This window comes from Bradyrhizobium sp. 61 (genome assembly GCF_023073075.1).
GTDB lineage: Bacteria > Pseudomonadota > Alphaproteobacteria > Rhizobiales > Xanthobacteraceae > Bradyrhizobium > Bradyrhizobium barranii.
This window is the reverse complement of sequence record NZ_JADPIU010000057.1, coordinates 1-54707: the sequence shown is the minus strand read 5'-3', so window position 1 is coordinate 54707 and position 54707 is coordinate 1. Positions and strand designations below refer to the sequence as shown.

Below are 54707 nucleotides of genomic sequence, written 5' to 3'. Positions count from 1 at the left end.
TGAACGAGCAGACCCGCGCCTGGTCGAAGCGCTTCGCCGCCCTGGCCAGCAAGAACGCGATGCCGTCGATGACCCAGGCCGGCAACTACGCGATGGTGCTGCACTATCTCAAGGCGATGGAAGCGCTCGGCGGCAACCCGCATGACGGCGCCAAGGTCGTCGCCAAGATGAAGGAGCTGCCGACCGACGATCCGCTGTTCGGCAATGGCCCGCTGCGCCAGGACGGACGCCGTCTCATCCCGGCCTATCTGTTCGAGGTGAAGAAGCCCGAGGAGTCGAAGGGTCCGTGGGACTACTACAAGCAGATCGCCACGATCGCAGCGGAAGACGCGGCCAAGCCGCTCAAGGACAGCGAGTGTCCGCTGGTGAAGAAGTAAGACCGTCGACGCTGCCGTAGGGTGGGCAAAGGCGCGTAAGCGCCGTGCCCACCTTCTCTCCGCGGGTTGACGAAGTAGCGGTGGGCACGCTTCGCTTTGCCCACCCTACGAAACCGTCTTTGTAGTCACCAGCGCCCGCATCGCGATCGCGACACATGCCACCATCAACACCGCCGCAAGCAGGAACGGCGCGCCGGGCAGATGCCACGGCGCGCTGGCGCCGATGAAATAGGAAAACGTCAGCGTGAACAGGAACGGTCCGACGAGCTGCGACACGCTCTGCACGCTCGCGGTCGCGCCCTGCAACTGGCCCTGCTGATCGGGCGCGACCAATCGCGTCATCAGCGATTGCATAGCGGCACCCGAGATGCCCCACAGCGACATCACGGGAATGCCGATCCAGAACAGCGGGCCGGTCGGCGCGGCGCCGAAGATCACGAAGCCGATCGCGCCACAGCACAGGCCGAGCACCAGCGCATTCCGCTCGCCGAGCACGCGCACGATCGGGCCGATGGCGAGCCCCTGCACCACCATGGCGCAGATGCCGACCATCGCGAGCGTCAGACCCACGGTCTTGGAATCCCAGCCGTAGCGATAGGTCGCATAAAGCACGAAGGTCGAGGGCAGCACGACATGCGCGACCTGTGCGATGAAGTTGACGATGGATAACGCGGCCAGCGCCGCGTTGGAACGCAGCAAGTGCAGCGCTCCGACCGGATTGGCGCTGGTCCAGCGGAACGGCGCGCGCCGCTCCGGCGCCAGCGATTCCGGCAGGACGAAGAGCCCATAGAGCGCATTGGCAAAGCTCAAAGCCGCCGACGCCCAGAACGGCAGCCGCGGATCGATATCGCCGAGCAGGCCGCCGAGCGCCGGGCCCAGGATGAAGCCGGCGCCGAAGGCAGCTCCAATCCTGCCGAAGACGGCCGCGCGCCGCTCCGGCGGCGTGATGTCGGCGATATAGGCAAAGGCGGTGGAAATGCTCGCCGAGGTGATGCCCGAGATCACGCGGCCGATGAACAACCAGAGCAGCGACGGCGCGAGCGCCATCAGCACATAGTCGGCGGCGAGCCCGAAATTCGACAGCAGCACCACCGGCCGCCGTCCGAAGCGATCCGACAGCGCGCCGAGCACCGGCGAGAACACGAACTGCATCAGCGCCCAGGCGGTGCCGAACAGGCCGAAGATACGGGCCGCATGCGCGGTGTCGTTGTCGACGAAGCTCTCGATCAGCTTCGGCAGGATCGGCATGATCACGCCGAGCGCGAGCATGTCGAGCAGGATGGTGACGAAGATGAAGGCGACCGCGCCGCGCCGGATTGGCGCGGCGCCCTGCGCCGTCGCCTCGCCGGCATCGTTGCTCACGACGGCCGCTTGCGCTTGTGGGCGAAGGGGTTGGCCTTTTCGCGCAAGGTGATGCGCACCGGCGTACCCGGCAGCTCAAAGGTCTCGCGCATGGAATTGGTCAGGTAGCGCAAATAGGACTGTGGCACCGCGTCCGCGCGCGAGCAGAACAGCACGAAGCTCGGCGGACGGGCCTTGTTCTGCGTGATGTAATTCAGCTTGAGCCGTCGGCCGGACACCGCCGGCGGCGGATTGGCCTGCACGGCCTGCTCGAACCAGCGATTGAGCGCGGATGTCGGCACGCGCCTGTTCCAGACCGCGTAGGCGTCCTGGATCGCCTGCATCAGACGATCGATGCCCTCGCCCATCAGACCTGATACGGCGACGATCGGCACGCCCTTGATCTGCGGCAGCGAATGGTCGGCATCCCGGCGCAGGCCCGAGATGGCGCCGCCGCCCTTGGTCTCCATCAGATCCCATTTGTTGACGGCGAGCACGACCGCGCGGCCCTCGCGCTCGATCAGATCGGCGATGCGCAGGTCCTGCTCCTCGAAGCGGTTCTGCGTGTCCATCATCATCACGACGACTTCGGCAAAGCGCACCGCGCGCAACGCGTCGGCGACCGAGAGCTTCTCCAGCTTTTCCTCGATGCGCGAGCGACGGCGCAGGCCTGCGGTATCGAACACGCGAAAATCGCGGCCCTTCCAGTTGATCTCGACCGCGATGGAATCGCGCGTGGTGCCGGCCTCCGGGCTCGTCAGCAGGCGCTCCTCGCCGAGCAGATGATTGATCAGCGTCGACTTGCCGGCATTGGGCCGGCCGACGATGGCGACGCGGATCGGACGCGTCGCGGCCTCCTCCTCGGTCAGCGGCTCGTCGTCCTCGGCTTCATCTTCCTCGACAGGCTCCGGCATCAACTCGCGGAGGGCGTCATACAGCTCGCCCATGCCCTCGCCGTGCTCGGCCGAGACCTGAATGGGATCGCCGAGGCCGAGCGCAAACGCCTCCATCGCGCCGGCATCGCCGTGCTTGCCTTCGCTCTTGTTGGCGACCAGCAGTACCGGCTTGTCGGCCTTGCGGGCGAAATCGGCGAAGGCGCGATCGGTGGGCGTCAGGCCGATGCGGGCGTCGATGACGAAGAACAGCGCGTCGGCCTGTGCGATCGCGGCCTCGGTCTGCTCCTGCATGCGCGCGGTCAGCGAGCCCTTGGCACCCTCGTCGAGGCCGGCGGTGTCGATGATGGTGAATTCGAGGTCGCCGAGCCTGGCCTCGCCTTCGCGGCGGTCGCGGGTAACGCCCGGCAGGTCATCGACGAGCGCGAGCTTCTGCCCAACCAGGCGGTTGAACAGCGTCGATTTGCCGACATTGGGCCGGCCGATAATAGCAATCGTGAAGGACATCGGTCATTCGTGCGCTGCGAAGGCCGCGCCTGTCAATGTAATGAAGGGATCAGCGCGAAAAGCTGCCGCTCGGCATCGGTGCCGGGAAAGCTCCCTGCGATTGCTGCTGGGTGGTCTGGGTCGGTTGCGCCTGCTGGACGGGTTGATCCGGCGGCGGGGCGGTGGTGCGCTTGCGCACGATCTTCTGCTTGGGCGGCGGAGCGGCCGTAGGCGGCGCGGCCTCGGGCTGGGCCTCGCCGTCAACCTCGCCCGCCGGCGCCTCAGCGGGCGCGGTGGAGGCGCTGGCAGGCTGTTTGGTCTTCTTCGCCTTGGCACCCTTTGCCGGCCTGGCCTCGGGCGGCGGCTCGGCGGGCAGAGCCGCGACGGCCGGTGCGTTCGGATCCGGCTGCTGCTGTGCTGCGCCCTTGTACATCTCCCGCGGCACGCCCTGCTCGAGGCCCGGAACGCCCTCCGGGAAGACCGGCTTGCGGTCGCCCGGCAGCTTCTTCTTGGTGTCGAGGAAGTCGAGCATGTCGCTTGGATCGAAGCTGGAGCAGCCGCCCAGGATGCCCGTGAAGGCGATCAGGACGGCGGCTGCGATCAAGCGTGGCGTGCGGCGCATCTTGTGTCTCGTCTACGTCAGTGAGCCCGAAGGTCAGCTCTTGGTCAGCTTTTGGCGACGGGCGGCAGCAGGGCCTGGAGCGCCTCGGCGCGTGAGCGCAAACCGGGCGGCGTTTCGCCGTCCTCGGCAATCGCGTCGAGCCATTTGCGGGCCGCGGTCATGTCGTTGTTGCGCCAGGCCGATAGCGCCAGCAACTCGCGGGCGCTGTGGCGGAACGTGGATTTGGGCGCGGCGGAGGACTCCAGCCGCTGCTGCATGTCGGCATAGGACGCGCCGTCGACCAGCAGGCCGGCGGCGCGGAGCTTCGCCAGATCCTGCCACTCACCACCGATGCTGCGATCGGCTGCGATGTCGTCAAACATCTTGGCGGCCGCCTTGGGATCGCGGGGCGCGGCCTCGGCCGCGGCACGTAGCCGCGCCAGAGTGCGATAACCCGAGGGAGCCTTGGCGGCGAGCGCGGTGAAGGCGGCCTCGGCCTCCGCGTGCTTGTCCTGGTCGGACAGCTCAGCGGCCTTCTCGAAGGCGGCGCCGGCCTCGGCGGCCTTCTTGCCCTCCAGGTACTGGTAGCCGCGCCAGCCGCCCACGGCGGCCACGATCAGCACCATCAGGGCAATGAAGACGATCGAATACTTGTCCCACAGCTTCTTGAGCTGTTCGCGACGTACTTCCTCGTCGACTTCGTCAAATAATTCAGACACTTATGTTAATCCCATGCCCGTCCGGGTGCGCGCGCCAATGCGTTCGCGTCAGGAATCCCCGTCCCCCACGTGGCGGCGGGGTACCCTAACGATATGGCGGTGGCAAGGCAAAGCGAGCCCAATCAAGGCGTTAACCACCCAGAACAGCCCGGACCGGCCTGTCCGGCTCAGGTTCCCAGGAGCTCCCGCAGCTGCCGCTTCAGCACCTTGCCATTGGCATTGCGCGGCAGCGGCTCGGGGGTGATCGCCATGGTTTCGGGGACCTTGTAGTCGGACAGCCGCTCCGCGCACCAGGCGCGCAAGGCGTCGCTTGCCACCGGCGCCCGCGTCACCACCACGGCGTGGACGCGCTCACCCAGCACCGGGCAAGCCTTGGCAATGATCGCGCTCTCGACCACGGCGGGGTGGCCGGCCAGCACGGACTCGACCTCGGCCGAATAGATCTTCAGGCCGCCGCGATTGATCATGTCCTTCTGCCGGTCGAACACGCGGACAAACCCCTCCGCATCGACCGAGCCGAGATCGCCGGAATGCCAGAATCCGCCCGTGAAGCTTTCGGCCGTCGCCTTCGGGTTATTCCAGTAGCCCTTGATGACGGAGGCGCTCTGGATCCAGAGCTCGCCGATCTCGCCAGCGGGCAGCTCGCGTCCATCCGCTCCCATCGCGACGATGCGGGCACCCGGACACGGCAGGCCGACACTGTCGATGTGGCTCGCGGTCAGCTCGCCCGGCATGATCGTCGAGGGCGACGTCGTCTCGGTCGAGCCGTAGCAGTTCGCGAGCTTCAGGCCGGGAATCGTCGCTTTGAGCTTCTCGATGGTCGCGACCGGCATCGGTGCGCCGCCAAAGCCACCGATGCGCCAGCTCGAGAGATCGTAGCTGTCGAAATCGGGCTGGAGCAGGCAGAGATTGTACATCGCCGGCACCATCACCGTGTAGGTGACGCGCTCGCGCGCGGCGAGCTTGAGATAATCCGCGGCCTTGAACTCCGGCATGATGATCAGCGCGCCGCCGCAGCGGATCATGGTCGTGATGTTGGCGACGACGCCGGTGACGTGGCCGAGCGGCACCGCCGCGATCGAGCGGTCCGCTTCCGTCAATTGCAGGCAGGAGACGAACACCATCGAGGAATGGATGATGTTGCAATGGGCGAGCATCGCGCCCTTCGGCTTGCCCGTCGTGCCCGAGGTGTACAGGATCATCGCGGTGTCCTCCTCGCCGATCTCGACCGGCGCCGATGCCGGGACGTTGTCGGCGAGCACGGCGAAACGCGACAGGGCCTGATCGCTGTCGACGGCGATGCGGTGGATGACATCGGGGACATCAAGCGCATCGGGCAGCCGCCTGGTGAGCCCCGCTTCATGGATCAGGATCCTGGCGCCGCAATCGGCGAGGACATAGGCGATCTCGGGCTTCTGCTGGCGCGTGCCGAGCAGCACCGTCACCAGCCCCTCATGCGCGGCGGCAAACAGCAGCAGCGGAAATTCGATACGATTGCCGAGCAGGATCGCGACCCGGTCGCCGCGCTGCAGGCCGAGCTTGCGAAAGCCCGCCGCGATCCGCGCTGCCTGCTCCACCGCCTGTCGCCAGCTCAACCGGACATCGCCTGCGATCAGCGCTTCGCCATCCGGATTGCGGGCGCAAGCGTCCGCGATCATCGCCCACAGGCTCGCCGGCCGGTCGCAGAAGGCCGGCACCACCCGATCGCCGAAGCGCGCCTCGAACCGCATCGGCGGGATCTGAGATTGCGACCAGTCCATCGGGATGCCCTCGGCTGTTGCTTGTCACGTTCCGCGCACGGCTGCGCGGAACCGTCTTGCGCTGATCGGCTGTCGTCAGCCTCCCATGACGGGAACGCCGATCACAACCGGGTGGAATGCGAAGGCCAGCGCGAGATAGGCGACGACACCGACTGCAACGGCGATCAGATCATTGGTGACCCCACCCACCGGAATCGGCGGGCCGCCGCCATCGGTGCGATGCTTCAGCGAGATGCGGTCGTACACGGCCCAGCCCAGGAACGAGCCAAACAGGATGATGGAGCCGAGATCACCATTGGCGAGCAGATGCGCGGCCGCCCACAATTTGATGCCCGCCAGCATCGGATGCTTCAGCGTCGCATAGATGCGCCCGCGCAAGTAGGACGCCACCACCAGGATAACCGCGGGCAGCATCAGCGCGACTGTAATGTGCTTGAATGCGACCGGCGGCTCCCAAACCGGGATCATTCCGGCAGCGCGATAATGGGCAAAGCCCCAGATGATCAGCGCCAGTCCCGCAAGCGAGACGGCCGCATAGAGGATCTTGTAGGTCCCCTCGCCCAGTCTCGCGATCGCCTGCGCGCGCGCCTCTCGTTTCGTTGTGAAAACATGGGCCGCAAAAAACAGCATCAGCCCCAGGATCATGACCAGCAGACCCACGACATCCTCCCCTCAACCAGCGCCCCCGCCCATGGCGTATCATCGATTGGGCGCGGGTCGCAACTCTCGCGCCTCATGGTCAGGCGTGCAGGCTCGGGTCTGCAACAGCGCGGCCTTCATCCTGCGAGACCCGCGCAAGCGCAGTCCGCAAGATGCGGGGATAGAGCTATTTTCCAAGCTCGCGATTATCGACATAGCGGATCGCGATCGGGCGTCCGGCCAGAGCGCCGCCGAGGCCGCTGGTGAATTTGAGCGGCAGGCAGGCTTTCAGCGATGAATTGATCGCGTTGAGATAGGTCGTTCGGGTATCGGCCGGGACGCCCGCGGTCGCATAGGTCAGCTGCGGCGGACCGATCATGCCGCCTGCCTTGTTGAAGCTGAAGCGCACCGCCATCTGCATGCCCGCGCGCGCATTGTCCGATGGCGGCGACCAGCAGGTGCGCAGTTCGGCGAAGAGATCGCCGATCGTATCGAGATCGTGATCCGGCTTCCGGTATTTGGCGCGATCAGCCTCCGTCGGCACGGTTTCGATCGTGAGCTGGAGGTTCTGACCGTAGGGATAATCGATCTCGGGAATGCAGGGGCCGGGCTCGAGCGGGCTGCAATAGTACGGCGTGCAGGGCCGGCCGGCGAGCACGCTGCACGGCTCATGCGAAAACGGGATCGGATTGATCTGGCGGCGCTGCGCATCGGCGGCAACCGTCGATATCGCCAACAGGAGGAAAACGAGGATGCCGCGCCACATGATGCGAGCTCACAATGCCACACGCACAAACGTGGCATTGCCAACGAACGCGTCAAGCCTGCGGCTGTTCACATGCTCGCGTTTAGCTCCAGTGTCGTCGCCCGGCTCGACCGGGCGACCCAGTACTCCGAGACGGCGGTGATGGAATCGAGAGGCTGCGGCGTACTGGATTCCCCGCCTTCGCGGGGAATGACAGCGGAGTGTGGCCACGCAGCAGCGCGCAGAGAGCGCCCTACCCCTTCTTCTTGACGTCCTTGACGTTCGTGAACTCGATGCCCTCGGCGCGTTCCCTGGCGTAGCCGAGATAGAACTCGTTTCTTGCCAGATACACGGGATCGCCGTCGACATCGTCGGCAATGCTCGACGTATTGGCGGCGATGAAGGCGTCGAGCTTCTTGCGGTCCTCGGATGAGACCCAGCGGGCGAGCTGGAACTCGCTGACCTCGAACTCGACGGGCAGCGAATATTCCGCCTCGAGCCGTGCCTTCAGCACGTCAAGCTGCAGCGCCCCGACCACGCCGACCAGCGCCGGTGCGCCGTCGCGCGGGCGGAACACCTGCACCACGCCCTCTTCGGACATCTGCTGAAGCGCTTCCTTCAGCTTCTTCGCCTTCATCGCGTCGGTGAGACGCACGCGGCGGACGATTTCCGGCGCGAAGCTCGGCACGCCGACGAAGGTGAAATCCTCGCCCTCGGTCAGGGTATCGCCGATGCGCAGCGTGCCGTGATTGGGAATGCCGACGACGTCGCCGGCGAAGGCTTCGTCCGCGACCGAACGATCCTGCGCGAAGAAGAATTGCGGGCTCGACAGCGGCATGCTCTTGCCGGTGCGCACCAGCTTGGCCTTCATGCCACGGCTGAGCTTGCCGGAGCACAGGCGCGCGAAGGCAATGCGGTCGCGGTGGTTCGGATCCATGTTCGCCTGGATCTTGAACACGAAGGCGCTCATGCGCGGATCGGTGGCTTCGACCTTGCGCTGGTCGCTCTCCTGCGCGCGCGGCTCCGGCGCGAACTTGCCGAGACCTTGCAGGAGGTCGCCGACGCCGAAATTGCGCAGCGCGCTGCCGAAATAGACCGGCGTCAGATGGCCCTCGCGAAACGCGGCGAGCTCGAACGGTTTTGAGGCCTCGGTGACGAGTTCGAGCTCGTCCTTGACCGCGCCGACATCGAGGTTGGCGTTGAGCTTGCCGAGCTCGGCGATCTCGATCTGCTGTGCAGCGCCGGTCTTGGCGCCGCCGCCTTCGAGCAGACGCACGCCGCCATTGGCAACGTCATAGGTGCCGAGGAAATCGCGGCCGCGGCCGACCGGCCAGGTCATCGGCGTGGTGTCGAGCGCGAGCGTCTTCTCGATCTCGTCGAGCAGCTCGAACACGTCGCGGCTCTCGCGGTCCATCTTGTTGATGAAGGTGATAATCGGAATGTCGCGCAGGCGGCAGACTTCGAACAGCTTTCGGGTGCGCGCCTCGATGCCCTTGGCGGCGTCGATCACCATGACAGCGGAGTCGACCGCCGTGAGCGTACGGTAGGTGTCCTCCGAAAAGTCCTCGTGGCCCGGCGTGTCCAGCAGGTTGAACACGAGACCCTCGAACTCGAAGGTCATGACCGAGGTCACGACCGAGATGCCGCGCTCGCGCTCGATCTTCATCCAGTCCGAACGGGTGTTGCGCCGCTCGCCCTTGGCCTTGACCTGGCCGGCGAGATTGATGGCGCCGCCGAACAGCAGCAGTTTCTCGGTCAGCGTGGTCTTGCCCGCGTCCGGGTGGGAGATGATCGCGAAGGTGCGCCGCCGCGCTACTTCGGTGGCAAGCGGGGAACGGGCCGGCGACTCGGCTGATATGGCGATGTCGGACATTGCGGGAGCGTTTGGCAGGGAAAATGGGCCTGATCAAGCCTCATGTGGTAATTGCGGAGCCCTTCGGCCAGCCCCATATCCGCTCCCGGGGAGGACGGCCTCCCCCTCATCAGCATATCCGCCGCGGGGACGACCCTGCCTTGAATGGAGGGTCGTCATGGCCTGGAGTATCCTGTTCGTCGCCGGTCTTCTCGAGATTACCTGGGCGATCGGCCTGAAATACACTGAGGGTTTTACCAAGCTTGTTCCGTCCGTCATCACGCTCGCGGCGATGGCCGGCAGCGTCATCCTGCTCGGAATAGCGCTCAAATCGCTGCCCGTCGGAACCGCCTATGCGGTCTGGACCGGCATCGGCGCGGTCGGTACCGCCGCGCTTGGCATTATCCTGTTCGGCGAGCCGGCCACCGCGTTCCGCCTCGCCAGCATTGGGCTGATCGTCGCCGGCATCGCCGGGCTGAAATTCGTCACCTGACGAAAATCTGGACCGCCCACCAGGTCAGCGCCGCGACAATGGCCGAGGCCGGGATCGTGATCACCCAGGCATAGACGATCGAGCTCGCGACGTTCCAGCGCACCGCCGAGACGCGGCGGGCCGCGCCGACGCCGACGATCGCGCCGGTAATGGTGTGGGTGGTCGAGACGGGAACGCCGAGGAAGGTCGCCATGAACAGCGTCGCGGCGCCGCCGGTCTCGGCGCAAAAGCCCTGCATCGGCGTCAGCTTGGTGATGCGCAGGCCCATGGTGCGGACGATGCGCCAGCCGCCCATCAGCGTGCCCAGCGCCATCGCGGCCTGGCAGGACAGCACCACCCAGAACGGTACCGAGAATTCGCCGCCGAGATGGCCCTGCGAATACAGCAGCACCGCGATGATGCCCATGGTCTTCTGGGCGTCATTGCCGCCATGGCCGAGCGAATAGAGCGAGGCGGAGGCGAATTGCAGGATGCGGAAGGCGCGATCGACCGCGAACGGCGTCGAGCGCACCGAAAGCCAGGACACGATCGCGACCAGCATCATCGCAAGCAGGAAGCCGACCAGCGGCGACAGTACGATCGCCAGCACCGCCTTGGACAGGCCGCTCCACACCGCCGCCGAGATCCCCGCCTTGGCCATGCCGCCGCCGACGAGGCCGCCGATCAGCGCATGCGAAGAGGAGGATGGGATGCCCAGCCCCCAGGTCACGAGATTCCAGACGATCGCGCCAACAAGCGCCGCGAAGATCACCTGGGCGTCGACGACCGCGGGATCAATGATGCCGGTGCCGATGGTCTGGGCAACATGCAGCCCGAACACCATGAAGGCGATGAAATTGAAGAACGCGGCCCAGAGCACCGCGAATTGCGGCCGCAGCACGCGGGTCGAAACGATGGTCGCGATCGAATTGGCGGCGTCGTGCAGGCCGTTCAGGAAGTCGAACAGCAGCGCGACGGCGATCAAGCCGACGAGGACAGGAAGTCCGAGCGCAGCATCCACGGCGCGACCCCTGCCCTAAACTTGCTCGATGACGATGCTGTTGATCTCGTTCGCGACGTCGTCGAAACGGTCGGCCACCTTTTCGAGATGGTCGTAGATCTCGACGCCGACGATGAAATCCATCGCGCTGCCATCACGATGCTTGAGGAACAGCTCCTTCAGCCCGATGTCATGGAGATCGTCGACCCGGCCCTCCAGCTTGCCCAGTTCTTCCGTGATCGCGGTCAGCATCGCGACGTTCGGGCCGATCGACTGCATCAGCGGCAACGCGCGCCCCACGAGATTGGCGCATTCGATCAGCAGTCCGCCAATCTCCCGCATCGGCGGCTCGAAGGTGCGGACCTCGAACAGCATCACGGCCTTGGCCGTCTGCTGCATCTGGTCGATGGCGTCGTCCATCGAGGTGATCAGGTTCTTGATGTCGCCACGGTCGAAGGGGGTGATGAAGGTGCGGCGCACCGCCGTCAGCACCTCACGGGTGATGTTGTCGGCGTCGTTCTCGAACTGGTTGACGCGCTGGCAGTAGACCGGCGTCTCCTCGCCCCCGTTCAGCATGCCCTGGAGCGCGATCGAGCCCTGGATCACCGTCTGTGCATGGCGGTCGAACAGGTCGAAGAACCGTTCTTCCTTGGGCAGGAAAGCGCGAAACCATCGCATCATGGGGTAGGCTACCGGTTGGAAATGGCCCGGCCCAAACTGGCCGTCATAAAACTGTCATAGACCATTTCCGCTCCGCGCGCGTGTCATCTCACGCCCGCGGAGTCGGATCATCCACCGGATTCGCGCACCAATGAAATTGGTGCGATATCAAAGGTTTATAGCGAGCGCCGGAAGTAATGAGCGATTTCGCCGATGACGCCGCGGCGGAAGGTGAGCACGCAGACCACGAAGATCGAGCCCTGGATCACCGTCACCCATTGGCCAAAACCCGCCAGATATTGCTGCATGGCGATGATCGCGAAGGCACCAACCACGGGGCCGAAGATGGTGCCGAGACCGCCAACCAGCGTCATCAGCACGACCTCGCCCGACATCGTCCAGTGCACGTCGGTGAGCGAGGCATTCTGCGCCACGAACACCTTCAGCGATCCGGCAAAGCCGGCCAGCGTGCCGGACAGGACGAAAGCCAGGAATTTATATTGGTCGGTCCGGTAGCCGAGCGAGATCGCGCGCGGCTCGTTCTCGCGGATCGACTTCAGCACTTCACCGAACGGCGAGTTGATGATGCGGTAGATCAGCAGGAAGCCGGCGAGGAAGCCGGCCAACACGACGTAATAAAGCACCGTCGGCTTGGAGAGATCGAGCAAGCCGAACATCCGCCCCTGCGGAATGCCCTGAATGCCGTCCTCACCATGGGTGAACGGCGCCTGGAGGTAGATGAAGTACAGGAGCTGCGACAGCGCCAGCGTGATCATCGAGAAATAGATGCCCTGGCGGCGGATCGAGATATAGCCGGTGATGAGCGACAGCCCGAACGCCGCGGCGATTCCGACGAGGATGCCGAGCTCCGGCGGCAGCGCCCACACTTTCAGCGCGTGCGCGCTGCAATAGCCGGCGGTGCCCATGAACATTGCGTGGCCGAACGACAACAGGCCGCCATAGCCGATCAGCAGGTTGAAGGCGCAGGCAAGCAGCGCAAAGCACAGCGCCTGCATCACGAAGAACGGATAGACGCCCGTGAAGGGCACCGACGCCAGCAGCAGCGCCATCACCACGAACACGACCATCTCGTCACGCATCGCGCGCGGGGTTACCGGCAGCGTGTCGTCCGTCAAGGCTGTCATATCAGGCCGCCCTTCCCGTCAGTCCCGTTGGCTTCACCAAGAGCACCAGCACCATCAGCACGAACACGACGGTGTTGGAGGCCTCGGGGTAGAAATACTTGGTCAGGCCCTCGATCACACCGAGCGCAAAGCCGGTGATGATGGAGCCCATGATCGATCCCATGCCACCGATCACGACCACCGCGAACACGACGATGATGAGGTCGGCGCCCATCAACGGCCGCACCTGGTTGATCGGCGCCGAGAGCACACCGGCGAGCGCGGCAAGGCCGACGCCGAGACCGTAGGTCAGCGTAATCATGCGTGGCACGTTGATGCCGAAAGCGCGCACCAGCGTCGGATTTTCAGTGGCGGCGCGCAGGTTAGCACCGAGCCGCGTCTTCTCGATCAGGAACCAGGTGGCGATACACACCACCAGCGAGAAGATGACGACCCAGCCGCGATAGATCGGCAGGAACATGAAGCCGAGATTCATGCCGCCCTTGAGCTGGTCCGGAATCGCATAAGGCAGACCGGAGGAGCCGAAATAGTTCTGGAACACGCCCTGCACGATCAGCGCGATGCCGAAGGTCAGGAGCAGGCCGTAGAGGTGGTCGAGCCCCGTCAGCCATTGCAGCATGGTCCGTTCCAGGATCATGCCGAAGATGCCGACGATAACAGGCGCGATCAGCAGCGCCCACCAATAGTTGATGCCGCCGAGGCTCAGCAGGAAATAGGCAACGAACGCGCCCATCATGTAGAGCGCGCCGTGGGCGAAATTGATGATGTTGAGCATGCCGAAGATCACGGCAAGCCCGAGACTGAGCAGCGCGTAGAACGAGCCGTTGATCAATCCCACCAGTAGCTGAGCGTAAAGAGCCTGCATCGATCCCGCACCCGGTCCCTTCGGCGTTGCCTGAAAATCGCCCGCAGGCCTGATGGCCTGCGGGCGGTTATCTTACTTCTTCAAGAGCGCGCACTTGCTCTCGGACAGCGGCGTGAAAGCCTGGTCGCCCGGCACGGTGCCGACCAGCTTGTAGAAGTCCCACGGCCCCTTGGACTCCGAGGGCTTCTTCACCTCGAACAGGTAGGCGCTGTGGATGGTGCGGCCGTTCGGCTGGATCTCGCCCTTGCCGAACAGGTCGTCCTCCGTCGGCAACGACTTCATCTTCTCGACGACCTTGACGCCGTCATGGGGATTGCCGCCGAGCGCTTCCAGCGTCTTGAGATAGTGACGCACGCCCGCATAGACGCCGGCCTGCACCATGGTGGGCGGCGCGTTGTTCTTCATCTTGTCGGAGAAGCGCTTGGAGAAGGCCCGGGTCTTGTCGTCCATGTCCCAATAGAACGTCTCGGTGAAGTTGAGGCCCTGCGCGGTCTCGAGGCCAATCGCCTTGACGTCGGTGAGGAACAGCAGCAGCGCCGCGAGCTTCTGTCCGCCCTTGACGATGCCGAACTCGGCCGCCTGCTTGATCGAGTTGGTGGTGTCGCCGCCGGCATTGGCAAGGCCGATGATCTTGGCCTTGGACGCCTGCGCCTGCAGCAGGAATGACGAGAAGTCGGGCGTGTTGAGTGGATGCTTGACGCCGCCGACGACCTTGCCGCCGTTGGCGGTGACCACGGCCGTGGTATCGCGCTCGAGCGCCGCACCGAAGGCGTAGTCCGCGGTCAGGAAGAACCAGCTGTCGCCACCGGCCTTCACCAGAGCCTGACCCGTGGTGTGGGCCAGCATGTAGGTGTCGTAGGTCCAGTGCACCGTGTTGGGCGAGCACTGCGCGTTGGTGAGGTCCGAGGTCGCGGCGCCCGAGTTGATGTAGACGCCATTCTTTTCCTTGATGACGTTGTTGACGGCGAGCGCCACGCCGGAGTTCGGCACGTCGACGATGATGTCGACCTTGTCGACGTCGAACCATTGCCGCGCGATCGCGGTGCCGATGTCGGGCTTGTTCTGATGATCGCCGGAGATGATGTCGATCTTCCAGCCCTTCGCCGCAAGGCCGGAATCTTCGACGGCCATCTGGGCGGCGAGCGTCGAGCCGGGACCGCCGAGGTCGGCGTAGAGGCCGGACTGATCGGACAGCGCGCCGATCTTGACGGTCTTGTCCTGCGCAAAGGCTACGCCAGCCGTGGTGACGGCCAACGCCGTGCCGAGCAGAAACGACGCAATCGACTTTTTCATGCTACTTCCCTCGTGAATTTTCTCGTGGCCGTTTGACGCTTGGCCGTCTTAGACGCCGAGATAGGTGTGGAGCTTGTCCATGTTGGCGGCAAGCTCCGAATTGGAAAATCCGTCAATGATCTTGCCGTGCTCGACCACGTAATAGCGGTCGGCGACGGTGGATGCGAACCGGAAGTTCTGCTCGACCAGGAGGATGGTAAAACCCTCCTTCTTGAGCCGTGCAATGGTGTGGCCGATCTGCTGGATAATGACAGGCGCAAGACCTTCGGTCGGCTCGTCCAGCATCAGGAAGCTCGCGCCGGTGCGCAGGATGCGCGCGATCGCGAGCATCTGCTGCTCACCGCCGGAGAGCTTGGTGCCCTGGCTGTTGAGACGTTCCTTCAGATTCGGAAACAGATCGAAGATCTGCTCGAGCGGCAATCCACCCGGGCGAACCACCGGCGGCAGCAACAAATTCTCCCGCACGTCGAGACTGGAGAAAATGCCGCGTTCCTCCGGGCAGAACGCGATGCCCATCCGCGCGATCTTGTCGGAGGTCGCGCGGATGATGTCCTGGTTGTTGAACTTCACCGAGCCGGTCCGCTTGCCGATGATGCCCATGATCGACTTCAGCGTGGTCGTCTTGCCGGCGCCGTTGCGGCCGAGCAGCGTGACCACCTCGCCCGCGTTCACGTCGAAATTGATCCCGTGCAGGATGTGGGACTCGCCATACCATGCTTCCAGGTTGCGGACCTGGAGGATGTTACCGCCGGTTGCGGCTTTTGCGGGAGCGTCCGCGGTTGCAGTCTCACGCATGACCGGCTCCCAGATAGGCTTCCTTGACGCGCTCGTCCTTGGTGAGCTCGCTGTAATGGCCTTGCGCCAGCACCTGCCCGCGCGTCAGCACGGTGATGATGTCGGAGAGATTGGCCACGACGCTCAGATTATGCTCGACCATCAGGATGGTATATTTCGCCGAGATGCGCTTGATCAGCGCCGCGATCTTGTCGATGTCCTCGTGGCCCATGCCGGCCATCGGCTCGTCCAGCAACATCATCTCGGGGTCGAGCGCGAGCGTCGTTGCGATCTCGAGCGCGCGCTTGCGGCCGTAGGCCATCTCGACCGCGGGCGTATTGGCAAACTCGCTGAGGCCGACATCGTTCAACAGTTCACGCGCGCGATCGTTGAATCGGTTGAGCACGGACTTGGAGCGCCAGAAATCGAAGGAACTGCCGTGCTGGCGCTGAAGCGCGACGCGGACGTTTTCCAGCGCGGTGAGATGCGGAAATACCGCCGAGATCTGGAATGATCGCACCAGTCCCAGGCGCGCCACGTCGGCCGGCGCCATCGACGTGATGTCCTGCCCCTTGTACAGAATTTTGCCGGCGGACGGTTTGAGGAACTTGGTCAAAAGATTGAAGCACGTCGTCTTGCCCGCCCCGTTCGGGCCGATCAACGCGTGAATGCTCCCACGGCGAACCTTGAGCGCAACGTCGCGGACGGCGAAGAAGCCCGCGAACTCCTTGGTCAAGCCTTCCGTTTCGAGAATGAACTCATCGGCCAAACAGATTTCCCCCTGCCCGCACAATACGCGTGGCTGTCCTTAGTTACTTCGGCTTTCCGGGGGCCTTGGAGCCTGTCCCGGAACGTCGCCTCCGGGCGCGGAATATGCCGGAGGTGACGGGGGTTAGGCAAGGCGGAAAGCTGAGCAGATCAGGTCTCCGGCCGGGAGGCTTATGCTCCCTTAGTCGGACGCGTTTTGATGTCGCCTGCCCGGCCTCCCGGTTCGCAAGGCACCGGTCATCAAGCCGTCGTTAACGGTCTTTCATCCCGCGCGCCAGCCTTCATAGAAAATTTTCCCGCCGCATGGATCATGCGCGGGTTTTATGCGTCGGGAATATTGTCTTGGAAATTGCCTTGGATTTTGCAAGCGCGGCTCCTTCTGTCGTCAAGTCGATCAGGCAGCGTGATCTCCTGAACACGTGGCTGCGACTTTATGCGCGCGGGCAGATGGTGCCGGCGATCTGGGAGTATCAGCCCGCGCGGCTCGAGGAAGAGCTGTCCGATCTCATCTATTATACCGTCGACATCTCGGCGCCGACGCCGCGCCTCATCATCCAGAGCGAAGGCACGCGCATCTCGCGCGCCTATGGACAGACCGGCAAAGGCGTTCTGCTCGACGACTACATCGGGCCGCGCCTCGCACCCTTCGTGATGCCGATCTATTATGAATGCGTGGCGCGCGGCCTCCCGGTCTACAGCGTGGCCGACGTCGACGACATCTATGGCCGCGTGGTTGCCTATGAACGGCTGCTGCTGCCGTTCCAGACCGACGGCAAGGTCTGCCACGTCATCGCCTCGCTCAAGACGTTCTGCGAGGACGGCGGCTTCGAGATCAAGAATCTGATGCGCGGAAATGACGCGCTGCCGCGCCCGAAACTGCGCGCGGTGATCGACCGCGATCTCTTCCATCGCGCTCCCGGGCGGATCGCTGCCGCCGACGTCGTCGAGTTCGCCGATCAGCCCGGCGTCACCACCGAGATCGTCGAGCTGAATTAGGGGGCAGCGCGATCTGGCGCCGACCTACTTGGCCTTGACCTACTTGGCCTTGACTTACTTGGCCTTGACTTCCTTGGCATAGATGTCCGGCTTGAAGCCGACCAGAAGCTTGCCGCCGACTTCGAGCACCGGCCGCTTGATCATCGATGGTTGCGCTAGCATCAGCGCCAGCGCCTTCTTCTCGGTGAGGCCTTCCTTGTCGGAATCCGGCAGCTTCTTGAAGGTCGTGCCGGCGCGATTGAGCAGCGTCTCCCAGCCAGCCTTGTCGCTCCACTGCTTGAGCTTGTCCTTCTCGACGCCCGCCGCCTTGTAGTCGTGGAACTCGTAGGCGACGCCATGGGTGTCGAGCCAGGCGCGCGCCTTCTTCATGGTGTCGCAGTTCTTGATGCCGTAGATGATGTTGGGCAAGACCTTCCTCGCGCATGCGTCGTTGGATGACTGCAGCGTTGTACGAAACTCCGGTTCGCGCGACAACATTGCGAACGAACCTCGCTCTCCGAACGGATACATCAATGCACGTCACTCACGATCCCGCCGCGGCCGTGTCGCCAACCATCGACTTCAACACCTTCCTCGCGGTCGATATCCGTGTCGGCACCATCGTCGATGCAAAACCGTTCCCGGAGGCGCGCAAGCCGGCCTGGCGGCTGTGGATCGACTTCGGTCCCGCGATCGGCGTGCGCAAGAGCTCGGCCCAGATCACCGAAAATCATCCGCTCGAGACGCTGGTGGGGCAGCAGGTCGCGGCCGTCATCAACTTCCCGCCGCGCCAGATCGGCCCGGTCGTCTCAGAGGTGTTGACGCTCGGCTTCCCCGATGCCGAGGGCAAGGTCGTGCTGGTGCAGCCGAGCAAGCCTGTGCCGAACGGCGGACGGCTGTTCTAGCCGCGCGATCGCGGGCCGTGCCGCCGTTACCTCCCGCCATATCCCCCGGCAATGGTTTGATCCTCCTGTTTCCGGATCGTCTGGACTTGACCAAGATCGCTTTTGATAATAAAAATGACTGACTGATCGTTTTTTATTAAAGCCAGGCTTTGTAGGAACCGCATAGAGCAAACGGTCAAAACGACCGATCTGTCAGTTATTTATGGACTGCCAAAATGCCCAAGATCAGCGACAAGCAACGCGAAGGCCGACGGCAGCAGATCCTCGAAGCGGCCCTTGCCTGCTTCGCCGAGCAAGGCTTTCATCAGACCGGCATGGCCGACATCGTCAAACGGTCGGGCTTGAGCCACGGCGCGGTCTATCTCTACTTCCAGAGCAAGGACGATTTGATCGAGGCGCTCGCCGACGACCGGCATCGTCGCGAGGCCGTGCTCAACTCGGTGGCGCAGGGATCGGGTGATCCGATCGAAGGACTCCACGCGCTGATCCGCGTCTACGCGCAATGGCTCACCGATCCCGCCGGCGAAGCGCGGCGTCGCGTCGGCATTCACGGCTGGGCGGAGGCCCTGCGCAACCGCCGCGTCCGCACCAGCGTCGTCGAAGGCATCGACCTGCCGCGCGCGCTGATCGTGGCGCTGGTCGAGCGCGGCCAGCATGACGGCCTGATCAAGCGCGACCTCGGCGCCGATGCGATCGCGCGCGTGCTCATCGCGATCTTCCAGGGCTTCGTGCTGCAGAAATGCTGGGGCGAGGATTTCGACATCGAGGCCTGCATGGCGGCCGTCGGCGGCGTGATCGAGGGATTTCGCACGACCAAGCCTGACATCAAGCGACGGACCAGGACGTAAGCGATGTCCTGGATTCACGATCTCCTCGCAGGCATTGGCGTCGGTCTCGTCGGCGGACTGACATCGGGCTTCATGGGTACGAGCCCGGGCGGCGGGCTTGTCGTCTTCACCGTGCTGCTGCTCGGCGCGGAGCAGCATGTCGCCCAGGGGACGTCGCTGATCACGCAGGTCCCGCCCACTGGCCTCGCCGGCGTGCGCCGCTACTGGCAGAGCGGCAATCGCAGCCCGCTGCAATGGATCGCCTGGATCGGCCTCGGATTTCTCGTCGGCGGTGCGGGCGGCGGTTACGCCGCGGCGGCGGTCTCCGACTCGGTGCTGCAATGGACCTACGTCGTCTATCTCGTCGCGCTGATCGCCCTTCTGATCCTGCGCCGCGACCGCAAGGACGGCAGCCACGCGGCCGTTGACCGAGACGAACTGCCTTGGCTCCCCCTGCTCCTCATCGGCGCGCTTGCCGGGTTTTCCTCCGGCTTCATGGGCATCGGCGGCGGGCTCGCGATCACCGTCGGCCTCGCCGCGGGCTTACGCGTCCCGCAGCACCAGGCGCAACTCGTCAGCCTCATCTTCTCGGTCATCCCGACCAACATTCCGGCGGCCTGGATCTACTGGAGCAAGGGGCTCATGGTCGGCTGGCCGGCCATCATCGGGATTCTCGCCGGCCTCTGGATCGGCACCGATCTCGGCGCACGCGCGGCCAACGGCGTCAGCAAAGCGGTGCTGCACAGGGTCATGATCGCCCTCATCTCGGTGATGGCGCTCTACATGACGCATAAGGCGCTGACCTGATTTTACGGCCGCTTCGGAATGTTCAGCCCACGCTGCACGGCAGGACGCGCCAGCCCCCGTTCGAGCCAGGCACCGACCGACTTGAACTGGCTGAATTCGACGAGATCGCCGGCGCCATAGAAGCCGATGAGGTTGCGCACCCAGCCGAGCATGGAGATGTCGGCGATAGTGTAGTCGTCATCCATGAACCACTGCCGGCCGGAAAGATGCGTCTCCATCACGCCGAGCAGACGCTTGGCCTCGCTGACATAGCGTTCGAGCGGCCGCTTGTCCTCGAAATCCTTGCCGGCGAATTTGTGGAAGAAGCCGACCTGGCCGAACATCGGCCCGATGCCGCCCATCTGGAAATGCACCCACTGGATGGCCTGGTAGCGGCGCGCGGCGTCCTCCGGCAGAAGCTTGCCGGTCTTCTCGGCGAGGTATTGCAGGATCGCGCCGGACTCGAACAGCGGCAGCGGCCGGCCGCCGGGACCGTTGGGATCGAGGATCGCTGGAATCTTGCCGTTCGGATTGAGCGAGAGGAATTCCGCCGTCTTCTGGTCGTCCTTGCCGAAGTCGACGAGGTGGACCTCGTAAGGCAGACCTATCTCCTCCAGCATGATCGACACCTTGACGCCGTTCGGCGTCGGCAACGAATAAAGCTGAAGCAGCTCCGGATGCCTGGCAGGCCAGCGCTTGGTGATGGGAAAGGCGGACAGATCAGGCATCGGGACCCCGGCTTCGTTCGTGAGATGCCGCCTAATCTAGGCGAACCGTCGAACGGCGCAAGGCCGGGCCGTGATCATGCATCGAAGCCGGACTACAGCGGCCGCAGTAGATGCCTGGCGGCGTACGCGATATCGCGTTGCGCGCGTTGCTCGATGAAGAGCTGCCCGGTGACGAGCAGCGCTCCGGTGAAAACGATCGCGAGCATCGCGGTCGCGAACTGACTGGCATCCTTCATCGCACGAGCTTCTCCGTCATCGGTTCGCACGGGGAACGCGGGCCGACCGTCGACAGTTCCTGCACGCTTCAAATAAATTGCCACTTTATCCCGCATCGAGACGCGCGAGGCCGCGACCTCAATAATTGATCTCCATCCGCAGTCCGCGCGGATCGACCTCCTCGCCGCCGACACGCTGTGTGCTGTCGCGAGCCGCGACCGCGCAGGCACAGGCATCGATGAGATCGTCGCGGCCGATGCCGGTGCCATGACGCTGCGTCAGCCATGTCTCCAGGCGCGTGAAGCCGCGTTGCGCCAGCAGCGCGATGCGCTGCTCACGACCTTGCGCCGACGTCTTCTTCGGGAGACGGACGCGCCCTGCCAGATTCCAGAAAATCAACTCCGGATGGGCTTCGCCAATTGTCGCCTGCCGCGCCGGCGTCATGATCTCGTCGACGTCCCTGATCTTGTCCCTGATGTTCCAGAGCTGCGCCGACACGCCCCTGCCCTTGCCTTCCCGCTCCCAATAGTGGCGATTGGCTGCCGCCATGTCCGGAAATGTCCAGAGGTCACGGCGCGCACCGAGAAACACGGCAGGGCCGACCAATTCGCGCGCGCGCAGGTCGCACACACGATAGCCGCTCGGATTCAATCCGATCGGCATGTCGATCATCGCACGCGCATGCGGCAACGCAAGCAAGCGCGTCAGGCCCGGCGAATAATCAAAGCCATGATCGCCGCGCTCGTCGATCCAGGCTGCGACCCAGCCGAAGCGAAATCCATCGAGACCGAGATAGTTTGGCAAATCATGCGTCCCGACGTCGACTAGACATCTATGCTTCTCCCTCGTCTCGATGCCGCTCGAACAAGCGCTGGGCCAGCAACGCATGGCCGAGCGTGCCGCCGGCGCGCACGGCCGCGGCGATCAACGCCGCTTCGGCGACTTCCTCCCGCGTCGCGCCGGCCTTCGCTGCCTGCGCCGTATGCACGTCGAGGCAATAGGCACATTGCGTGGTGAGCGCGACCGCGAGCGAGATCAGCTCGCGATATTTCGGCGGGATCAATCCGTCCTTGCGCTCGACCGCGTGGTTGAACGCAAGGAACGCGTTGGCCTCGACCGGCGCGAGCGCCACGAAAGCCGGGACAGACTTCAGATCGTCAGGCGTTTGATAATCGGTCATGTCTCACCTCGTCAGATATTCGCGCATCAGGGCACGGGCGCGATGCAGGCGCGCCTTCACGGTCTGCCTGGACGCACCGAGCGCGGCGGCGATTTCGTCGATGGTCATTTCCTTGACGTCCCGCATCAGCGCGACATCGCGATAATGCGCCGGCAACGCTTCGAACGCAGCCGCCACGTCAAGCCGCAAATCGGCTTCAGAGCGCGACAGCAACAGTGCCTCCGCCTCGCCGTCGTCGATCGATGGCGCAAGCCCCGCCTTGCGCGCGAGCCGCAGACATTCGCGGCGGACCACGCTGAACAGCCACGCCGAAAAAGCGACCAGCGAGCGGATCGTACCGACATGGCGGAACAGGATCCACATCGCCTCCTGGGTTGCATCCTCGGCATCCGCCGAGCTGCGGCAGGTGGCGCGTGCGTAGCGGCGGATATCCGGCTGCGCCGTCTCGAGCAGAGACGCGATTGCCTGGGGATCGCCGAGCCGGGCCGCCTCGAACAGGCTTGACGAGATCGCCGCCGCACTCACGACACGCCTCCTCGTCCGATGCCGGCCATCGCGCACATCGGGCAATAGCCGACGAGCCCCGTCAGTGCGAGGCCTGCGCCCCCGAGCGCCACCAGCCACGCTGCGACGCCGGTGAGAAAAACGAATGCGGCAATCGCAACCGCAATTCCGAGCGCAACCCGCACCGCCTGATGCAGACCACCGATATTCTTCCTGTAGAATGCCATCACATCCTCCGAAATGAGCCGAAGCAAAATGCCTCGACCATCAGGAGGACGCGAAGACCCAAAAGGATTCGCGGGGGCGTGAACTTTTTTCGCGATCAGCCCCCGACCGCCTGGTAGGCCAGGCGCTTGAACTCGAAAAAGAACGGGTTCCAGAAGCCCATATGGCGCTGGGTCATCAGCACGCCGGCGGTGTTGGCCTGCGGACAAATCCACCAATGGGTACCGGCAAGCCCACCCCACTGGAATTCGCCGGTCGAATTCGGGGGATCGAACGGCGTCGGCGCAAAGGTGACGGCGCCGCCGAGACCAAAGCCCTTGCCGGGAATCGGCCCGAGATTGGCAAATCGGATGGTCTGGCCCGCGGGCAACTGGTTCGTCATCATCTGCTGCAGCGTGTCCGGCTTCAGCAGCGCATCCGGACCGGGTAGCAGCGCGCGTACCAGCGCGAGCATGTCGGGCAAGGTCGAGACCAGACCGCCACCGCCCGAGAGCCGCGGAAACGGCCGCCGATAGGCCTGCGGATAAGGCAGATTGTCGGCGCGCGTCAGGCCCGGCTTCATCGGATCAAGCACGTCGGCGCCGGTATAGAGTGCAACCAGCCTGCCCTGCTGCGCCTCGGGCACCGAGAAGCCGGTATCGACCATACCGAGGCGATCGAAGATGCGCGCCTTGAGGAAGGTGTCGAGCGCATGACCGGAGACGACCTCGACCACGCGGCCGAGCACGTCGGTCGCCACCGAATATTCCCAGCCCGCGCCGGGATGATAGGACAGCGGCAGATCGGCAAGCTTGTCGATCATGGCGGTCAGCGGCGTGAGCGGATTGAGCACGCGCGCCTCGTTATAGCCTTTGAACAGCACCGTGCCGGGATCGAAGATGCCGTAGCTGAGGCCCGAACTGTGGGTCAGCAGCTGGCGGATCGTGATCGGGCCCTTCGCCGGCTCGACATCGGCAAGGCTCGCGGCACCCTGCTTCAGCACCTTGCGATTGCCAAGCTGCGGCAGGAATTTCTCGACGGGGTCATCAAGCCCGATGCGGCCTTCCTCGACCAGCAGCATGATCGAGCACGTCACGAAGATCTTGGTGTTGGAAAACGCACGAAAGATGTGGTCGGGCCGCAGCGCGGCTTTTGCCTCGCGATCGGCGAAGCCGACGCATTGCTGGTCAACCACCTCATGACCACAGAGCACGGCCCAGGACACACCCGGAATGATCTCCTGATCGACATAGCGCTCCATCGCCGTCCGTGCGGCGGAAAAATCCGTTGTCCTGACGTCCATGTGTTTCCCCCAAATTATGGTTGGGATGGATATAGCGCGCTTTCGCGGGAAATGAAGACCGTCCGATCGGCTCTCAAATCTTCATCAGCGCCGTGACGTGCAGCCGGCGACGGATCTTCATGCCCTGCCGTTCGTACAGCGCAATCGCCGACGCGTTATGAGAAAACACGTGCAGGAAAGGAATTTCGCCGCGCGCCTCGATCCGGCGCGCGACCGCCGCCAGCAGCGCCTGCGCGTAGCCGCGCCCACGATAGTCCGGATGCACGCAGACGGCCGTCATCTCGACGAACTTTCCCGGCTTCATCCGCTCGCCCGTCATCGCAACCAATTCTCCACCAACGCGAATGCCGAGGAACGTGCCGAGCTCATGCGTGCGCAACGCGAACGGACCAGGCTTGGTCAGCTCCGTCAGCGCCATCATGGCGGCGACGTCGGCCGCGCTCAATTTGACGATCTCGGCATCGCGCAGCGGACTGTCGGCCGGCGAGCCGATCATCTGCTCGCCGGTCTCGGCCAGAACGACCCTGAAATTGGCGGGAACGTCGACCGGCTCCGGCGTGAACAGCGCGGCAACCTGCGAGCCCGCCAGGAGTTCACCGAGCGCGGCGAAGCTTGCCTCGGACATGTCGACCATGTCAGCAAACGGCGTCATGTCCACGGGATAGCGCCGCGCGCGCGGGCCGCCCTCCGCCAGATGCTTCTGGCTCGTCGTCAGCGCACTCCAGATCGGACGATCCAGCAACGCCAAATCGCTGTCGGACACCGGCCTAGTCCTTGTCGAAGCTGACGATCACCGCCGCATTGGCGATCAGGATGGGATCGTTGGCCACTTCCGTGGCCGAGGGAATCTCCAGCCCGCCCTTGACCGCAGTCACGGTCACCGTGCCGTAAGGCAGCTCCTTGGCAACGGCGTCCTTGTCCACCGCCTCAGGGTTGGGCACCGCAATCGTGACATCGACGAACATGTCGTTCGCGGTCTTCCCGATCATCCGGAAGAAACCAAGGCTCGAATGCCTGATGGCATCTGATACGGCACGCTTCGCCGCCTTGGTGGCGTCCCTGCCGTGAACGTCAACGCCCATGCCCATCTCGGTGATACAGCGAACGCGAGTCATGTCTTATTCCTGTGGTTGGTTTTGTGATTGTGAGTGTCGGCGATCGGGGTGCGCGACACAAGTACGGTTGTCATATTGGAGCGAGGCGCCCGCCACAGGCTCCGTCATTGCGAGCGCAGCGAAGCAATCCAGCGTCTTTCTGCGGAGGCAGTCTGGATTGCTTCGCTGCGCTCGCAATGACGATGTGGAGACAGCTTCGCCCCATTACATCACGCCTTCGCCTTCTCATGTGCGCGCAGCTCGTCGACCAGCACGCGCACATTCTCCGAATAGTCGATCGGGATCACGACCAGATGCACGCCGCCCTCCTTGAAGGCCGCATCGAGCGTCGGGCCGAAGCTGTTGATGCTCTCGATGCGATGGCCCTTGGCGCCATAGGCCTTCGCGTAGGCGACAAAATCGGGATTGCCAAAGGTCATGCCGTAATCTGCAAAATGATCGACGGCCTGCTTCCAGCGGATCATGCCGTAGGCGTTGTCCTCGAGCACCAGCACGACCAGGTTGAGCTTGAGGCGGACGGCGGTCTCCATCTCCTGGCTGTTCATCATGAAGCCGCCGTCGCCGGCAACCGCGAGCACGCGGCGCTCGGGATAGAGCATCGCGGCCATCATGGCCGACGGCAGACCGGCGCCCATCGTCGCGAGCGCATTGTCGAGCAGCAACGTGTTGGCGACGCGGGTTCGGTAGTTGCGCGCGAACCAGATCTTGTACATGCCGTTGTCGAGCGCGACGATGCCATTCTCCGGGATCACCTGGCGGATGTCGTGCACGATGCGCTGCGGTGTCGGCGGCCAGCGCGCCTCGGTGGCGCGGTCGGCGATGTGCGTGAGGATCCCCTCGCGCAACGGCAACAGCGCCGCCGCCTGCGGCAGCTTGCCTTCGAGCCGGTCGGCGAGCAGCTCCAGGCTCGGGCCGACGTCGCCGACGACCTCGGCATCGGGGAAATAGACCAGCTCGACGCTCGCCGGCGTGTAGCTGACGTGAATGACCTTCGGTCCCGACGGCCCCATGATGAAGGGCGGCTTCTCGATCGGGTCATGGCCGATCGCCACGATCAGATCGGCTGCGTCGATCGCGTCATGGACGTAGTCGCGCTCGGATAGCGCCGCCGTGCCCATGTAGAGATTGGTGCCGCCGGGCACCGTGCCCTTCCCCATCTGTGTCGTGAAAAACGGAATGCCGGTTCGCCGCACGAAGCTGGCGATGCCGTGGGTCGAGCGCGGCCGGCTGGTCGCAGCTCCCATCATCACCAATGGACGCCTTGCGGCGAGGATCATCTCGGCCGCGCGGTCGAGCGCGGCGCGATGGGCGACCGGAATTTCGATCGGATGGACAGGGATCACGGGGACGGCCGGCACTTCATCGCCCGCGATGTCCTCGGGCAGTTCGAGATGCACCGGCCCCGGCCGTTCCTCCATCGCCACGCGAAAGGCATCGCGCACCACGGTCGGAATGCTGGAGGCGCTGATGATCTGCCGAGAGAGCTTCGTCAGCGGCTTCATGGTCGCAACTACGTCCACGATCTGAAAGCGCGCCTGCCGGCTGCTCATGATCGGCTTCTGGCCGGTGATCAAAATCATCGGCATCGCGCCGAGATGGGCATAGGCGGCGCCCGTGGACAGGTTGAGCGCGCCCGGGCCGAGCGTCGAGAGACACACTCCCGGCTTGCCGGTGAGCCGACCATGCGTGGCAGCCATGAAGGCCGCCGCCTGCTCGTGACGGGTCAGGACCAGCTCGATTTTGGAGGTGCGCAGTGATTCGACCAGGTCGAGATTTTCCTCTCCGGGGATACCGAAGATGCGATCGACGCCCTCGTTCTCCAGCGCCGCGACAAACAGGTCCGATCCTTTTGCCTTGCGTTCCTGCCCGCTCATGTCGCCTCCGCTCGCTGTGCGTCCCGTGGTCGGGAGCGGTCACATGGTAGCGGCTCGTGGCGCAGGCACAACTCACAAAGAGGCGGGCGATTGTTCCAACATCGTCAATACGATCGCAGCGAAGAAATCCAGACTCTTTCCGCGGATATCTCTGGATTGATCCGCTGCGTTCGCAACGACGCCGTTTCCGAATTCCGGTAGAGTGGATTGACCGACTGTTCGGGTGTCTTTTGCCTGCCGGGCTACGAAGCTCTACAGCTTCGCCTCGGCAAAGATGCCTGATATCCAGTCGAGGAAGACGCGCAGGCGGAGCGCGAGCTGGCGGTTTTGCGGATAGAGCGCGGAGAGCGGCGTCGGCGACGGCGGATAGCCGGCCAGCACCTCGACCAGCGCACCGCTGGCGAGATCCGCCGCGAAGCGATAGCGGGGCGCCTGCGTCAGGCCGAAGCCGAGCCGCGCGAGATCGGCCATGGTGTCGGAATTATTGACGCGAACCCTGCTTGGTAGCACGACATTGCGCAGCCCGCCGGCGATAGAAAACTCCAGCGGCAAAACATCGCCGGTGCGCGAGGAGATGAACGCGACCATCTGATGGCCGTCGAGCGTATCAGGCGTCGCGGGCATGCCGTGGCTGGCGAGATAGCCCGGGCTCGCCACCGTGATTTCCTCGACCGTGCCAAGGCGCCGCAAAATCATCCCGCTGTCCTCGGGCTCGCCCGACCGGATCGCGCAATCGATGCCCTCGCGCACGAGATCGACCAGCCGGTCGCCCTGCCCGATCTGCAAGTCGAGCTGCGGATGGCGCGCCAGGAATTCCGGCAGGTGCGGCAAGATGAAAGTGCGGGTCAGCAAAGGATGTGCGTCGATACGCAGCAAGCCACGCGGTCGCGCATCGCGCATCGTGGTTTCGGCTTCCTCGACCTCCGCGAGGATGGCGACGCAGCGGCGGTAATAGTCCTCGCCATCGAGCGTCGGCGTGACATGCCGTGTCGTGCGTTCGAGCAGGCGCGCGCCCAGCCGCGCCTCGAGCCCGCGCAAAACCTCGCTCGCCGTCGAGCGGGGAATGCCGAGATCGGCAGCCGCCGCCGTAAAGCTCTGCCGTTCGACGAGGCGGACGAACAGGCGCATGGCGTCAAATCGGTCCATGGCCGATTGTTCACCACAGCCGACAAGTGATGACAAGTTTTTCGCGATTATCCGGTCGCGGCGATCGGGCATTCTCGAACAGGAGCAACCACACCCCATCACACGGAGAGACCCATCATGCCTTTCGCAAATATCAAGATCCCTCAGGCCGCCTTATCGCGGGCGCAGAAGGCGGAGATCGTGCACAACCTCACCGCGCTGTTCGCGCACTATTTCGGCGAAGCGGCGCGGACGCACACCATGGTGCTGATCGAGGAAGTGCCTGATGGCGGTTATGGCCGCGCCGACGAGGTGTTCGTGGTTCCCGACGCCTATCGCGCAAGCGACGCCGCTACCTCACCTTGAGGCTGAGCTCGGTGCCGCCCTTGAGCGGCAGCGTCATCGATACGAAGCCGTTGTCGGGATCGCGGATGAAGGCGAGATAGTCGGGCTCGGCATTGTCGTTCATGACGTAGCCGCCGACGCGAAGCTGCGGCGCGACGATCCCGATCACCTCGCGCGCCAGCGAGGGACCGCTCTCACCCGGCCAGCCGTCGATCAGAACGAAGTCGACGGGACCGCCGAGATCGCGCAAGGTTTTTCGCGCATCGCCCTCGCGGATCTCGGCATAGTCGGCAAGGCCGGCCTCGGCGAGATTGCGTTTGGCGGTCTCGACCTTGGCCGGCACGATCTCCGAGCCGATCACGGTGCCGCCGCCATTGTCGCGGATAGCGGCCGCGAAATAGAGCGTGGACATGCCGACCGAGGTGGCGAACTCGGCCACGCGCGTAGCACGCAAGCCACGGCACAGCAGGTAGATCAGTTCGCCCTGCTCGGAATGAATCGAAAAGCCCTGCTCGGCATAGGCGTGGGGATCACGGCTGTTGAAGGAGCCGCGCGGCCCGCCGCCGGCCGGCCGCTGCCGCGCGCCTTGGAGGCGCGCGAGGACGGCGTTGACGCGTGGGTCTTGAATCGGGCTGTGGGGCCGATCATTCATGTGTTGCCTCGCCTCAGTTATTTGCCGAGGATTTCCGCTGCGGCACGATCCAGGATCGCCGCGATGCGGCGCGCCTCGGCGGAGTCGCTGCCATCCCTGGAACGCAGCGCGCGTTTGAGGTTGTGGCGGGCACGGTGCAATTCGTCGGAGGCGTCGGCATCGAGATCGCTGACGCCGGCAAAGGCCTCGCGCACCTCGTCCATGCGGCGACCGATCCGCGACAGCGCTTGCAGGATCGCGTCCGCAGTGGCGCGGTTCTCGGCGAGATGCGCCTCGCCCTGCGGCGTGATGCTGTAGAGCTTTCGACCGCCATCCTGCTCGACACTGCTGTGGCCGACCTCTTCGAGATAAGTCAGCGCCGGATAAATCACGCCCGGGCTCGGCGTGTAGAAGCCGTCGGACCGCTCCTCGATAATCTTGATCAGCTCGTATCCATGAGCCGGCTTTTCGGCGAGCAACGCCAGGATCACGAGTTGGAGGTCCTGCGAGGACAGCCGCCTTGCGCCGGGGAAATCGCCCCCCGGGCCGCGCCCGAAGAAGCCATGCCCGCCGCGGCCGAAGCGCCGTCCGCCGCCGTGCCGGCCCATGACGAAATGGGCGAAATGCCCAAAATGGAAGTCTTTGTGGTCTCGTCCGTGGTGCATATCGTACGTCCTTTTGTAAAACATATCTTACGATATAATTTGCGATAGAAAGTCCACAACCCACAAATCTGTGATCGGGCGCCTTGGCGCCGGTCCCGGCTCGGGGGACCAGCACCGCCGGGGGCCGATTACTCCGCGGCTTCGCTGTGGGGAACGCCCTGCTCGACCTCGAGCTGAAGGATGTCGTTGAAGCGGTTGAAGGCACCGCAGAGCGCGATGCGCCAGGTCAGCTCGACGATCTGGGCTTCGGAGAAATGCGCGCGCAGGCGGGCGAATATCTCGTCGCGGGTCTTGTTCCAGTTGTTGGTGACGGCGATGGAATATTCGACGACGAGCTTGTCGAGCTCATCGAGCTCGGGATGGTCCTTGTAATCGACGAGGCGCGCGGCGCCCTCCTCAGACACGCCCTGCACCGCCAGCTTTGGTGCGTGGTGCGAGACGCAATAGTCGCATTTGTTGAGCAGCGAGACCGTGACCAGCGCGAGCTCCAGATGGCGCTTCGAGACATTGCCTTCTTCAGCAAGATCGACCAGCAGCGACCACATATGCTTGAAGATCGGCAGGCGGTGGGCCATGACACCGGCCTGGTTCTCGAACGCGCCGTAGGTCGTCATCTTGTCCCACAGCGGCCTCAGCGCCTCCGGCAGATCGTCCCTGGTCTTGATCGAAACGCGCGACATGGCAATTCATCCCTGGTTGGAAGACGCATGTTGCCATAACGGCGGGCCTTTCGTCTCAAGTGCGAGCGCATGACACCCAAGACATTCGAAGCCCGCTGTTTGCGCCTGCCCGCGGCCACCAAGGTGGTGCAGTGGGAAGGCACCTCCGTGTTCAAGGTCGGCGGCAAGATGTTCGCGCTCGGCGGCGGCTTTGCCGCGGGCTCCGGCGGCTACATGTTCAAGGTCTCGGACATGGCCTATGCGATGCTGATCGAGCATGGCGTGGCACGACCGGCGCCGTATCTGGCGCGCGCCAAATGGGTGCAGCTCGCCAGCAACAACGCACTTCCCGATGCGGAACTCACCGCCTATCTGGCGCAGGCCCATGCCCTGATCGTCGCAAAGCTCACGCGCAAATCGCGCAAGGCGCTCGGGCTGGACTGAGTACTCTCCACAACGTGATGCGCTGATCATCATACTCCCATTGGACTTTTGCTGCACCGCACCTAACTCGAAGCAAAGCCCATTCGAGATGGAGTGCTCCATGAGCAAGCCCAACACCACTGCAGCCAACACTTATCGCTATGAACTCGTGCATGATGATGATGACGCCGACTTCGTCGCTTACCAGCGCCGTCGCGAAGACGGGTTCTGGCAGACTTTTGCGACTTGGATGATTCCGCGCACGGTCTGCAACTAGAGCCGCCCGCTTTTCCTTCGTGCTTGTATCGGAGGCGGACGCCGCCTCCGACTTTCCCAGCGGGACGGCGCTGCCCGCTCAGCGTTTCTTCTCTGCGTCCGCCTGGGTCGCACTCAGCAGATTGTCGCGCAGCCGGCTCACCGTCTTCTGCACCACCGGGAATTCGTCGCCGAGGCCAGTTGCCTCGATCACGGAGTTGCCGAGATCCTGTTCGATCAGCTTTCGGCCGCCCGGCGTCAGGCTCACCCGCACCTGCCGCTCGTCGGCGGGATCGCGGTGGCGCTTGATGTAACCGATCTGCTCGAGCTTCTTCAGGATCGGCGTCAGCGTGTTGGATTCCAGAAACAGCTTGTCGCCGAGCGCGCTGACGGTCTGCTCGTCCTCGTCCGACAGCGCTACCATGGCGATGTACTGGGTGTAGGTCAGCCCCACCTTGTCGAGCAGGGGCTTGTAAGCGCGGCCGAAGGCCAGATTGGCCGAATAGACGGCAAAGCACAGGAAATTCGACAGTTTTCGGCCTTTGCCGGCGGCTTTGGCGGGACGGGACACGTGAACCTCCGCAATTCGTGATCTCCGCGTCAATATAAATCGCATCCGATTAAATCGGAAGAGCTTGACCGGACAGAGCGTCGGGTTTATTTCAAACCGCATCCGATTAGATCGGATACGATTTAAATCGAGCCCGAAAGGATCCGCGATGACCACCGCTGCAAAGCTTCTCTTCACCGGCAAGACCCACGTCACCTCCGGCCCCGACGGCGCCGCGCACGCGAACGACGGCTCTCTCGATATCAAGCTGGCCCAGCCGCACCCGGCCGCCGAAAACCTGTTCGCCGCCGCCTGGTCGGCCTGCTACCTCGGCGCGCTCGGCCTCGCCGCCGCCCAACGCAAGGTCAAGCTGCCGAGCGAGCCGTCGGTCGACACAACGATCGACCTGAGCAACGCCAATGGCGCCTTCTTTCTGCGGGCCCGTCTCGACGTCAGCGTTCCCGGCGTCGATCGCTCCGTCGCCCAGGAGTTGATCGAGGCGGCGCACGGCATCTGCCCCTACTCCAAGGCCGTCCACGGCAACATCGAGGTGACCACCACCCTCGTCTGACCCGCCATCAAGCGAACAATCAGGAGCCGACCATGAGCCCCTATCCATTACGAACCCTACGCGTGCTTGCGAGCGCTGCCGTGCTTGCCACCAACCTTCTCACCCTGCCGGCGGCAGCCCAGCCGGCCGGCGTCACGCGCACCGACCTCCAGCGCCATGATCTCAATGCACCCGGTCGCGAGGCGGTCCAGGTCCGCGTCGACCTCGCGCCCGGAGTTGCGTTCGGCCGGCACACGCATCCGGGCGAGGAGATTATCTATGTGCTGACAGGCGCCATCGAATACGACGTCGAGGGCAAGCCCCCGGTGACGCTTAGGGCAGGCGACGTGCTGTTCATTCCAGCGGGAGCGGTTCATGCGGCGAAGAACGTCGGCCAGGACACCGCGAGCGAGCTTGCGACCTATATCGTCGCCAAGGACAAGCCGCTGCTGACGCTGGTGAAGTGAGACCGGCCGTCTCGATTGACCCGCACAAAATATCTGACTAAAGTCAGGTATCATGCTCGATCCCGTCTCTCGCGTCCGCCGCTTCAATCGCGCCGTGACCTCCGCCGTCGGCGCGCTCGACACCTCGTTCCTCGGGCGCGGCCGGCCGCTCGGGGCGGCGCGGGTGCTCAACGCAATCGGACATGGCCGCTCGGACGTGGCGGAGATCCGCGACTATCTCGGACTCGATTCCGGATTGATGAGCCGGCTGCTCCGCAGCCTCGAGGACGAAGGGCTGGTCGAGACCACGACGCATGAGGACGATGCGCGCCGCCGTGTCGCGACGTTGACGCGTGCGGGACGGCGCGAGTTCGCGGCCTACGAGGCGCTATCCAATACACAGGCCGAAGGCTTCCTGGCGCAACATTCGCAGCGCGAGGCGCTGCTGGCGGCGATGGACCTGATCGCCTCGGCGTTGACGCGCGAGCGCGTCGCGCTGGAGGAGATGGATCCGCGGAGCGAAGCAGCACGTTATTGCCTGCGCGAGTACTATTCCGAGCTCGGCCGCCGCTTCAAGCAGGGTTTTGACGTCTCGCTGTCGCGCGATCCTGACGCCAAGGACATGCGCCGGCCACGCGGCACCTTCATCGTCGCGATGTCCGACACGCTGCCGATCGGCTGCGTCGGATTGAAGGGAACGGATCACGGCTATGCCGAGATCAAGCGTCTCTGGGTTGCCCCCGCAGCGCGCGGATTGCGGCTCGGCCGGCGCCTGATGGACGCGGCCGAGAACGCCGCACGTGACCTCGGCATCACGCTGCTGCGGCTCGACACCAACAGCGCGCTCGCCGAAGCCGGCCAGCTCTACCGCACCACGGGCTGGCGCGAGATCCCCCGCTTCAACGATGATCCCTACCCGGATCTCTTTTTCGAAAAGCTCATCCAGTCATAGACCTCGTCACGCCGCCGCCACCGCGGCCTCGCCTTGCGGCTTCGCGAATGGCCTGAAATTCATCGCCATCAGGAAGGCGCCGAGGCCCATCGCCCAGGAGGCGATATAGAGCCAGGCGTAGCTGGAGAACGCGTCGTAGATCAGGCCGCCGGCGAGCGGGCCGGTCGCCATGCCGAGGCTGCCGGCCATCGCCGTGCCGCCGATCACCGTGCCCATCATGCGCAGCGGAAAGTTTTCGCGCACCAGCACGGCGTAGAGCGGCATGGTGCCGGCATAGATGAAGCCGAAGACGGCGCCGACCGCGTAGAACGTCGCGAGCTGCTGCGCGAAGACATAGGCGAGCGCGCCGAACGACTGCAACAGCAACCCCGTCACCAGCACCCTCTTGGCGCCGAAACGATCGCCGAGCAGCCCGAAGGCGATACGGCCGCCCATGCCGGCAAAACCCTCGATGCTGTAGATCGTCACCGCCGCGATCAGCGGGATGCCGCAGCTCACGGCATAGCTGACGGTGTGGATGATCGGGCCGGAATGGGTGGCGCAGCAGAAAAAGTTGGTTGCGAGCAGGATCATGAATTGCGGCGAGCGCAGCGCCTCGCCCAGCGACATCTCCCCTTGCGACGCGCTCTCGCCCGCAGGCGCGGCGACGGCATGCGCGAGCGCGGGCGGGCGTCGTACCAGGAACGAGACCGGGATCATGATGGCGCCGACCACCAGCGCCACGATCTGCATCGAGGTGCGCCAGTCGTGGCCGGAGACGAGCCAGGCCGCGAGCGGCGCCATCGTCATCGGCGCCATGCCCATGCCGGCCGACACCAGCGACACCGCCAGGCTGCGATGGGTGTCGAACCAGCCGGTGACGGTCGCCATCATCGGCGCGAAGATCGCCGCGCAGGAGGCACCGACCAGAAGGCCGAACATGAACTGGAACGCCAGCAGCGAAGTCGCATGACTTGCGGCGAACAGGCTGAGCGACAGCACTATCGATCCCGTCAGCACCACCGGCAGCGGCCCGAATCTGTCGGTGGCCGTGCCCCAGGCCATGCTGGTGAAGGCCATTGCCAGGAAGCCGATCGTCATCGCGCTGGAAATGCCGGTCACCGACCAGCCGGTGTCCTTGGCGATCGGCTGGAGGAACACCGGCAGCGAAAACATGCCGCCGATCGCGACGCAGCCGAGCAATCCGCCGGCGGCAACGATCACCCAGCGATAGGAGGAAGCGTTCATTTGGGTCTCCCGTCAGGTCTGTCTGGGTGGAAGACGAATGAGAACTGCGCCTGCCGACAACGGCATCGAGGACACCAGATTTTTTTGGCGCCGCCAAACAAAAATCCCGAAAACAACCCCATGCACAGTAGCCGGCCGCTGCCGGATCAAGGACTTACCAACGACCCGCAACGCGAGGGGCGCGTTTGACACGTCGGGCAAAACACCGGCACAATGTCATCATCCCGCCAACGCGATCTCATCACACTCCGGACGCCGCCGATCTGGCGCACGCCACCGATACGGTGCGCGGTCAATGCTCCGACTTCGGAGGGAATGGCTGCATGCCAAAGATTGATATCGCCACCGTGCCGGCCCGGAAAGGCTCCGGTTACCCCGCGCCGCTCGGCGCGCCCTGCGCCGAGCGCATCCGGCAACGGCTGGGCAATGCCGGAAAGCTTAAGGATTTCGGCGTCAACCTGATGCGTCTGCCGCCAGGCAGCTGGTCGAGCCAGCGGCACTGGCATTCGCATGAGGACGAGTTCGTCTATGTGCTCGAAGGCGAGCTGACGCTTGTCGAGGACGAGGGCGAAACCGTGCTGAGCGCCGGCGACTGCGCCGCCTTCCCGAAGGGAAGCGGCAACGGCCATCACATGATCAACCGGTCCGATGCGACGGCCGTCTACCTCGAAGTCGGCTCGCGCTCGACCGATGACCTCATCACCTGCTCCGACGTCGACATGATGAGCCCGGCTTCCAGCGGCCGGTTCCTGCACAAGGACGGCACGCCCTATCCGCACGAATGAACGGCAGCGGCGACGCCTCAAATGGCGACGCCACGCCGCCACTCGGTCACGGCCAGCCATACCGCCGAAACCAGGAAGTAGATCGCGCCGACCGCAGCGTAGCCCGCGACATTCGCGATCGTTGGAGACATCGGCGTCGTGGCCTGAAAGATGAAGAAGCCACCGGCCAGAGCCGACTGGCCGCCGCTGAGCACCATGGCCCACTGCGCGCCAAAACTTCTCCAGCGGCGAATCGCGGTCCCCAGCTGGAGCAATCCGGACAGGATCGCCCAGGCCCCGAAGACGCCGAGCACCCCGTTCATGCTCATCTGCAAGGCGACGAGGACCGCGACAGTGGTCACCAGGCTGACCAGAACGTTCAGCGCCTGCGTGCGATTTTGAGCGAGCCCGCCACTGCGCAACGCGTCGACCAAGTTGGCCGCGGCGTCCCATGCCGGATAGAGCACGAGCAAGGCTCCGGCGATCGCCGCAGATGACGGCCCGACGGCAAACGCAGCAACGACCCAGGCGACGGAGAACGCCGCCCGAATGAAGTAGTAGACCTTCAGCCATTGCTCGCGGTCGGCCCGAACAAGATCCAATTGATGATGCGTCACTGCACTCTCTCCTTTACCTACTAGTTGGTAGTCTTACGCGCAACAAGTCGCCCTCCGCCCCCAGCGTGCCTGCGGGCGTGTCGTTGTCGTCTCGTCGAAATGTTTCAGTGCCTGGCGGACAACCGATCCAGCAGCGGCCCGGTGATCACACCGAACATCTTTGGGTCGCCATAGGCACGCGCCGACAGCATCGCGCCGTGAACGGTCGCCATGAAGCCTTCAGCCTCGATCTTCGCTGCGCTGGAGAGATGCAGCTGCCCCTTCCGCTTGCCGCGCTCCATCACCGAGGTCAGCCACGACGCCAGCGAACGGAAATGCGCGCGGACTTCAAGCGCCACCTCCTCCGGCAGGATCGGAAGCTCGCAGGCAAGCAGCGCACACACACAGAAGGGCGCCGTCGCATCATTGATGCACGCCTCCCAATACCCGACATAGCTTTTGAGCTGGTCGCGGGGGTCCGCGACATTGCGTTCGAGCGCGGACAGTCCCGCCTCGGCTTCCGCGCGATAGCGCGACACGAGGGTTCGGACCAGATCGACCTTGCTGGCGAAATGGTGGTGGATGCTCGGCTTGCGGATACCGACGATTTCGGCCACGTCGGCATAGCTGAAGCCGTTATAGCCGCCCGCGATGATCAGGGTGCGCGCGCAGGCCAGGATGTCGTCGGCCGTCGAGGAAACGTTGGTCATGGCGGATTAACTACCTTCCAGTTGGTAGGCAGTCAAGAACGGGATGCTTCAACCATCCGTGAGTGGTAGGGAGCCTGCATGACCATTCGTCCCCTCCTCCGCTATCCCGATCGCCGGCTCGCGACGCCGGCCCATCCCGTCACCGCATTCGACGGCGCGTTGCGCGAGCTTGCAGCCGACCTGCTCGACACCATGCGCGCCGCGCCCGGCATCGGCATCACGGCGCCGCATATCGGCGTGCCCTTGCGCGTCGTCGTGCTCGAGCTCGACGCCAAGGCGGGCCCGCAAACCTACGTCAATCCGGAGATCGAGTGGGCTTCGCCCGAGATGATCCTGCACAAGGAAGGCAGCGTCTCGATGCCCGGCGTCAACGACGAGGTCCAGCGCCACGCGGGGGTGCGGATCAGCTACTGGGATCTCGACGGCAACATGCACAGCGAGGAGTCGGATGGCTTACGCGCCGTTTGTCACCAGCACGAGATCGACCAGCTCGACGGCATGTTCTGGATCCAGCGGCTGTCGCGGCTGAAGCGGGAACGGCTGGTGAAGAAGTTCGAGAAGATGTCGCGGGATTGAGCGCGTCGCACAACCAGTGCAGGCTCGCCGACAGACCTGGTTGTGTCTATGCGTGTTGCAGCTCTGAGATGTTCATGGATTTCGGTAGAGGTCGGCACTGGGTCTCGGCATACAGAGCGAGATTTCAGAGAGAACTCCCGCCACTGCAGCTCCAGGTTTGCACGAAATTCAAGCCGATTGGCGTTGTACTTCCAGAGGGCGTGTACTCATTGAGGCGAGATGTCCGCTTTCGGATGCGAAGCAGAACTCACGTGCTCGATCCAAGCCTTACCGGTCGTGACCCAACTCGGACCTTCCGAGTTGCCGTACGCTTACTGCCGCCGTGCAACAGCAAATGCCGCCTCGGGGCAACAGGGCCCTCCCGCGATTACCGCTCACAGGTCCGCAACAAAGTGCTAGGCTCCTCCTGGCCCCAGCGACGAATTTTTGGCTGGCCGTTCGGAGAGCGCTGTGACGGAGCAGCGGGTTCAAAGGCGATTAGCGGCGATTTTGGCTGCCGACGTGGTCGGTTACTCTGCGTTGATGCAACGCGCTGAGGAAGCTACCTATGCCGAGTTCGAGCGGCTCAAGCGAGAACTGATCGAGCCGAGCCTCTCCCGCCACGAAGGCCGTCTAATCAAGACAACGGGTGATGGCGCACTCGCCGAGTTCGCCAGTCCCCTCGCCGCCATGAGATGCGCGGTTGAGATACAGGATCATCTCGCCGAGGGTAGCGGTCCATTCAAGCTACGCATCGGGCTCAACCTTGGTGACGTGATCGTTGGACAGGACGACGACCTTTACGGCGACGGGATCAACATTGCTGTTCGGCTGGAGGGGATCGCCGATCCGGGCGGTATCCTGATTTCCGACAAGGTCTACAACGAAGTCGAGGGCAAGCTGGACGCTGGCTTCGAGGATCGTGGCGAGCAGCAGCTCAAGAACATCTCCAAGCCGGTCCGCGCCTACGCTGTCCGCGCCGGAGCGCCAGGGGCGCTGACAGAGGGGCTGAGTGCGGCCCCGCCACACCCGGACAAGCCTTCCATCGCCGTACTGCCGTTCGAGAACATGAGCGGCGATCCCGAACAGGAATACTTTGCGGACGGAATGGTCGAGGAGATCATCACCGCGCTGTCGCGCTTCAAGTCGCTGTTCGTGATCGCGCGCAATTCGAGCTTCACCTTCAAGGGGCGAGCGGTCGATATCAAGGAAGTCGGGCGAAGGCTCGGCGTGCGCTATGTCCTCGAGGGGTCTGTGCGGAAGGCGTCGGGGAAAGTTCGCATCACAGGGCAGTTGATCGATGCGGTTACAGGCGCGCACATCTGGGTGGACAGGTTTGAGCGTGACCTGACCGACGTTTTTGCTCTTCAGGACGAAGTAACGCTCGCCGTTGTGTCGGCCATTGAGCCAAAGATGCTTCAAACAGAAATTGAATTGGCGACGCGGCGGCGGCCAGAGAACCTCACCGTATGATTTTTATCTCCGTGCCATGCCGCAGTTCTACCTAAGGACCCGCGAAGGGTTGGCCGAGGCAATCCGACTGTTCCACCGCGCCTTGGAGCTCGCCCCTCGGTTCGGCGCTGTCGCGGCTCTGGCAGGTGTCTGCCACATGCTCAACGTCCTTTTGGGCTATGCCAACGATCCTCAGTTCGACCGCAAGGAAGCGGTTCGGCTTGCTCGTTTGGCATTGAGCATCGACGATGGCGATCCGGACACGTTAGCAAGGGCTGCCGTAATCTCGGCGTTCATGGTCGGCGATCGTGAAGCCGAGATCGAAATGGCTGACCGGGCGGTCGGGCTCAACCCAAATTCATGGCTCACATGGAGCTGCAGAGGCCATGTCTATAGAATTGCGGGGCTGCCGGAGGAAGCGATCTGGAGCTTTGAACGTGCCGTTCGCATGAGCCCAGTAGACCCGCTACTATACATGACGCTTACTGGCATTGGGCAGGCCCTTATCGAGCTTCGCCGCTTTGACGAAGCCATCGTCGTATTGAAGAAGGCCCTTCGTCAGAACCTTTATTTGGCAACTTACCAATGGCTCGCGTCCGCCTTCGCCCATCTCGGACGTGACGCTGAGGCGCACGACGCGGCGGCGCGTGTGCTTGAGATCGATCCCGCCTTTACAATATCGGCGCTTATCGCCCGGGCCGGACTATCAAACGCAAAGCTGTTTATTGAGGGTCTTCGGAAAGCGGGGTTGCCCAATTAGCTCTCCATCCCATGAGGCGATTGAATAGCGGCACTCTACTGCGACGCATGAGTCCGGTTATGGCCCATCGCTTCAGTTTGCGACATGTCCGGAGCGGGGAGTAGACCGGAAGTCGTCGAGCTACGGGCCAACCGACGCGATTGACCCAACTGAGACATTGGCGCACTAGTTTACTGTTGTGCAAGAATGCGGCAGGCGCTGCGGTAAGCTGCAACGCTCCGGCCCGAGCGGAGACAACGGTCACGGCAGACCTGAGCTTGGCTAGACCAGCTCCGCTGAGACCGACGCTAGCGGTCATAAAGCGGATCGCGATTGTCCATCCCAGCGAACCATCCTCGGGTCTTGCGACGTCGCGGCCTCGAGATGCTTGGGAGCGGCGTGCGCGCGGGCGCCGGTCTCGATGCGCTAACGCACGAAGATGCCTTGTTTAGCGATGGTTGCGCGATATGGCGCCCGTCCTGTTCCTCGGCGGGAGGCGCATCACGACCGCAACTTTCAATTTAGGCAATCTTGGCGACGCGGCCGAGACTGGCCGCACCTGCGCCACAGGTGCGCCCCATTGTCATCCCCTCACCTCCTTAATCTGCGTGCCAAGTCGGGGACGTGAATGGGGGGGACCGCGGCCGCGCGGCTGGCGACATTGAAGATTTGGCAAACAAGCTGTATTGCCGGCGCGCTGACAGCGACTTCGCTTGTCGCGATTGGTCAGATCGCGGTACCGCGCCCAAGCATCGCAACGCCGAATGCAAGAGTGGCTGATGCATTCAGCGGCATCCCGCTGAATGTGACGACGGTTCTGACAAATGCTGGCGCCGCGTTTCCGGCCCCGGCCATCGAGACGAAATTCGATACAGGATTATCGGCTAATGCGATCGTTGCGGCGGGATTCAGCGCCGCGGCGCCGGACTCGGTGCCGCCGTCCGATGTAACCACTTCGCAAGAGCCAATGGTGCAGGTCGCCAGCCTTGAGGCAGCGTCGCCCGAGAACTCGGCAACGCTACAGCAGGACCGACCGCCCGTTGCTTCGCCCAATCCGGGCGAAGGCAAACCGTCGTATCTCAAATACTACGTCTACTCGGAAATTCCGCCGCCGGAAAAACCCGCAAAGATCGCCTTGTCGGCGTTGAGCGACGTTCCGCTCGGAACGCCCGTCCAGGAGATCGAACGTGCAGCCGAAGCGTTCGGTGTCGATGTCAACTTCATGAAGGCGGTCGCCAAAATCGAATCCGATTTCAATCCCAGGCAACGCACCGGCTCCTATATCGGCCTGTTCCAGCTGAGCAAGTTTGAGTTCAGCAAATACGGATCGGGCGACATCCTCAATCCTCGCGACAACGCTGTAGGTGCCGCCTACAAGTTTCTCAGCGAGGCTGCGCTATTCGAAATATTGACGCAGAAAAAGCCGACCCTTTCCGACCTCTACCTGATCCACCAGCAGGGCTGGGAAGGAGCCGCCCAACACATCGGCCGTCCGCAGCGGATTGCCTGGAAGTCGATGTGCGCAACCCGGGAGGGCTCGGCAAAGGGCGAGCGATGGTGCAAGCGCGCCATCTGGGGCAATACGCTGCCTGCGGTCAAACGCGAATGGAAGTCGGTCGATGATCTCACCTCGGGTGCGTTCGTGGCGATGTGGCGGGACCGCGTCGACACGCTCTATGCCCGCTATCCTGTGCTAACGGCGGCGGCCGAACGCTCGAGATAGAACAGCTTGCGACTGCCCACACGCACACCTCTGGGTCGACATTCGTTTCGTCGAGAAGCTGTGTCGGCAATCTAGTTTCCGGCGCCAGGTAAGTTTGCGTTCCGCTTGGAGGCTGGATGGTTGTTAGGCTCCGGCGGCCGGATCGACCCGACACCTCGACCAGTGCCGCTCCGCGGCCCGGACTCCTAGATTATTCGCAGGCAATCACGTCGGCTGATGACCCATCAGCGAAGTGACGACACTCCTCGTTGAGGTCCGCTTGGTGGGGTAGAGCGGACTGACTTTGCTCACTCTGTGTTCTTCGCATTTTGACCCAAAGCAGACTTTCACCGGCCTGATTACACTTCCAAGGCGCCACCTTTTGTCTGTACGATAGTTCGGCTTGGCTGAGGGCCGCATGAAACGGCGCAAGTTCATCACGGTTGTTGGGGGTATGGCTGCAACGTGGCCGTTCGCAGGTCATGCTCAGCAATCGACCAAGCTTCATCAGATCGGTGTGCTTTCACTCGGCCGCGGTGACAAGTCCGACGCAAGTCTAAAGACTCTCGATGCGTTTGTGCCGGCATTGCGTGTGCTCGGCTATACTGAAGGAAAGAATGTCGCGTTTTACCGTAAATTCGCAGACGGCGATGAGGACAAGCTCAACGAGTACGCGCAGGAATTCGTGACGCACCGCGTCGACGCAATTGTTGCTTTGGCTACCCCGGCCGTCCGCGCAGCCAAGAAAGCGACTTCCACCATTCCGATTGTCGGCATAGGTATGGCAGATCCCGTTGACGACGAACTCGCTTCCAGCCTGGCGCGGCCGGGCGGCAATGTCACCGGGACGGCATTTCTCGGCCCGGAGTTGGTGTCCAAACGGCTTCAACTGCTTAAGGAGATCGTTCCCGGTCTCTCTCACGTTGTCGTTTTGTGGCACCCTCGTGCATACGGTGAGCGCACAATGAAGGGGATGCTGAACGAGATTGAGAGCGCCGCCCGATCTCTCGGAGCAAGCCTTCAACTTGTGCCGGCGGATAGCCCCGCCGATCTCGAAAGCGCGTTTGCTGAGTTGGCCAAAGCGCGAGCGGATGGTCTCGTCGTGTTTCCTAGTCCGATGCTGTACAGCCAGTACTCTCGGATTGTACCCTTTGCCGAGAAGAACCGCCTCCCGACGATCTACGCCGCCAGAGAGGGCGTGGAGCTCGGTGGCCTTGTCTCTTACGGAGTCAACCTGCCTGACCTGTCACGCGCGACCGCTATCTATCTGGACAGAATACTCAAAGGCGCAACGCCGGCCGAGTTGCCGATACAGCAGCCAACCAAGTTCGAGCTGGTTGTAAACCTTAAAGCGGCCAAGGCGCTTGGTTTGGCGGCTGGTCGAGACTCTCTCCTGACCGCCGACGAAGTGATCGAATGAGCAGGCAGAATGTCTGCGATTGGCCCCTTTGAGACATGCCGCCCCTCACGATGAATGTCGGTTTTCGGGGGTAAAGCGGAAGTAGCGCGGACATCGCCAAACCGTCGCTTTTGACCCAAAGCTGACATCGCATGGGCTCGGCTATTGTCAGCTAATGACCGATTTTGTTGCAAAAGTCGAAAACTGAACGATGCCGAAAATCTCGCAAAAGCTGATTTTTAGCTAGCTCCACCACTGCAATACTCCGTAGCGCTCATCCTAAGCTCCGTGGTCGCTTTTGCGGGAAATGATGTGGCCCCTCATATCGCCACGTGCGAAACGCACCAGCAGCCCTGAAAAATTTTGGTCGTCACCCCAAAAAGACTTTTTCAACACTATCGACCCGAAGCCGACGTCCGGGGCGTTTGCAACCTCGCCCGCCAAGTCATGCAGCTACATCCACGAACCGAGGCGGGAGCGAGAACGCGCGACGCAAAGCTTTCTCGCTGTCGCCCTAGCTACCAGCGTGCTCCGGGTCGCGCCAAAAGACGGGTCTCTGCGAAAAGTCCCCTTAGCCAACGTTGATCTAAATCAATAGAAGCGTGCGGCACTGTGTCTCGGTCACCATCAGTGGGGGTTAAAATGGAGGAACTGTTCATGAAAACTCAACGCGCATTGTGGCGTGGCCTGCTGGCGGGTGTTGCTGCCGTGGCACTGACATCTATGCCGACATTCGCGCAACAACAGAAGCGGCCAAATGTCGTCATGCTAATGACGGATGACACTGGATGGAACGATTTCGGCGCCTATAGCGGGGGTGGCGCCGCGCTCGGCCATCCAACACCAAACATCGACCGGATCGCTAAGGAAGGCGCGACGTTCACGAACTGGTACGGGCAAGCAAGCTGCACGGCAGGCCGCGCCTCGTTTATAACCGGACGTATTCCGATCCGTTCGGCGCTCTCCATCGTGGTCGCTCCGGGCGATGAGAATGCGCTCAAAAAGGAGACGCCGACCATAGCCGAATTTTTTCAAAAGAACGGCTACTCCACCTACTTTTCTGGCAAGTGGCATCTCGGTGATAAGCCGGAGTCCTATCCGATCGAGCACGGGTTCGACGAGATGAAGGCGTTCGCCGCATACTATCCGGGCGTCTACACCTATGCCGATACGTCCAAGTGGTTTCATCCATGGTTTCCCTCGTACAACCCAGAGATCGCGAAAGCCTATTTTGATGTCGTAAACATGTACGAGTGGGAGGGAGTTGCTGGACAACCGGCGAAGAGAGGCGAGTACATTACGTACGATTACCTCGCCAACTTTGACGTCCGGCAGGCTGATTACGCAATCGATTACATCAAGAAGCACGCCAAGGACGCCAAGCCATTCTTCATGGACGTCAATTTCATGAAGATGCACAACCCGACCAACGCATCATCAAAATTCGCCGGGAAGTCGCGGTTGGGCGATTACTCGGACTCGGTGATAGAACTCGATGACGACATCGGCCGGATCATGGACGCGATCCGTGCCGAAGCGCCGAATACGATTGTGATCGTAACGGCAGACAACGGGGCGTGGCAGGATGCTTATCCTGATGCGGGCACCACGCCTTTCCGCGGCGAAAAGGGTTCAGCATTTGAAGGAGGCTGGCGCGTACCCGGGTTAATGTGGTGGCCCGAACACATTCCCGCCGGTGCAAATTACCATGAAATGATGTCCCATATCGACTGCTGGGCAACGCTCGCCAAGATGGTCGGCCTGAGCCCGCCGCCGCACGGCGCATGGACCGACGATAATGGCAGGCCAATCTACTTCGACAGCATCGACAACAGCGAGTACATCCTCGGCCGCGCGAAGCACTCGGCACGAAGGTCGTGGATTTACATCGACGGCGAAAGCTTCATGGGAGCGCGGGCGGATGTCGGCGGTGATCCAACCAACCCCGATCTCAGCATCGCGTGGAAGTATCTCTGGACGGCCAAGGACACTTGGCTCGGTCCGGAGCAAAATCTCGGCGCGATTGGCTCGGTCTACAATCTGACGATGGACCCATTCGAGAAATACGACATGGTTTTCAACGGCGCGATGTCGGCACGTATGCCATTGCAGTCGCCGGGCAAGTACACCGGACAGGACAACGGCTGGGTCTTGGCACTAATCTTCCCGGTCGTGATGGAATTCAACAAATCGATTGCCGACTATCCAAGCATCAAGCGTAAGCCGGGCGGAGCCTCGAACGATTGGAGACCGGATCTGCAGCGCCCGGAAAACCCGATCCCGATGCTCGACATGAAAAACCTGCCGAATATCAAGGGGAGCGGTGGGTAATATCGCGACGTCCCGTGAAGCCATTGGCTGACGGGCTGCGTCAAGCGGCATACGGCGGGTCGGCTTTCACGAGCGGCTCGCCGTCGCGCATCGAGTGCTTGCCCGGCGGGAGCCAACGTCGCCTTCTGGCCCATCAGCGAAGTGACGACACCTTTCATTGAGGTCCGCTTGGTGGGGTAGAGCGGACTGACTTTGCTCACTCTGTGTTCCTCGCATTTTGACCCGAAGGCGACATCCGAGGAGGTCTCTGAGATCACTCTCCTTGACATTTCAGCTTGTCGACGCTGACGCTGCATTGCTCGGCGATCGTCTTGCAGCCTTCGCAGCGTTGGAAAGGTATCACCATGAGGAAGACGTTGTTGGCTCTCGCTGCCGTCGCGACTTTGGTCGTTTCAGCAGCCTCGCCGGCTTATGCTGGTCCGCGCTATGATTACGGCCCCGGCGGCAATCCGTATCCGCGCACTTATCCCGGACCCGGCGGCTATCCGTACTGGTCGGGCTATGTCGATGCCCCGGTTGGAGAGCCGATCCCGCCCTGCCACTGGATAACCCAGCGCTTCTGGGACGGGCATGGCTGGCGCGAGCGCCGCGTGCGCATCTGCGGCTGATCAGGTCGCGGCTGTTTCAGTTGTCTGTTTTTGGCCCGTGGCTAACCTCTGCTCAGAGGGCTGCAATGTCTGCTTTCAGGAGATAAGCGAACCAGGTCAAGCAGGTTGTCGAAGTCAGCCTGTGACCCAAAGCGGGGCCTTGGTTCGGCGCACCTTATCGTTGGGACGTGCGGTGAGGTCCCTAGCATATCGGTCGGAGAGGCAGTTGTTCGGTCAAGTTGGAAGCATTCTTTTCCGGGACATTCGCCAGTGATTTTGGCAAAGATTATCCCTTGCAAAGGCCTCGGGATCATCGACCAGCCGTGGACCATAACCCTGACGACGACCGGCAAGTCGCAGACGAACGTCGCAGCCTGTTGGGGCTCGCGGCGATGGCTCTCATCATAGGAGCGGCGACTGGATGTGTTGGGGCGATCTTCCGGCTTTTGCTCGCGCATGCCGATCGTCTGCGCGATGCGATGATCGCCTGGGCCCATGGCCACGCAATCTGGGGGTTCTTGACTGTCGTCGGCGCGTGCGGTGTCGCGACCCTGGTTGCCGCGTGGATGGTGCGGCAATTCTCGCCACACGCTTCGGGCAGCGGCATTCCGCATGTCGAAGCTGTTCTGCGCGAAGAGATCCCGCCGGCTCCGTTTGGCCTGGTGCCAGTGAAATTCTTCGGCGGAATACTGGCGATCGGCTCCGGGCTGGCGCTGGGCCGTGAGGGGCCGACCGTCCAGATGGGCGCCGGTATCGCGGTTTTCGCTGCGCGCGTCTGCCGGTTGTGTTGGGCGGACTCGCGAGTGCTTCTGGCGGCCGGCGCCGGCGCCGGCCTTGCAACGGCCTTCAATGCGCCGATTGCCGGGCTCGTGTTCGTTCTGGAGGAACTGGTGCAGAAGTTCGAACACCGTGTTGCCGTCGCCGCCCTTGCAGCGCTGGCGACGGCGATCCCGGTCGCAAGGCTGCTTCTCGGCGACGCGCCCGACTTCCAGGTCGCGCCGCTGAGCTATCCCAGCGCTGAGTCCGCCCCGCTCTTCCTTGCTCTCGGTGGTATCGCGGGCCTGTTGGCCGTCGCATACAATCGTACCCTGCTCGCGACCATCGCGTTTCGCGACCGATTTGGAGGGCTACCGATCGAGCTCCGCGCCGGATTGATCGGCGCAAGCGTCGGCATGTTGGCCTGGTTCGCGCCCGAACTGGTCGGCGGCGGAGATCAGATCACGCAGCGGGCGCTGATCGGCCACGAGAGTGTGGGGATCCTGGGGGGCGCATTCCTGATCCGATTCGGACTCGGCGCTCTCTCATACGCTGCCGGCACGCCCGGCGGCCTGTTCGCACCCTTGCTCGTGCTGGGAGCCCAGTCTGGGTTGCTGTTCGGGGCGGCTTGCCGTCTTGCATTCCCGGCGCTCTCTATCCAGCCGGAAGCATTTGCTTTGGTGGGCATGGCCGCTCTCTTCACCGGCGTTGTGCGCGCGCCGGTGACCGGCATCGTTCTCGTCGCTGAAATGACCGGTAACGTGACGATGCTGCTGCCGATGCTGGGATCTTGCTTCATGGCGATGCTGCTGCCCACGCTGTTGGGTAATGCGCCGATTTACGATTCCCTGCGTGAGCATACGCTGCGCTTGGAGCGGCAAATCAGACAGAGATGAGATCGGTGTCACCCACCCCAACGACGCCGATGCGTTGCAACGTTTTGAGCCTTCGACTTCCCCATCGGAAATTCTGTTCTTGAGCAGCGTTCATTTCCGCTTGTGGGCCCCTGGCGGACGCTTTGTGGTCTTTGCTCAGATGTCGGCTTGTGACCCAACGCGGACGTAACCGCTGTGCGCAGGCGGGAACCAAGACCTCCTTCAATGCGACGAAACAAAACCTGCCGGGATGAAACCATTTTCCGGCGTTCACGAAGGAATGGTGAAACCGCCGGCCATTAGAAAGCGACCACAGGAAGCGATGGGCCGAGGGGGCGCTGCGTAGGGAACGACAATCGCCGTGGGGCGAGGAGCGAAGCCATGTCACAGATTCGCAAAGCTCTTCTAGGCGCTGTCGCGACCGCGTTGACGCTCGGTGCAGTGCAGTACGCTTCAGGTCACGACCTCGTAAACCGCTGGCAGGCGGTCTCCGAACAGCCAAGCCACATCGTCAATCGCGCCGGCAAGGCAGATCATCTTGCCGACCGCAAGCCTTTCGCAGTTCCGACGAAAACGGTTTCGCTGCGCTTGAACGATCTCGCCGATACCTCGGTCTTGCTGCGTATTCCGTCTGCGCAGGCCCGCACCACCAAGCCGCCGACGCTGCTGCGAAATCAGAGCCGTAAGCCGACACTTGCCTGCGAGCCTGTGGTCAGCGCGCTCACGGAAGTCGCAAGGCTTCTGCAGCCCGGCCGTTGCGTGACCTGATCGGCTCAATCCTCACCGTTCATACGCAGACCGGAACGCAAACGGCCGCGCGTTGCCTTCATGCGCCAACGGCTGCTCGAGGCAGCCGCCGATTGGTAGGGAGGGCGAGGCCTCTGTCGGAGGGTACTCCTACTTTAGCGGTTCGTCTCAGCCCGCGCCGGCCAGTGCCGCGGCATCAGCGCCGAGCCGAGGGCGTACCAGAAAATAGAACGCAGAGACCTGCGTGATCATCAGCAGCGGCACGTAGATGATCGGGATCGCGTAGGTTGAGCCAAGCCACTCCGCATGCGCGGGAAGGCCGACCTGGATGGCGTCATAGTAGTCGACGACGAGATCGACCGTGCCAGCGAGATTGAAGGCGACGACGAACAGCCAGAAGAGCGCGCGTATCCTCACCGTGAGAAGCGCCAGCATGGCCAGCACCCCGGTCGCGAAGTCGCCCCAGGCGGCGAACACCGCGAAGCCAGCCGGCAGGTCCGGGCTCACGATGCCGGGAAGGATGAAGACGAGCCCGAAGAAGCGGAAGCTGTGCAGCGTGGCGATGGCACGGTGCGCGTCGCGCCCGTCCATCGACCTGAGCCAGGGCCAGACATACGTGCCGAAGCAGAGCAGCCACGCGACATAACCGAGGACAAGATGTATCTGGAACAGCGTTTCTGTCGTCATTTTGGCCTCCAATCAGATCGCGACTAGCGCGTAGAGCAACCAGGTCCATACTGCCGTGAATGGGACGGGCCAAAGCAGGCTATGCCAGGCCCGAAGCGGCGCGACGATCGCAGCGGGAGCAGCCTCGGTGGTCATCGGCCGTCCTCCATCCGGGTCTCGCCCTTATTGCCGGCGCTCGGGATTGGCCATCAGCAAGCGGAGCGGCAAAAGCGGACCGATTGCGATGTACTCGTGGTCCATCAGATCTTGCCTGGCCAATGGGAGATCCCCCATGATCGCCTGCGCCCCGGCGACATCCCTGGCATCGACGAGGAAGATCGCTCCGCGCCCATCGCCACGCGAATACCACTCGCGAATTTTCCCACTGAGATAGAGCTGCACCGTCTGCTGGATTTCAGCGGGCATGACGGCCATGACCTGCTCGCGCGTGACGTCCGCCTTCACGGTCAGGATGACCATCACCCCGGTGGTCGTCGGCGACATGGCTTGCGAGATGGCTTGTGTTTGGGCAACGGATGGATCGGTCATGGAAGTCGCTCCCATCAGGGTTAGGGTGAGCATGACGACGAATTTGCGGATGACTTTCATCGGTCTCGTTTCCAGGAGCACGGCGGTCCCCCTTGTTCTCTGAGATCGCGCTGACGTCGCAGATGTCCGACATCAGCGATGCTTCCGATCTGCGAGCGAGACATACGATCGATTGGCGCGAGCGACTATTCGGGATAATGTTGATGGGCTATGAAGCAGAACTTCACAGTCAGACAAGGCGCGCTCGATGGCGTGGAAGCGTTCCTGCGCGTCGCCCAGTACCGCAGTTTCCGCCGGGCAGCCGCGGAGCTCGGCGTCACGCCATCGGCCATCAGCCAGGCGGTCCGTGCGCTCGAGGCGCGTGTCGGCGCAGCTCTGTTCATACGCACGACACGCAGTGTCGGCCTGACCGAGGCCGGCGCGCGGTTCCTCTCGCGCGCAAAGCCTGCTTTCGAGGAGCTCGTCGCCGCAAGCGAGGTTGCGCGCGATCTTGGGCAGCGGCCGACTGGACTGTTGCGCCTCACCGTGCCGCGCGCGGTGGTACCGATCCTGTTGGAGCCGCTGATCGCATCCTTCTGCCAGGCCTATCCCGAGGTCGAGGTGGAGATCGCCGCAGGCGAGGAATTGGTCGACCTCGCGGCCAAGGGGTTTGATGCCGGCGTCCGGATGGGCCAGTTCATCGCCACCGACATGGTCGCGGTCCGGCTGACGCCCCCCTTCCCGTTCGTGGTCGTCGGCAGCCCCGACTATCTAAGCCGGCACGGGCGACCCGAGCGTATCGACGACCTGCGTCGGCACGCATGCCTGCGCATTCGCCGCAGCAACGGATCGATCGCGCCATGGTCTCTTGTCGATGGCAACAAGACAGTCGAAGCGATCGTCTCGGGGCCGCTGATTGCCCACGACTTTCCCACGATGCTTGGCGCAGCCGTGGAAGGCATGGGACTTGCGCAAGTGCCCGCGCCGATCGCCGGCAGCCTGGTGAAGACGGGAAAGCTCGTACAGGTCCTGAAGTCTTTCGCGCCAATGGCGCCGGGCGTGTTTCTCTACTATCCGAGCCGTCATCAAACGATGCCGAAACTGAGAGCCTTCATCGACCACGTGAAGGGCCGTCAGGTTGCTGCCGGCAAAACGCGCGTTCACGTCGATGACAAGCGAACGCGCGGGACGAAAACGCGCTGATATCGAAAGCGCGGAACGGTTGATCAGGCCGTTCGAGAAGATCGAAGCTATCCGCCCGGCCTCATAGTCAAGCTTCTGGCGCATTACGATGGCGCTGGGGAGATGAGCGCGGCAGCGCGTAGGATGGGTAGAGCGCCGCGAAACCCATTGGGTTTCAACGCGCGATATTGATGGGTTTCGCTTCGCTCTACCCATCCTACATCATGGAGCTCAGGCCCTCTTGCCGCTCCGCTTGGTCATCGGCGCGTGACGGCGATCCCGTTTGCCGCGCGCGATCTCCGTCGCCAGCGCGTCCAGCTTCGGCTCCCAGAAATTCCTGAACTGACCGATCCACGCATCCACCGACCGAAGCCCCGCACCGTCGACCGAATAGAGCCGTCTTTGCGCCTCCGCCCGAACCGTCGCAAAGCCGCTCTCGCGCAGCACCTTGAGATGCTGCGACACGGCCGCCTGCGTGATCCCGAACTCGGCCCCGATCGCTTCAACGACCTCACCGGACGCCATCTCCCCCGGGGCGAGCAGCTCGAGGATACGACGGCGCACGGGATCGGCGAGGACCTCGAAGACGTGCATCAGCTTCCTGTGCCCGGATGTGCGACGTCAGGCGGCATCTCGCCGCGATAGAAGGCGATGGTGCGGTCGGAGCGCTGCTTCGCCACGTCAGGATCGACCCCGCTTGCGACATGCGCCGCGCACCAATATTCACCGCTCGTCGTCATGAATTCCTTGCCGGCAGGAGAGCCCATCCAAGCCTCGGCCGTCTCGTGGTCGACCGATGCGCCGGTCGCAACATATCGCTCCAATCCCGCGATGGCGAGATCCCAACCGATACCCACCGCACCAGGACCGAACTGATTCCAATGGTCCTCGATAATTGCGGTGTGCTCCAGCGTCAGACGCGCCTGATCCCGTTCTGCCGCCAGCTTGACGTCGATCCAGCTCATCCCGCCGCCGAATTCCCACGTCGCTGCAAAATGCGTCGGCGGCGCACATGCCGTAATGGTGCCGCCCGCGTTCCCCTTCAGCTGGTACCTTCCGCCCAGCTGGAGGTCTCCCTCGACCGGCAGGAACCAGCGCGGAATGCGTTGCCGGCTGGTCACTGCGTCCCAGAGATCGTCGACGCTGGTCTCGTAAAGCCGCGTCAGCGTCACCGTGCTGGCTGCTTTTCCATCCTTCTCGAAATTCTTCACCGAACGCGTGACAAGCCCCAAGACCCTGGCGACGTCGATTTCCATTGCATCCCTCCGTATCGTTTCGCGCAATGGCGAGTATCGGCCTTCACTAATATAAGTCAACTCTTATATTAGTGAGACCGTGCCGCTGTGCCTGGCGCTCCGGGCAGACCGTACGACGTGTGGAGCGCGCGATATTGATTGATGCCAGTTCGTCCGCCGTCGGAGGGCGCTATTTCAGAGGCAGGAACACGTCCGCAACCGTCTCATGCTCCGGCACCTCCGGGAAGAAGCTCAGCCGCTGGCAATAGATCGGGAAGTCGCGTGCTTCCTCGCCGCTCGCCGGAAGCCAGTCGCGATAGAGGTAGAGCGCGGCGGGCTCCAGATTGTCGGTGTAGCCGACGACCCGCAGCACCGCGCAGCGTCCACCAGGGATCTCGCCGGCCTTGATCTCTTCGCCGTTCGCCTCGATCGGCTGGTCGGTCCCGACGCAGAGGTCCGTGCTGTAAGCGGCGGGCGAGGAAGGACGCCGTTCGGACCGCCAGACATTGAAGGTCGGACTTGTCCTGGGGTGCAGGCCGGCTGCCTTGCGCCACGCGATGAACCGCCGGATGGTGTCGCCGAGCGTCGCCGGGTCGCCCCGATGCTCCATGATCGCCACCCTGGTGGAGGGCACATCGCGTATCGTCACGTCGTCGGTGGTAAAAGTCTTCATGAGCTTGCTCCTCGCGTTGTCGAGAGGCCCGAAGGCCACAAGCCACGGCTCCCAGTCGGGAGAGTTGCGGAACGACGACGGCGATTGCCCGAACCGTTGCCGAAAGGCGCGGGCAAAGGCGTCCGGTGCGTCGTAACCGGCATCCATCGCGATGTCAGTGACACCAAGGGCGTCACTGTAGGCCAGCAGGTAGGAAGCACGCTTCATACGGGCCAGCTGGACATAGCGATGCACGGACAACCCGAAGGTCGCCGTGAACTGCCGGTGGAAATGAAATTTCGAGAAGGCCGCAACGCTGCTCAGCGTTTCCAGGTCCAGATCGCCGTCGAGATGCCGGTCGATATGGTCCAGCACCCGCCGCATCCGGTCCTGATAGTTTTGAAGCGCCGCCTTCATCGTCCCTCCTCCGTGGCGGCTCCAGATAGCCGCTGACGGCGATCATTTGCTCGACCGATCTTGCGGTTTGGAAGTTGTCGCGAATTCGTCGGCCCCGTAGGGCGGATTAGCGAAGCGTAATCCGCCATCTTCAACGCGGCTCGATGAAGGGTGGTGGATTACGCCTTCGGCTAATCCACCCTACGCCATCAGCCCCCGCCACGCCCTACCCGCCGGCCATCAGCTCCTTCGCCAGCGCCATATAGGCCGGCAGCGTCACGGGGTCGTTGGCGGCGTTGCCCGCGACGGGGTGCGATGCGTAGCGCGCGATCACCATCTCGGCTTTGGGATCGACGTAGATGCCCTGGCCGTGGACGCCCCGCGCCATATAGGCGCCGTGGGCATTGTGCGTGACCCACCATTGGTTGCGATAGGACGCGCCGGGCAGCGTGGTGTAGCCGGCCGGCTTGAACTTCTCGGGATCGCCGCCGCGCGCGATATCCTCGACCACCTGTGACGGGACGATCTGGCGGCCGTTGAATCGGCCATGATTGCGCATGGTCTCGCCGAAGCGGGCGAGATCGCGCAAGCTGGTCGAGAGGCCGCCGCCACCGCTCTCGGTGCCGATGCGATCGACGTGATAATGCGCGTCCTCCTCCGCGCCCATTGGCGTCCAGACGCGTTCGGAGAGAAGGTCGGACAACGTCATGCCGCTGACGCGCCGGCAGATCCAGGCGAGCACATCGGTGTTGACGGTCTTGTAGGCAAAGGCCTTGCCGTGCTCGCCCTGCTTCTTCTGCGCGGCAAGGAAATCGAAGATATTGGTCGCACCGTCATAGTCAGGCGGAATCGGCGCCATGCCGTTGGCACGCCGCAAGCCCCACACGTGGGAGTTCTTGTCGGTATAGACTTCGGTGTATTCGAGCCCCGTGGTCATATCCATGACCTCGTGCACGCGCGCATCGCCGAACGCGCTGGCCTTCAGCTCCGGCACATAATCCGGCACGAGCGCCTGCGGATCGATCTTGCCCTCGGTGACCAGAATGCCGGCGAGCACGCCCGTGAAGGATTTCGTCACCGACATCGCGATATGCGGCTTGTGCCCTCGCACGCCCTGGTCGCGGCCGAAGACGCGTGTCTCCAGCTGGTGCGACGACACCTCCATCTGGTCCGCGAGCTCGAGGACCTCCTCCCCTGCAGCCGTCAGGCGGTAGCCCGACGGCAGCTTCTCGAACATGAGCGCCCCGAGCCGTTCCTCCAGTTGGGCGACGCGTCGCAGCACGGTCGAATGGTTCACCCCGAGGCGCTCGGCGGCGGCCCGCACCGAGCCTCCGCGCGCGACGGCAAGAAAGTAGCGAACGTCATCCCAGTCGATCATGGTGCAATCCAGCACCGCCGGGGTGCGCCTTCCAAAGCCCGTCCAATACATCGAACAGCATCTCGTATGTGGGTAGCACGGGCGGAGATCACAGCCCATGCCGGCAAGCGCGGCCCAATTCCGAACGGCGGACACCGATCGTCGCGGCTGGCGTCAATCGTCCGGCCGGATCGATTTCGCACCACCGATGTGCGTGCTTCCGCACTCAACGCCTGACGCCGGCGGACCTATGTCGAGGTTCTCGGGGGCCTCCCCGAACGACCAAATTCGGAGTCTCAAAGGGGAAGTCATGGGAAAGCTTGAAGGTAAGGTTGCAGTTGTCACGGGTGGATCGAGCGGTATGGCGCTGGCGAGCGCCAGGCGGTTCGTTGAAGAAGGCGCCTATGTCTTCATCACGGGCCGGAGACAGGAGGCGCTCGATCGGGCCGTCAGGCTGATCGGCCGGAACGTGACCGGCGTGCGCGGCAACGCGGCCAATCTCGACGACCTCGACCGTCTGTTCGACACGGTCAAGCGGGAAAAGGGTACGCCTACGACGAAGGCCGCCTGATTGTCGCGTGCGCGCGGGCACGGCGAGCTATATGTGATGGCGTTGGGTGAAGGTCAGGCGGCTTGCTGATCG

At 63.4% G+C, this 54707-nt stretch carries 63 protein-coding genes and 1 pseudogene (1 of these 64 running past the window's edge); 24 read left to right on the top strand and 40 right to left on the bottom strand.

Going from position 1 to position 54707, the window contains the following annotated elements; genetic code table 11:
* Positions 1-377 carry the 3' end of an ABC transporter substrate-binding protein gene (locus IVB46_RS20745; protein ID WP_071914710.1) on the top strand. 850 nt of this gene lie to the left of the window's left edge, so the window shows 377 of its 1227 coding nt (coding positions 851-1227); its start codon lies off the left edge, out of view; its stop codon occupies positions 375-377.
* 105 nt (positions 378-482) lie between these two features.
* On the opposite strand, the gene IVB46_RS20740 is transcribed toward IVB46_RS20745, so the two are convergent.
* The 8 genes from IVB46_RS20740 to IVB46_RS20705 all read right to left on the bottom strand — a co-directional run bounded on the left by IVB46_RS20740 (position 483) and on the right by IVB46_RS20705 (position 9434).
* Positions 483-1739 (bottom strand): TCR/Tet family MFS transporter, encoded by a 1257-nt coding sequence (locus IVB46_RS20740; protein WP_247311466.1) that lies wholly within the window; start codon positions 1737-1739, stop codon positions 483-485.
* Positions 1736-3118 carry a ribosome biogenesis GTPase Der gene (gene der, locus IVB46_RS20735; protein WP_247311469.1) on the bottom strand — a complete coding sequence of 461 codons (1383 nt, stop codon included), beginning with the start codon at positions 3116-3118 and terminating at the stop codon, positions 1736-1738. The genes IVB46_RS20740 and der overlap by 4 nt, the downstream gene beginning before the upstream one ends.
* A 49-nt stretch (positions 3119-3167) precedes the next feature.
* Positions 3168-3719, bottom strand: a complete 552-nt coding sequence (locus IVB46_RS20730) for a hypothetical protein (protein ID WP_247311474.1) — start codon at positions 3717-3719, stop codon at positions 3168-3170.
* A gap of 44 nt (positions 3720-3763) precedes the next feature.
* Entirely contained in the window at positions 3764-4417 is a 654-nt protein-coding gene (locus IVB46_RS20725) for a tetratricopeptide repeat protein (RefSeq protein ID WP_247311478.1), read from the bottom strand.
* Between the two features lie 167 nt (positions 4418-4584).
* Positions 4585-6177, bottom strand: coding sequence for a class I adenylate-forming enzyme family protein (locus IVB46_RS20720; RefSeq protein ID WP_247311480.1), 1593 nt, complete (start codon positions 6175-6177; stop codon positions 4585-4587).
* Positions 6178-6252: 75 nt separating this feature from the next.
* The gene (locus tag IVB46_RS20715) at positions 6253-6837 is read right to left on the bottom strand and encodes an NnrU family protein (protein ID WP_063983728.1); all 585 of its coding nucleotides are present in this window, start codon (positions 6835-6837) and stop codon (positions 6253-6255) included.
* Between the two features lie 166 nt (positions 6838-7003).
* Positions 7004-7582, bottom strand: coding sequence for a hypothetical protein (locus tag IVB46_RS20710; protein ID WP_247311484.1), 579 nt, complete (start codon positions 7580-7582; stop codon positions 7004-7006).
* Between the two features lie 232 nt (positions 7583-7814).
* Positions 7815-9434, bottom strand: a complete 1620-nt coding sequence (locus IVB46_RS20705) for a peptide chain release factor 3 (RefSeq protein WP_247311487.1) — start codon at positions 9432-9434, stop codon at positions 7815-7817.
* Between the two features lie 157 nt (positions 9435-9591).
* On the opposite strand from IVB46_RS20705, the gene sugE reads away from it, so the two are divergent.
* Positions 9592-9906, top strand: a complete 315-nt coding sequence (gene sugE / locus IVB46_RS20700; RefSeq protein ID WP_247311490.1) for a quaternary ammonium compound efflux SMR transporter SugE — start codon at positions 9592-9594, stop codon at positions 9904-9906.
* Here sugE and IVB46_RS20695 read toward each other — a convergent pair.
* The 7 genes from IVB46_RS20695 to IVB46_RS20665 all read right to left on the bottom strand — a co-directional run bounded on the left by IVB46_RS20695 (position 9899) and on the right by IVB46_RS20665 (position 16391).
* Entirely contained in the window at positions 9899-10906 is a 1008-nt protein-coding gene (locus tag IVB46_RS20695; RefSeq protein ID WP_008143644.1) for an inorganic phosphate transporter, read from the bottom strand. The two genes, sugE and IVB46_RS20695, sit on opposite strands and share 8 nt — an antisense overlap.
* Positions 10907-10921: 15 nt before the next feature.
* Positions 10922-11566: a DUF47 domain-containing protein gene (locus IVB46_RS20690; RefSeq protein WP_014495845.1), complete on the bottom strand. Its 645-nt coding sequence runs from the start codon at positions 11564-11566 to the stop codon at positions 10922-10924.
* Between the two features lie 155 nt (positions 11567-11721).
* Positions 11722-12690 carry a branched-chain amino acid ABC transporter permease gene (locus IVB46_RS20685; RefSeq protein ID WP_135215252.1) on the bottom strand — a complete coding sequence of 323 codons (969 nt, stop codon included), beginning with the start codon at positions 12688-12690 and terminating at the stop codon, positions 11722-11724.
* Between the two features lies 1 nt (position 12691).
* Complete coding sequence (locus IVB46_RS20680; RefSeq protein ID WP_063983732.1) at positions 12692-13555, bottom strand: branched-chain amino acid ABC transporter permease; 864 nt, start codon at positions 13553-13555, stop codon at positions 12692-12694.
* Positions 13556-13627: 72 nt separating this feature from the next.
* Positions 13628-14848, bottom strand: a complete 1221-nt coding sequence (locus tag IVB46_RS20675) for an ABC transporter substrate-binding protein (RefSeq protein WP_071914736.1) — start codon at positions 14846-14848, stop codon at positions 13628-13630.
* Positions 14849-14896: 48 nt separating this feature from the next.
* Positions 14897-15643 (bottom strand): ABC transporter ATP-binding protein, encoded by a 747-nt coding sequence (locus IVB46_RS20670; RefSeq protein ID WP_063983734.1) that lies wholly within the window; start codon positions 15641-15643, stop codon positions 14897-14899.
* Positions 15636-16391 (bottom strand): ABC transporter ATP-binding protein, encoded by a 756-nt coding sequence (locus IVB46_RS20665; protein ID WP_247311493.1) that lies wholly within the window; start codon positions 16389-16391, stop codon positions 15636-15638. Before IVB46_RS20665 ends, IVB46_RS20670 begins: the two co-directional genes overlap by 8 nt.
* Before the next feature lie 302 nt (positions 16392-16693).
* On the opposite strand from IVB46_RS20665, the gene IVB46_RS20660 reads away from it, so the two are divergent.
* Entirely contained in the window at positions 16694-17386 is a 693-nt protein-coding gene (locus tag IVB46_RS20660) for a hypothetical protein (RefSeq protein WP_063983736.1), read from the top strand.
* A 54-nt stretch (positions 17387-17440) separates the two neighbouring features.
* On the opposite strand, the gene IVB46_RS20655 is transcribed toward IVB46_RS20660, so the two are convergent.
* Positions 17441-17794 carry an ArsC family reductase gene (locus IVB46_RS20655; protein WP_014495852.1) on the bottom strand — a complete coding sequence of 118 codons (354 nt, stop codon included), beginning with the start codon at positions 17792-17794 and terminating at the stop codon, positions 17441-17443.
* 104 nt (positions 17795-17898) lie between these two features.
* On the opposite strand from IVB46_RS20655, the gene IVB46_RS20650 reads away from it, so the two are divergent.
* From IVB46_RS20650 to IVB46_RS20640, 3 genes are all read left to right on the top strand, one after another.
* Entirely contained in the window at positions 17899-18270 is a 372-nt protein-coding gene (locus IVB46_RS20650) for a tRNA-binding protein (protein WP_247311495.1), read from the top strand.
* Between the two features lie 215 nt (positions 18271-18485).
* The gene (locus IVB46_RS20645) at positions 18486-19118 is read left to right on the top strand and encodes a TetR/AcrR family transcriptional regulator (protein WP_247311499.1); all 633 of its coding nucleotides are present in this window, start codon (positions 18486-18488) and stop codon (positions 19116-19118) included.
* 3 nt (positions 19119-19121) lie between these two features.
* The gene (locus IVB46_RS20640) at positions 19122-19904 is read left to right on the top strand and encodes a sulfite exporter TauE/SafE family protein (RefSeq protein ID WP_247311502.1); all 783 of its coding nucleotides are present in this window, start codon (positions 19122-19124) and stop codon (positions 19902-19904) included.
* A gap of 2 nt (positions 19905-19906) precedes the next feature.
* Here the strand turns inward: IVB46_RS20640 and IVB46_RS20635 are convergent, their stop codons facing one another.
* From IVB46_RS20635 to IVB46_RS20585, 11 genes are all read right to left on the bottom strand, one after another.
* Positions 19907-20611 (bottom strand): glutathione S-transferase N-terminal domain-containing protein, encoded by a 705-nt coding sequence (locus IVB46_RS20635; RefSeq protein WP_071914746.1) that lies wholly within the window; start codon positions 20609-20611, stop codon positions 19907-19909.
* A 92-nt stretch (positions 20612-20703) separates the two neighbouring features.
* Positions 20704-20847 (bottom strand): hypothetical protein, encoded by a 144-nt coding sequence (locus tag IVB46_RS20630; protein ID WP_247311506.1) that lies wholly within the window; start codon positions 20845-20847, stop codon positions 20704-20706.
* A gap of 118 nt (positions 20848-20965) precedes the next feature.
* Positions 20966-21631 carry a DUF429 domain-containing protein gene (locus IVB46_RS20625; RefSeq protein WP_247311509.1) on the bottom strand — a complete coding sequence of 222 codons (666 nt, stop codon included), beginning with the start codon at positions 21629-21631 and terminating at the stop codon, positions 20966-20968.
* 28 nt (positions 21632-21659) lie between these two features.
* A complete protein-coding gene (locus IVB46_RS20620; RefSeq protein ID WP_028157609.1) occupies positions 21660-22007 on the bottom strand; it encodes a carboxymuconolactone decarboxylase family protein in 348 nt (115 codons plus the stop codon).
* Between the two features lie 3 nt (positions 22008-22010).
* Positions 22011-22532 carry a sigma-70 family RNA polymerase sigma factor gene (locus IVB46_RS20615; protein ID WP_063983741.1) on the bottom strand — a complete coding sequence of 174 codons (522 nt, stop codon included), beginning with the start codon at positions 22530-22532 and terminating at the stop codon, positions 22011-22013.
* Positions 22529-22738: a DUF2892 domain-containing protein gene (locus IVB46_RS20610; RefSeq protein ID WP_247311512.1), complete on the bottom strand. Its 210-nt coding sequence runs from the start codon at positions 22736-22738 to the stop codon at positions 22529-22531. Before IVB46_RS20610 ends, IVB46_RS20615 begins: the two co-directional genes overlap by 4 nt.
* 95 nt (positions 22739-22833) lie before the next feature.
* Entirely contained in the window at positions 22834-24018 is a 1185-nt protein-coding gene (locus tag IVB46_RS20605) for a serine hydrolase domain-containing protein (RefSeq protein ID WP_247311515.1), read from the bottom strand.
* A 73-nt stretch (positions 24019-24091) separates the two neighbouring features.
* The gene (locus tag IVB46_RS20600) at positions 24092-24781 is read right to left on the bottom strand and encodes a GNAT family N-acetyltransferase (RefSeq protein WP_247311518.1); all 690 of its coding nucleotides are present in this window, start codon (positions 24779-24781) and stop codon (positions 24092-24094) included.
* Positions 24782-24785: 4 nt separating this feature from the next.
* Positions 24786-25133, bottom strand: a complete 348-nt coding sequence (locus IVB46_RS20595; RefSeq protein WP_063983745.1) for a Lin0512 family protein — start codon at positions 25131-25133, stop codon at positions 24786-24788.
* 209 nt (positions 25134-25342) lie between these two features.
* Positions 25343-27007: an acetolactate synthase large subunit gene (locus tag IVB46_RS20590; RefSeq protein WP_247311521.1), complete on the bottom strand. Its 1665-nt coding sequence runs from the start codon at positions 27005-27007 to the stop codon at positions 25343-25345.
* A 252-nt stretch (positions 27008-27259) separates the two neighbouring features.
* Positions 27260-28153 carry a LysR family transcriptional regulator gene (locus tag IVB46_RS20585; protein ID WP_247343366.1) on the bottom strand — a complete coding sequence of 298 codons (894 nt, stop codon included), beginning with the start codon at positions 28151-28153 and terminating at the stop codon, positions 27260-27262.
* Positions 28154-28270: 117 nt separating this feature from the next.
* Here IVB46_RS20585 and IVB46_RS20580 point away from each other — a divergent pair, with 117 nt between their 5' ends.
* Positions 28271-28498: a 4-oxalocrotonate tautomerase family protein gene (locus IVB46_RS20580; RefSeq protein ID WP_014495867.1), complete on the top strand. Its 228-nt coding sequence runs from the start codon at positions 28271-28273 to the stop codon at positions 28496-28498.
* Here IVB46_RS20580 and IVB46_RS20575 read toward each other — a convergent pair.
* The 3 genes from IVB46_RS20575 to IVB46_RS20565 all read right to left on the bottom strand — a co-directional run bounded on the left by IVB46_RS20575 (position 28485) and on the right by IVB46_RS20565 (position 30453).
* A complete protein-coding gene (locus IVB46_RS20575; RefSeq protein WP_247312233.1) occupies positions 28485-29129 on the bottom strand; it encodes a class I SAM-dependent methyltransferase in 645 nt (214 codons plus the stop codon). The genes IVB46_RS20580 and IVB46_RS20575 overlap by 14 nt on opposite strands.
* 17 nt (positions 29130-29146) lie before the next feature.
* Positions 29147-29773, bottom strand: coding sequence for a PadR family transcriptional regulator (locus IVB46_RS20570; RefSeq protein ID WP_247312230.1), 627 nt, complete (start codon positions 29771-29773; stop codon positions 29147-29149).
* Positions 29774-29901: 128 nt separating this feature from the next.
* The gene (locus IVB46_RS20565) at positions 29902-30453 is read right to left on the bottom strand and encodes a carboxymuconolactone decarboxylase family protein (protein ID WP_071914767.1); all 552 of its coding nucleotides are present in this window, start codon (positions 30451-30453) and stop codon (positions 29902-29904) included.
* A 69-nt stretch (positions 30454-30522) separates the two neighbouring features.
* On the opposite strand from IVB46_RS20565, the gene IVB46_RS20560 reads away from it, so the two are divergent.
* Positions 30523-30876 carry an MmcQ/YjbR family DNA-binding protein gene (locus IVB46_RS20560; RefSeq protein ID WP_014495871.1) on the top strand — a complete coding sequence of 118 codons (354 nt, stop codon included), beginning with the start codon at positions 30523-30525 and terminating at the stop codon, positions 30874-30876.
* A gap of 100 nt (positions 30877-30976) precedes the next feature.
* A complete protein-coding gene (locus IVB46_RS20555) occupies positions 30977-31132 on the top strand; it encodes a hypothetical protein (protein WP_094184234.1) in 156 nt (51 codons plus the stop codon).
* 78 nt (positions 31133-31210) lie between these two features.
* Here IVB46_RS20555 and IVB46_RS20550 read toward each other — a convergent pair whose 3' ends face one another.
* A complete protein-coding gene (locus IVB46_RS20550; protein WP_247312227.1) occupies positions 31211-31681 on the bottom strand; it encodes a MarR family transcriptional regulator in 471 nt (156 codons plus the stop codon).
* Positions 31682-31829: 148 nt separating this feature from the next.
* On the opposite strand from IVB46_RS20550, the gene IVB46_RS20545 reads away from it, so the two are divergent.
* The 3 genes from IVB46_RS20545 to IVB46_RS20535 are packed head-to-tail and all read left to right on the top strand — an operon-like array spanning position 31830 to position 33608.
* Complete coding sequence (locus IVB46_RS20545; protein ID WP_247312224.1) at positions 31830-32231, top strand: Ohr family peroxiredoxin; 402 nt, start codon at positions 31830-31832, stop codon at positions 32229-32231.
* Between the two features lie 32 nt (positions 32232-32263).
* The gene (locus tag IVB46_RS20540; protein ID WP_247312221.1) at positions 32264-32677 is read left to right on the top strand and encodes a cupin domain-containing protein; all 414 of its coding nucleotides are present in this window, start codon (positions 32264-32266) and stop codon (positions 32675-32677) included.
* A 52-nt stretch (positions 32678-32729) separates the two neighbouring features.
* Positions 32730-33608, top strand: a complete 879-nt coding sequence (locus IVB46_RS20535) for a bifunctional helix-turn-helix transcriptional regulator/GNAT family N-acetyltransferase (RefSeq protein ID WP_247312218.1) — start codon at positions 32730-32732, stop codon at positions 33606-33608.
* Positions 33609-33614: 6 nt separating this feature from the next.
* On the opposite strand, the gene IVB46_RS20530 is transcribed toward IVB46_RS20535, so the two are convergent.
* Positions 33615-34835 (bottom strand): MFS transporter, encoded by a 1221-nt coding sequence (locus tag IVB46_RS20530; protein ID WP_247312216.1) that lies wholly within the window; start codon positions 34833-34835, stop codon positions 33615-33617.
* Between the two features lie 323 nt (positions 34836-35158).
* Between IVB46_RS20530 and IVB46_RS20525 the strand changes: the two genes are divergently transcribed.
* Positions 35159-35620 carry a cupin domain-containing protein gene (locus IVB46_RS20525; protein ID WP_247312213.1) on the top strand — a complete coding sequence of 154 codons (462 nt, stop codon included), beginning with the start codon at positions 35159-35161 and terminating at the stop codon, positions 35618-35620.
* A gap of 17 nt (positions 35621-35637) precedes the next feature.
* Here the strand turns inward: IVB46_RS20525 and IVB46_RS20520 are convergent, their stop codons facing one another.
* Positions 35638-36216, bottom strand: coding sequence for a DUF308 domain-containing protein (locus IVB46_RS20520; RefSeq protein ID WP_247312210.1), 579 nt, complete (start codon positions 36214-36216; stop codon positions 35638-35640).
* A 104-nt stretch (positions 36217-36320) separates the two neighbouring features.
* Complete coding sequence (locus IVB46_RS20515) at positions 36321-36905, bottom strand: TetR/AcrR family transcriptional regulator (RefSeq protein ID WP_247312206.1); 585 nt, start codon at positions 36903-36905, stop codon at positions 36321-36323.
* Between the two features lie 78 nt (positions 36906-36983).
* Between IVB46_RS20515 and IVB46_RS20510 the strand changes: the two genes are divergently transcribed.
* From IVB46_RS20510 to IVB46_RS20470, 9 genes are all read left to right on the top strand, one after another.
* Positions 36984-37481, top strand: a complete 498-nt coding sequence (locus IVB46_RS20510; RefSeq protein WP_247312203.1) for a peptide deformylase — start codon at positions 36984-36986, stop codon at positions 37479-37481.
* Positions 37482-37931: 450 nt separating this feature from the next.
* Positions 37932-38933: an adenylate/guanylate cyclase domain-containing protein gene (locus tag IVB46_RS20505; protein ID WP_247343363.1), complete on the top strand. Its 1002-nt coding sequence runs from the start codon at positions 37932-37934 to the stop codon at positions 38931-38933.
* A 16-nt stretch (positions 38934-38949) separates the two neighbouring features.
* Entirely contained in the window at positions 38950-39672 is a 723-nt protein-coding gene (locus IVB46_RS20500) for a tetratricopeptide repeat protein (protein ID WP_247343361.1), read from the top strand.
* 607 nt (positions 39673-40279) lie between these two features.
* Entirely contained in the window at positions 40280-41374 is a 1095-nt protein-coding gene (locus tag IVB46_RS20495) for a transglycosylase SLT domain-containing protein (RefSeq protein ID WP_247312196.1), read from the top strand.
* A 397-nt stretch (positions 41375-41771) separates the two neighbouring features.
* On the top strand, positions 41772-42773 hold the full coding sequence (locus tag IVB46_RS20490; RefSeq protein WP_135217354.1) for an ABC transporter substrate-binding protein: 1002 nt from the start codon (positions 41772-41774) through the stop codon (positions 42771-42773).
* A gap of 621 nt (positions 42774-43394) precedes the next feature.
* Positions 43395-45083, top strand: a complete 1689-nt coding sequence (locus IVB46_RS20485) for an arylsulfatase (protein ID WP_247312193.1) — start codon at positions 43395-43397, stop codon at positions 45081-45083.
* Positions 45084-45427: 344 nt separating this feature from the next.
* Positions 45428-45691, top strand: a complete 264-nt coding sequence (locus IVB46_RS20480) for a hypothetical protein (RefSeq protein WP_028157629.1) — start codon at positions 45428-45430, stop codon at positions 45689-45691.
* Between the two features lie 302 nt (positions 45692-45993).
* Positions 45994-47322, top strand: a complete 1329-nt coding sequence (gene clcA / locus IVB46_RS20475) for a H(+)/Cl(-) exchange transporter ClcA (RefSeq protein WP_247343357.1) — start codon at positions 45994-45996, stop codon at positions 47320-47322.
* 360 nt (positions 47323-47682) lie between these two features.
* Positions 47683-48069, top strand: a complete 387-nt coding sequence (locus tag IVB46_RS20470; RefSeq protein WP_063983766.1) for a hypothetical protein — start codon at positions 47683-47685, stop codon at positions 48067-48069.
* A gap of 147 nt (positions 48070-48216) precedes the next feature.
* Here IVB46_RS20470 and IVB46_RS20465 read toward each other — a convergent pair whose 3' ends face one another.
* On the bottom strand, positions 48217-48735 hold the full coding sequence (locus tag IVB46_RS20465; protein ID WP_247312185.1) for a hypothetical protein: 519 nt from the start codon (positions 48733-48735) through the stop codon (positions 48217-48219).
* A 162-nt stretch (positions 48736-48897) separates the two neighbouring features.
* A complete protein-coding gene (locus tag IVB46_RS20460) occupies positions 48898-49323 on the bottom strand; it encodes a hypothetical protein (protein WP_247312182.1) in 426 nt (141 codons plus the stop codon).
* 150 nt (positions 49324-49473) lie between these two features.
* On the opposite strand from IVB46_RS20460, the gene IVB46_RS20455 reads away from it, so the two are divergent.
* Positions 49474-50445 carry a LysR family transcriptional regulator gene (locus IVB46_RS20455; protein ID WP_247312177.1) on the top strand — a complete coding sequence of 324 codons (972 nt, stop codon included), beginning with the start codon at positions 49474-49476 and terminating at the stop codon, positions 50443-50445.
* Positions 50446-50655: 210 nt separating this feature from the next.
* Here the strand turns inward: IVB46_RS20455 and IVB46_RS20450 are convergent, their stop codons facing one another.
* The 4 genes from IVB46_RS20450 to IVB46_RS20435 all read right to left on the bottom strand — a co-directional run bounded on the left by IVB46_RS20450 (position 50656) and on the right by IVB46_RS20435 (position 54085).
* Positions 50656-51018: a metalloregulator ArsR/SmtB family transcription factor gene (locus tag IVB46_RS20450; protein ID WP_247312174.1), complete on the bottom strand. Its 363-nt coding sequence runs from the start codon at positions 51016-51018 to the stop codon at positions 50656-50658.
* The gene (locus tag IVB46_RS20445) at positions 51018-51680 is read right to left on the bottom strand and encodes an SRPBCC family protein (RefSeq protein WP_247312171.1); all 663 of its coding nucleotides are present in this window, start codon (positions 51678-51680) and stop codon (positions 51018-51020) included. The genes IVB46_RS20450 and IVB46_RS20445 overlap by 1 nt, the downstream gene beginning before the upstream one ends.
* A gap of 169 nt (positions 51681-51849) precedes the next feature.
* A complete protein-coding gene (locus IVB46_RS20440) occupies positions 51850-52728 on the bottom strand; it encodes an AraC family transcriptional regulator (RefSeq protein WP_247312168.1) in 879 nt (292 codons plus the stop codon).
* 205 nt (positions 52729-52933) lie between these two features.
* The gene (locus IVB46_RS20435) at positions 52934-54085 is read right to left on the bottom strand and encodes a serine hydrolase (RefSeq protein WP_247343352.1); all 1152 of its coding nucleotides are present in this window, start codon (positions 54083-54085) and stop codon (positions 52934-52936) included.
* A 289-nt stretch (positions 54086-54374) separates the two neighbouring features.
* Here IVB46_RS20435 and IVB46_RS20430 point away from each other — a divergent pair.
* Positions 54375-54611: pseudogene (locus IVB46_RS20430) on the top strand (SDR family NAD(P)-dependent oxidoreductase); the annotation flags it as partial.
* Positions 54612-54707: the final 96 nt, after the last annotated feature.

Bases quoted from the DNA above. Each gene is read 5' to 3' on its own strand.
- IVB46_RS20630 (WP_247311506.1), bottom strand. From the start codon at position 20,847: ATGAAGGATGCCAGTCAGTTCGCGACCGCGATGCTCGCGATCGTTTTC.
- IVB46_RS20540 (WP_247312221.1), top strand. From the start codon at position 32,264: ATGAGCCCCTATCCATTACGAACCCTACGCGTGCTTGCGAGCGCTGCC.
- IVB46_RS20675 (WP_071914736.1), bottom strand. From the start codon at position 14,848: ATGAAAAAGTCGATTGCGTCGTTTCTGCTCGGCACGGCGTTGGCCGTC.
- IVB46_RS20480 (WP_028157629.1), top strand. From the start codon at position 45,428: ATGAGGAAGACGTTGTTGGCTCTCGCTGCCGTCGCGACTTTGGTCGTT.
- IVB46_RS20435 (WP_247343352.1), bottom strand. From the start codon at position 54,085: ATGATCGACTGGGATGACGTTCGCTACTTTCTTGCCGTCGCGCGCGGA.
- IVB46_RS20620 (WP_028157609.1), bottom strand. From the start codon at position 22,007: ATGACCGATTATCAAACGCCTGACGATCTGAAGTCTGTCCCGGCTTTC.
- IVB46_RS20450 (WP_247312174.1), bottom strand. From the start codon at position 51,018: ATGCACGTCTTCGAGGTCCTCGCCGATCCCGTGCGCCGTCGTATCCTC.
- IVB46_RS20650 (WP_247311495.1), top strand. From the start codon at position 17,899: ATGCACGTCACTCACGATCCCGCCGCGGCCGTGTCGCCAACCATCGAC.
- IVB46_RS20560 (WP_014495871.1), top strand. From the start codon at position 30,523: ATGACACCCAAGACATTCGAAGCCCGCTGTTTGCGCCTGCCCGCGGCC.
- IVB46_RS20590 (WP_247311521.1), bottom strand. From the start codon at position 27,007: ATGAGCGGGCAGGAACGCAAGGCAAAAGGATCGGACCTGTTTGTCGCG.
- IVB46_RS20545 (WP_247312224.1), top strand. From the start codon at position 31,830: ATGACCACCGCTGCAAAGCTTCTCTTCACCGGCAAGACCCACGTCACC.
- IVB46_RS20525 (WP_247312213.1), top strand. From the start codon at position 35,159: ATGCCAAAGATTGATATCGCCACCGTGCCGGCCCGGAAAGGCTCCGGT.
- IVB46_RS20660 (WP_063983736.1), top strand. From the start codon at position 16,694: ATGGATCATGCGCGGGTTTTATGCGTCGGGAATATTGTCTTGGAAATT.
- IVB46_RS20730 (WP_247311474.1), bottom strand. From the start codon at position 3,719: ATGCGCCGCACGCCACGCTTGATCGCAGCCGCCGTCCTGATCGCCTTC.
- IVB46_RS20690 (WP_014495845.1), bottom strand. From the start codon at position 11,566: ATGATGCGATGGTTTCGCGCTTTCCTGCCCAAGGAAGAACGGTTCTTC.
- IVB46_RS20570 (WP_247312230.1), bottom strand. From the start codon at position 29,773: ATGCACCACGGACGAGACCACAAAGACTTCCATTTTGGGCATTTCGCC.
- IVB46_RS20595 (WP_063983745.1), bottom strand. From the start codon at position 25,133: ATGACTCGCGTTCGCTGTATCACCGAGATGGGCATGGGCGTTGACGTT.
- IVB46_RS20645 (WP_247311499.1), top strand. From the start codon at position 18,486: ATGCCCAAGATCAGCGACAAGCAACGCGAAGGCCGACGGCAGCAGATC.
- IVB46_RS20580 (WP_014495867.1), top strand. From the start codon at position 28,271: ATGCCTTTCGCAAATATCAAGATCCCTCAGGCCGCCTTATCGCGGGCG.
- IVB46_RS20575 (WP_247312233.1), bottom strand. From the start codon at position 29,129: ATGAATGATCGGCCCCACAGCCCGATTCAAGACCCACGCGTCAACGCC.
- IVB46_RS20585 (WP_247343366.1), bottom strand. From the start codon at position 28,153: ATGGACCGATTTGACGCCATGCGCCTGTTCGTCCGCCTCGTCGAACGG.
- IVB46_RS20555 (WP_094184234.1), top strand. From the start codon at position 30,977: ATGAGCAAGCCCAACACCACTGCAGCCAACACTTATCGCTATGAACTC.
- IVB46_RS20465 (WP_247312185.1), bottom strand. From the start codon at position 48,735: ATGACGACAGAAACGCTGTTCCAGATACATCTTGTCCTCGGTTATGTC.
- IVB46_RS20490 (WP_135217354.1), top strand. From the start codon at position 41,772: ATGAAACGGCGCAAGTTCATCACGGTTGTTGGGGGTATGGCTGCAACG.
- IVB46_RS20470 (WP_063983766.1), top strand. From the start codon at position 47,683: ATGTCACAGATTCGCAAAGCTCTTCTAGGCGCTGTCGCGACCGCGTTG.
- IVB46_RS20705 (WP_247311487.1), bottom strand. From the start codon at position 9,434: ATGTCCGACATCGCCATATCAGCCGAGTCGCCGGCCCGTTCCCCGCTT.
- IVB46_RS20640 (WP_247311502.1), top strand. From the start codon at position 19,122: ATGTCCTGGATTCACGATCTCCTCGCAGGCATTGGCGTCGGTCTCGTC.
- IVB46_RS20535 (WP_247312218.1), top strand. From the start codon at position 32,730: ATGCTCGATCCCGTCTCTCGCGTCCGCCGCTTCAATCGCGCCGTGACC.
- IVB46_RS20565 (WP_071914767.1), bottom strand. From the start codon at position 30,453: ATGTCGCGCGTTTCGATCAAGACCAGGGACGATCTGCCGGAGGCGCTG.
- IVB46_RS20510 (WP_247312203.1), top strand. From the start codon at position 36,984: ATGACCATTCGTCCCCTCCTCCGCTATCCCGATCGCCGGCTCGCGACG.
- IVB46_RS20440 (WP_247312168.1), bottom strand. From the start codon at position 52,728: ATGAAGGCGGCGCTTCAAAACTATCAGGACCGGATGCGGCGGGTGCTG.
- IVB46_RS20495 (WP_247312196.1), top strand. From the start codon at position 40,280: ATGGGGGGGACCGCGGCCGCGCGGCTGGCGACATTGAAGATTTGGCAA.
- IVB46_RS20455 (WP_247312177.1), top strand. From the start codon at position 49,474: ATGAAGCAGAACTTCACAGTCAGACAAGGCGCGCTCGATGGCGTGGAA.
- IVB46_RS20530 (WP_247312216.1), bottom strand. From the start codon at position 34,835: ATGAACGCTTCCTCCTATCGCTGGGTGATCGTTGCCGCCGGCGGATTG.
- IVB46_RS20680 (WP_063983732.1), bottom strand. From the start codon at position 13,555: ATGCAGGCTCTTTACGCTCAGCTACTGGTGGGATTGATCAACGGCTCG.
- sugE (WP_247311490.1), top strand. From the start codon at position 9,592: ATGGCCTGGAGTATCCTGTTCGTCGCCGGTCTTCTCGAGATTACCTGG.
- IVB46_RS20445 (WP_247312171.1), bottom strand. From the start codon at position 51,680: ATGGAAATCGACGTCGCCAGGGTCTTGGGGCTTGTCACGCGTTCGGTG.
- der (WP_247311469.1), bottom strand. From the start codon at position 3,118: ATGTCCTTCACGATTGCTATTATCGGCCGGCCCAATGTCGGCAAATCG.
- IVB46_RS20605 (WP_247311515.1), bottom strand. From the start codon at position 24,018: ATGGACGTCAGGACAACGGATTTTTCCGCCGCACGGACGGCGATGGAG.
- IVB46_RS20635 (WP_071914746.1), bottom strand. From the start codon at position 20,611: ATGCCTGATCTGTCCGCCTTTCCCATCACCAAGCGCTGGCCTGCCAGG.
- IVB46_RS20460 (WP_247312182.1), bottom strand. From the start codon at position 49,323: ATGAAAGTCATCCGCAAATTCGTCGTCATGCTCACCCTAACCCTGATG.
- IVB46_RS20710 (WP_247311484.1), bottom strand. From the start codon at position 7,582: ATGTGGCGCGGCATCCTCGTTTTCCTCCTGTTGGCGATATCGACGGTT.
- IVB46_RS20670 (WP_063983734.1), bottom strand. From the start codon at position 15,643: ATGCGTGAGACTGCAACCGCGGACGCTCCCGCAAAAGCCGCAACCGGC.
- IVB46_RS20515 (WP_247312206.1), bottom strand. From the start codon at position 36,905: ATGACCAACGTTTCCTCGACGGCCGACGACATCCTGGCCTGCGCGCGC.
- IVB46_RS20500 (WP_247343361.1), top strand. From the start codon at position 38,950: ATGCCGCAGTTCTACCTAAGGACCCGCGAAGGGTTGGCCGAGGCAATC.
- IVB46_RS20720 (WP_247311480.1), bottom strand. From the start codon at position 6,177: ATGGACTGGTCGCAATCTCAGATCCCGCCGATGCGGTTCGAGGCGCGC.
- IVB46_RS20485 (WP_247312193.1), top strand. From the start codon at position 43,395: ATGGAGGAACTGTTCATGAAAACTCAACGCGCATTGTGGCGTGGCCTG.
- IVB46_RS20610 (WP_247311512.1), bottom strand. From the start codon at position 22,738: ATGGCATTCTACAGGAAGAATATCGGTGGTCTGCATCAGGCGGTGCGG.
- IVB46_RS20685 (WP_135215252.1), bottom strand. From the start codon at position 12,690: ATGACAGCCTTGACGGACGACACGCTGCCGGTAACCCCGCGCGCGATG.